Source organism: Rhodococcus sp. WY5, assembly GCF_018588185.1.
Taxonomy (GTDB): domain Bacteria; phylum Actinomycetota; class Actinomycetes; order Mycobacteriales; family Mycobacteriaceae; genus Rhodococcus_F; species Rhodococcus_F qingshengii.
The window spans coordinates 1,881,707-1,937,808 of record NZ_JAAMPR010000001.1; the positions used below are offsets into that span (position 1 = coordinate 1,881,707).

Sequence of the window (56,102 nt, forward strand, 5' to 3'; positions counted from 1 at the left end):
TTCGAAAACGACATGAAAGGCTTTGCGCCGCACAACGCAATGTCCTTGTTGGAGCGGCTGCGCTGACGGATCGCCTGGCCTGTCGGTGGGATGTGGAAGGCTTCCGCATGAACACGAGGACCGAGGAGATACCACGATGACGCCAGAACAGCGGACGCCAGAACAGAGCTGGCCGACGCATTGGCCGAAGGTCGCCCGTGACATCGCCGATGCCACGGCCGACGCACTCGCCGCGGTGCGGGCGGCAAATCGTGACGGACTACTCGTGGCTGTCGAGGAACTGCGCGGGCTCTCTTTCGAGCAGGTCAGCTCGGTTCACGCGGCGATCGTGCGCGAATTGCTCGAGGACACGCATCCGGACGGCTTGTCCAGCGAGGACGTGCAGGATGCGCTCACCGCCTGCGCCAAGTCCACGATCGTGTGGCTGCCGGATCTGGACGTGCAGGCGCTCGCTGCGGTCTACACCGGGGCGCTCGGGATCTCGGATCTGGAAGACGATTCGTTCCGTATCGGGCACGGCGCGTACCTGCGTTCGGCGGTTCTGGTCATCGGGAGTTTGTCGACCGGAGTGAAGAAAGCTCAGAGCGCGTACATCATTCGTGCAATCGGCGAAATCGCACGTGCTCAGACCATCGAGATGCCCTGAGCGTCAGTTCGTAAATCGAATTAGGCTGAGGTCATGTCCAAGATCGCCAGCGCAGATCGTGTGTCGTTTGCCGAGCTCCTCGAATTCGTCAGGCCGCGCCATCGGGCCACGTTCGTCACGGTGAAGAAATCCGGCGAGTTGCAGATCTCTCCGGTGACGTGCGGGGTCGACGACGAGGGTCGGATCGTCATCTCCACGTACCCGGAACGGGCCAAGGCCGCGAATGTCCGCCGCACCCCGGCGGTGTCTCTGTGTATCCACTCCGACGAGTGGAACGGCCCGTACGTCCAGGTGAACGGAACCGCGGAGTTGATCGACCTCCCGGACTCGGTGGAACCGTTGGTCGACTACTACCGATCCATCGCCGGTGATCATCCCGACTGGGACGAGTACCGCGAAGCCATGCGCAAGCAGGGTAAGAGCCTGATCCGCGTCACCGTCGACTCCTGGGGTCCGATCGCAACAGGCGGGTTTCCGCCCGGACGCTGACGCTATCGAGCAGGCGGCGAGAGTTCGACTACATGCGCGTCTTTGGCGGCCAGCGGCTCTTTGCAGTGCGCGCACACAACTTGGGCGTGCAGGATCTCACCGCAACGGTGTTCGACGACGGTTGGCGGTGGACCCGTCGTCGCAAAGGCGTCCCCCCATTCCATGAGCGCCATCAGAATGGGATAGAGCGCCTTCCCTGATTCGGTGGCGACGTATTCGTAGCGCGGTGGATGGTCTTCGTAGCGTCGCTTCGTGAGGACGTCGGCGTCGACAAGGGTGCGTAGACGCGCGGCGAGGATGTCGCGGCTGGCTCCCGTGCCCGCGGCGATCTCGTCGAACCGTCGTTGCCCGAGGACGATTTCTCGGAGCACCAACAGTGACCACTTCTCGCCGACGACCTCCAAGGCGTTGGCGATGGAGCAGTTGCGTCCTTTTGTCGCCGTCATCTCTGGGCCCCTGTTAGTTGGAAATGTTAGTTGGGAATTCCAACTTAGCACTTGACGGCATGTATTCGAGGGCGGAAGGTAGGTCGAGAAATCCAACGGAGCAGATGAGGGGTCGTCATGACGGAATTGAATCTCGAGGCAGCAAGCGGATTCGTCAGCGCTGCCGGATTGCAACTGGACGAGGTGTCCGGCACGAACGTTGTCGGGCACATCGATCTGTCCGAGGCACACCACACTCCGTGGGGCGTTGTCCACGGCGGCGTTTACACGACTGTCGTCGAGTCGGCCGCGAGCATCGGGGCGAGTACCGCAGTGGCGGACCGTGGCGAATTTGCCGTCGGAGTGCACAACGGAACGGATTTCCTGCGGGCGCGTACGGGTGGGCGCGTGGACGTCGTGGCTGTGCCGATACAGCAGGGACGCGTTCAGCAGTTGTGGTCGGTGGTCATCACCGATCCGGAATCGGGGAAAGAGGTGGCGCGCGGTCAGGTGCGCTTGCAGAACGTGCCGCTGCCGAAGTAGGTCAGTCCCAGATCCCCGAGTCGATGTTGAGTGAGATGCGTTTGAGCAGTGCCGTCAGTTGGGCACGTTCGTCCTCGTCGAGTCCGGTGAGTACTTGACGGTCTCGCTCGACGCGTCGGGGAAACTCTGCCTCGACCAATGCGCGACCGGCATCGGTGAGTTGAAGCAGAACCACTCGTCCGTCGTGTTCGAAGCGCTGACGCTCGACAAAGCCCAGCTTGGCCAGGCGGTCTGCGTGTTTTGTGGTGGCGGCGCCGCTGACCATTGTGACGGCGGTGACTTCGCTCGCCCGCAGGGGACGGTCACTGCGAGCGAGTGCACTCATCACGTCGAATTCGGCGCGAGAGACCCCGCTGGACGCCAGTGCGCGGTCGAGCTGGTGAAGAGACTGCGCGTTGATGCGGGCGATCCGGCCCATCACTTCGACGGGGGCGGTGTCGAACTCCGGGTAGGCGCGCTTCCATTCGCGACGGACTTTGTCGATGAAGTCGTCTTCGGATCTGTTCGCCGCGCCCATGGCCCCATCTTAGCGACAGATTTCACATTACTTCACAAGTAATTTACTAGTGAAATAAATGTATGCTGGGTGGGTGAGCCGAACCGAAACCGCAGCCAGGACGCCCAGCCGTCTCACTCATTCGAGTGAAGCCATTGCACATACCGTCTCCGGGGCGACGTGGCGAGCGGCTTTTCGCGTCGGATCTGCCGACGCGACCATCGCCCCCGCGATCAGGGTCGGGCTCGCCACCGCCGTAGTCCTCGTGGTCGGCGGACTGCTCGGGCATCGGGAATTGGCCGGCTTCGCGGCCTTGGGCGCGCTGTGCGCCGCGTTCGGCAGGTACGAGCCGTATCCACGGTTGGCCGGCAAGCTGGCAATGGTGGGTGCTGCACTGGTGGTTTCGATTGCCTTCGGCGGCGCCATGGGTGTCGCGGGCGTTCCGATGTGGTTGCAGATCGGCATCCTCTCTTTGCTTGCGGGTGCGTCGTACTGCTTCATGTCGGGCTTCCGGATCACCGGGCCAGGGCCCGTCATCCTCGTCTTCGCGGCGACCGGTGCAGCCGGATATGCCTCCAGCGTTGATGATTTGGCGCGGTTGGTCAATGCCGGTGCGCTCGGAGTTCTGGTCGGTTGGGCGGCCGCGATGCTCCCAGCGCTCGTACTGCCGATGGGACCTGCCCGCCTGGCAGTTGCCCGTGCAGTTTCTGCGGTGGGGCGTCTCGAACAGTCCGGCGCAGACGGAGTGGAACCGGCGCTCGGATCGATTGCCAACGCCCGCTTGGTTATTGCGTCGAGTGGCCGGATCGAGTCGACCGTCGATCACGGACGCGAACTGGTGGCGGTGCTCGACGAAGCAGAAGCGGCAGTTCAGGAGTGGCAGTTGCACGGCGACGCCACCCTGATTCGCAGCATTGCTCGGCACGAGAAGGAGCTTCGGAAGCTCAAGCGATCCAGCATGATCGAACACGATCTCGCACCGGCAAAGAACCTGGCCGCGCCCGAAGGCTATTTTCTCGAAGGATTGAATCGGCTGTATTCGCGCCCGGTGCGGATGAATGCTCTCCGCATCGTGGCAGCGTCGGCTCTGGCCGGTTGGCTCGCGGCGGGAGCCGGGTTGGAGCATCCGCTCTGGGCGTCGATGGGTGCCATCGCCGCGATGCAGGGGCTGAACTACAAGCAGACCGTCCAGCGTGGGATTCAGCGGTTGGTGGGAAATGTCGGTGGCGCCGTCGTCGCTGCTGCTCTCATCGCATTGACGCTCGGCTACTGGCAAGCGGTTGCCGTGGTCGTGATTCTGCAGACTGCTGCTGAGTTGCTCGTGATCAAGAACTATGCACTGACATCACTGGCCGTCACCCCGATGGCACTGCTCCTCATCGGTTTCAGTGCTCCGATCGGGACCGAAGCGGCAGTGGCTCGCGTCGCGGACACTCTCATCGGCGTGGTGATCGGTGTTGTCGTCGCCGCTGTGACGATCAGTCGATCGGATCGCCACCACGTCACCGTGTAACCGGTTCTGCCGTGTTTCCGGTTCTGCCGTGTTTCCGGTACTGCGTAGGCTCCTGCAGGTGGAGGACAGCACGCCGATCGACGGCCGGAAACTGCGTTACCAGCATCGCCGTGCCGAATTGCTCGAGCAGGTAACCGCGTACGTCACGGCGAACGGCGTCGGTGAACTGTCCATGCGGCCATTGGCCAAGGATCTGGGGATCAGTCATGCGACACTCATCCATCATTTCGGTTCGAAGGAACAACTGCTCACTGAAGTGGTTGCCACCCTGCGAGACAGCTCTTCTCTCGACATCTCTTCCGGGACCGACATCGTCGAGATGTTGACGAGTTACTGGAATGGGCGCACATCAGCGGAATCGTTGCCGAACTTTCGCTTGATGTTCGAGATCTACGGACAGGCGTTGTTGCATCCGGAGCGGTATCGCGAGTTTCTCGACCATGTGGTGGGGGACTGGTTGGGTGGTTTGGCGGAAGCTGCGCTCGCGCACGGATGTCCACCCGATCGCGCTGATCGCTACGCGACGATCGTGTTGGCGCAGATTCGCGGGTTGACGCTCGATCTGGTGACCACCGGTGACCGCGTCAGAATCGACGCGGCGTTCGCCGAATTCGCGGCTGCGATGGGCGCTCTGGCCAGCTCCTGGAAGGCGATCTGACGCTCCGAATGCCGTGACGCTTCAGGCGATCTGCTCGAACAGGGACACGATGATCCCTTCAGGCCCCCGGACGTAGGCCATGCGCACGCTGTTCTCGTACTCGCCGATCCCGCCGATGAGTCCGTAACCGTCCGCAGCCACCGCGTCGACCGCAGCCTGGAGATCGCCCACCTCGAAAGACACGTTGCGTATCCCGATCTCGTTGGCCATCGGAGCAGGCGATCCGGGTACGTGCTCGGGCGTGACGAAGGACGAGAGCTCGAGCCGTGATCCTTCGCCCGGCGGGCGCAGCATGGCGATTTCGCACTTGGCTCCAGGGATACCGCAGACGGTTTCCACGAACTCACCCTCCACGGATCCGGTGCCCTCCACCTCGAGACCCAGACCGACGAAGAATGCCGTCGCTGATTCGAGGTCCGTGACGGTGATGCCGATGTGGTCGAAACGCTGTACGTGTGCCATGGACACATCCTCCTACTGTTTTTTCGTGCGGTTCGATGCTAGGTCGGAGTTGGGGCCGGAATCTCGACATATACGTTTCACGAAGCTGCAAGATTTTGCTTGACCGATCGGTTAAACAAAATCTACGATAACGTCCAACGAGGTCGCCCACCGCACGAACCGGAGTCGTCAGACGTGAAATTCCAGTCGAAGTCGTTTGCCCGCATATCCATCGCAGCCCTCTGTGCTGCAACGATCGGCTCCGCCGTTGCTGCGCCCATCGCGTCCGCACAGGCACCGAGCGCGTCGCAAGCCACCGGCACTGTGGTGTCGAGTGAGCCGCTACCGAAAGATCTGTGGATTCCGGGTACCGCCGACGCCAAGCGATTCACGTACTGGACCATCGGTTCCAACGGCGGGCCTGCGCTGAGCAGTGGCGCGTACTACGTCCCGGCCGGTCCGGCACCGGAAGGTGGTTGGCCCGTCATTGCGTGGGCGCACGGCACCACGGGACTCGACGATTCCTGTGCCCCTTCGCTGGTCGGTCCTGGCCTGCCCGAGCGCGACTACCCCTACCTGGGGCGTTGGCTCTCCGAGGGCTACGCCGTAGTCGCCACCGACTACGTCGGTCTGGGAACACCGGGGCTGATGCCGTATCTCGACGGAAAGGTGGAGGCGCACAGCGTCGTCGACTCGGTCAAGGCTGCTCGGGTGATCGACCCCACCATCTCGAATAGGTGGGCAGTGGTCGGGCAGTCGCAGGGCGGCGGTGCGGCCATCACGACGGCGCGCTACGCCACCGAATACGGTGGGGATTCTCTCGACTATCGCGGCGGGGTGGGTACCGGAGTGCCGGCCAACATCGAGTTGACCCTCCTGCCTGCCGGTCCGGGCTTCCCTCCCATCGCCCTCGGCGGCGGATTGACGTCGTACGCGCTCTACATCCTCGCGGGCTTGCGGGAAGCGCACCCCGAGATCGACTTGAATTCCTACCTGAACGACTTGGGAAGGGAAAAGGTCGACTCGGCCGAAAAGCTCTGCGCCGCAGACCTGGACGAGGCATCCAAGGATCTGGTCCTCGGTGAGATCTTCTCCCGCCCGCTCAGTCAGATCCCGAACTTCCAGGGTCTGCTGAACGATTACATGGGTGTACCGACCAGTGGATACGATCGCCCCATCTTCATCGGCCAGGGCTTGCTCGACGTGGATGTCCCTGCACCGTCTGCACTTTCGCTGGTTGCAGCGTTGGTCGCCAACGGTGAACCGGTCACGTTCAAGACCTACAACACCGATCACAGCGGCGCTTTGGTCGAATCACAGGCTGACACGATTCCGTTCGTCGCGAACCTGTTCCGTTAGACATATCGAGAATCCAACTCATCCGAGGGTTGCTGTCGCACAACTGCGACAGCGACCCTCGGTCATTTCTGTGACTCCTTGATTGCGTTCAGCCGCGCCTCGAGGCCGTCGAGGACACGGTCGAGTGTGTAGCGATAGTGTTCTGCCCGTGTTGCTTCCGCAGCATCCGGTGGACCGGCGAACTTCCCGATCAGTGTCTCCATCGATGAACGAGGATCTGAGGGTCCGTCGTTACTCAGTCGTTCCAGCATCGCGCTGTGATCGGGTGAAGGCTGTCCGCTGGGAATGCGCCTGGCGTCGTTCATGGCGATCAGTGTGATTGTCGAGGTGAAGGCGACGGTGTAAGCCTGAGCGGCTTCTTCCCCGAACCCGGCGTCGATCAGCGATGCCAATCCGGCCTCCATGAGTTCCCGGCTGCGCTGGGTGGCAACTCCGTTCATCAGCAGCCACTGTGCCGCGCCTGGACACTCGATCAAGGCCTCTCGCATCTGCAAGAGCAGATGCGTCAGCCATTGACGCCAATCTTCTTGTGCAGATGGCACGTTCACGGCCGACACCGCACTGTCGACCACCGCAGCCGAGAGTGCGTCCCGATCTCCGACGAGTCGATAGACGACGGAGAACGACGTATCGAGTTCGCCGAGCAGCTGCCGCAGCGACCAGCCCTCGACTCCGTGCTCGCGACTGAGCCCGAACGCCACGGTCAGCACCGCGTCCGCAGTGATCCCGGTGTTGTAACTCCGGCGGCGCTGTGATTTCGCGGCGGACTTCTTGTCAGGTGATGGCGCAGTCATGGTCCGACCGAGCTTAGTGGCGTCGGATCGGTGTGCGTAGTCGACGCAAGCGATTGACGGATGTACTTAGGTGAGGTTTACTTGCCAAATCCGAGCAGTGCTCGGATTTATGCGAACCCCCCGATTTTTCGAAGCTGAAGGACACCATGAAGTTGAAAACGCGACCCGGTTACCTATCGAGGCTGGGTGCTTCGCTGCTGGTCAGTGTCGTTGCCCTGACTGCGGCCGCCTGTAGCTCGAGTGAGGCGGGACCGACGACGGAACCTGCCGAGGGAACGCGTGTTGTGTCCCACGAATTCGGTGAGACGTCGGTTCCGGGCGACCTCGGGCGAATTGTTTCCCTCGACGAATACGCCGCACTCGGTCTCCTTGCCGTCGGCATCACCCCTGACGTGGTCTTCACGTCGTGGGGATCGGAGATCGGCCAGGATATCTTGGCGTCAGCGGGTACCGAGGTGGTCACGGTGCCGCCGCTCGGTGCACCCCCGATCGAGCAGGTCCTCGCCCAGGATCCCGGACTGGTCATCTTCACGTCTATGGGCGATCGGAGCTACTACGACTCCCTTGCGTCGACCGTACCCACAGTGCCGGTCCCGGCCGTCACCACTCCGTGGCGTGAGAATCTTGCCTTCTTCGGACGCGCTTTTGATCGTCAGTCGGTTGCCGACAAGCTGACTGTCGCTTTGGAGGGCAAGATCGCTGACGTCTCTGCTCGGTCCGGTGGTGAAGTGAACACCGTGTCGGTGCTGATGAGCAGTTCTGGAATCCTTGCCACCACCACCGAGCAGGCGCCGCCGTCGTTGCTGTTGGCGGAGAGCGGCTTCGGGCGTCCGGAATCCCAGCGAGCGAATGCCGCTGGAGGACTGCCGTATGCGCCCCTGTCCGACGAGGCGATCCCGGCGCAGGATGCTCGGATCGTAGCCGTGTTCGACGAGGGCGTGTACGAGTTCGGCAAGGTTGCCGGTGTTCCCGGATTCTCGAGTCTTTCAGCGGTGCAGGAGAACCGAGTGGCCAAGGTCAACGGAGACATGTGGCTTGCCACTCATCCCTTCGCCACCTTCTGGATGATCGAGGACATGGATGCCATGGCTGCCGGCAATCTGACCGGCACCGGAACCGAAGCTGTTGCCGCGACGCGCTATCAGGAATTCACGGCGCTGACGGCATGAGTTCGAGAGTGTTGAGTCGGCGCCTGGCTCTGCGATGGGGAGCGGTGACGCTCGGCTCTGCGGCTTTGGGCTCTGCGGCTTTGGGTTCTGTGGCACTGAGTGCGTGCAGCCGTGGTTCGGCGAACGAAACCGGTTCTGAGATTTCACCGTTCGACGACGAAGTTCGTGCTGCCGAACAGGCGAGATTTCATAGCGGGCGCACAGTCGAACGGAATCTGACAGCTGCACCGGCTCGGGTGAGTCTGGGCGCCAGAGAGGTCGACACATGGTCGTACGGTGCGGAAGCAGTTGGCCCGGAGCTTCGAATCTCCAAGGGAGACCAGCTCAACGTTCTTTTGCAGAACGACCTTCCGACGGAGACCTCGGTGCACTGGCACGGCATTGCGATCCGCAACGACATGGACGGCGTCCCGCCGGTCACCCAGGAACGAATCCAACCAGGTGCCGAGTTCACCTACGACTTCGTGGCCCCGGATCACGGAACATATTGGTACCACTCCCATTCAGGCTTGCAGGCCGATCGAGGGTTATTCGGTGCACTCGTGGTCGAGGACCCGAACGACCGGACCGGAGCCGACGAGGACGTCGTCATCGTGATCGACGACTGGCTCGACGGGCTGGGAACAACCCCGGATGCAGTGCTTCGCGCATTGTCACCGGACGTGCAGGGAGGACACCACGGGCACGGCGGCACTCCACCGGAAGTCGATGGTGCAGAGATTGATTCTGCCGCAGAACTTCTCGGCAGTGGTCACGGAAATTCCGAGGCGCTCGGTGGAATGGCAACGCACATCACGTATCCACTGCACCTGATCAACGGACGGCCTGTGGAAGATCCCTTCGTCGTCAGTGCGACGGCCGGAACTCGGCTTCGATTGCGGGTGATCAATGCCGGGGCGGAGACTCCGTACCGTTTCTCGGTCGCCGGGCACGAGATGACCGTTGTCAGTGCTGACGGGCAGGACGTTGCCTACACAGCCGGAGACGAGATTCTGATCGCACCCGCGCAGCGATACGACGTATTGGTGACGGTGCAGTCCGGCTCGTGGCCCATCGCCGCGAAGGTGGAAGGGAAGTCAGGTGGCGTCGCGTGCCTGCTTCGGACGCCGGATTCGGTAGCGGTCGTCGACCTGACTTCGCCTGCAGTGCTGTCAGGTTCCGGCGGTCGGCTCGTTCTGGAATCGGAGCTTCGCCCGTCAGGAGCGCTGGAGCAGAGGGCACCGGATCGTGCGTATTCGGTGGATCTCATTCAGGCCGGCGATCGATACCTCTGGGGAATGGCGGGCGCCGATGCAGGTCGGTTGAGAATGAAGCAGGGCGAGCGAATACGAATCGTCATGAACAACGACACCGACATGTGGCACCCGATGCACACCCATGGGCACACCTTCTCGGTTCCCTCCTACGGCGGGCTTCGCCGAGACACCCTGATCGTACTTCCGCGTACACAAATGGCGATCGACTTCGACGCCGACAATCCAGGACGGTGGATGTTTCACTGTCACAACGCGTACCACTTCGAGGCCGGGATGACTGCCGACCTCCACTACGTTCGATGAGGAGAGCAGAATGTCAGTTCGCACCGGATTGACCACATTGATCGCTGTTGCAGCGGTATTCACACTGACGTCGTGCGGCAACGATTCGACGGGATCTACCGAGCAAGCGCCGGTCGAGATCTCGGTGAAAAACCTTGCGTACACACCGAACTCCGTCACCGTGCACACAGGACAGACCGTCACGTGGATTTTCGAGGACCAGGGAATGCCGCACGATGTCGTGTTCGCCGAGTTGGGGATCAAGAGCGATCTCCAAGGAAGCGGAACCTACAGTCAGACCTTCGACAAAGCCGGAACGTTCACCTACACGTGCACACCACATCCGAACATGACCGGCACGATCATCGTCGAAGAGTGAGTGCGGCAATGAAAGTGAACGAGTCCGCAGCCCCGGAAGACTCGCCTGGACTCGTCGACCGAGACGCTTTGGGCAGGATGATCGCGCCGGTGAGAAATCAACTCCTCCTAGGGGCGGGTCTGTCGGCACTGTCGGTGCCGTTGCGATTCCTGCCCTACGTTGCGGTGGTCGAGATCGCGCGGGTGCTCCTGACCGGCTCGTCGTTGAACCTGGTCTGGATGTGGGCCGCAATCGGTGCAGCGGGCACAATTCTCGGTTTTGTCGTCTACAACGCAGCACTGACCGTCTGTCACACCGCCGACGCGCATTTCAAATACTCGATCCGCTCGCGTATCGCTCGGCATCTGTCCCGAGTTCCTCTGGGGTGGTTTGCAAATGGTGGCACCGGTGAAGTGAAGCAGGCGATGACGGACGACGTGAAGCGGATGCATCTTCTCGTCGCTCACCTTCCCGCCGACGTGGTACCAGCGATCCTGTCGCCGATAGTGGCCCTGATCTATCTGGTGGCGATGGACTGGAAGTTCAGCCTGGTCCTGGTCGGCTACATCGGAGTGTGTCTCGCTCTCGCCGCGCCGTCGATGCGCAGAGCCTATCGAACGAACGTCGACTCCTGGAATCTTGCAATGTCGACATTGACTTCTGCGACAGTAGAACTGGGCGACGGTATCGAGGTTGTCAAGACGTACGGGAGTGGGAGTCGCGCATTCGCGCGCTACTCGAGCGCTGTCGATTCGATGGTTGCGGTGTGCGTGCGATGGATGTCGGGGATGGGAAGGCCGGTGGTCGCGATGTCGATCCTCCTCTCACCGGCGGTACTCATCGTGGTCATCACGGCGACGGGAACTGCAATGTTGTCCGGGGGTTGGATTACCCCGGTAGCTCTTGTTGCCTTTCTGGTCGTCGGAATCGGTGTTCCGTCGTCGGTTCTGCACATGGGAACGATGGCCAACCTCTACCGCGAAGGCCAACTGGGAGCGACTCACGTCGAGAGCATCCTCGGCGAACCAGAACTGGCCGAACCTCAGGATGCAGTGCCTGCTCGCAGCACTTTGGTCGAATTCGACAGCGTCGGCTTCGAATACACCATTGGGCAGCGCGTCCTCGAGAACATCTCCTTCGAGATGCAACCGGGCACCGTGACCGCGATCGTTGGCCCCTCCGGCTCCGGAAAGACCACTTTGGCGCGTCTACTTCCGCGGTTCTGGGACGTCACGGACGGGTCTATTCGACTGGGCGGAAGTGATTTACGAGATCAGTCCAGTCGCGAACTCTTGAGATCAATGGCCATCGTCTTCCAAGATGTTGTGCTCCTGCGGGACAGCGTGCGCGAGAATATTCGGCTCGGTCGACCGGATGCAACGGATCTGGAAGTGGAGACAGCGGCGAGGCGGGCGCAGATTCACGACGTGATCATGCGACTGCCGGACGGGTATGACACCGAGATCGGTGGTGGTTCGGGCGGTGAGCTGTCGGGTGGGGAGAAGCAACGCCTGACGATCGCCCGCGCCATCCTTCAGAACCCGCCGATCGTCATCCTGGACGAGGCGACTTCGCAGGCCGATCCCCACAGTGAATCGGCCGTTCAACGCGCACTGGGCGAGATCAGTGCAGACGGCGGCACCCTGATGGTGATCGCTCATCGACTGCACACCGTCCGATACGCAGATCAGATACTCGTTCTCGACGCCGGACGGATCGTGGAAAAAGGTACGCACGAACAGTTGTCGGCGCTCGGCGGAACCTACGCGCGGATGTGGGCGCTCCAGAACCCCCTCGTCGAAGACATCTCTCCGCGAAAGGCGCCGCAATGATTCGAGACCTGGACGAAATCCTCGGGCGCGACAATGGGATGCGAGGTCAGATAGCAGGTTTCACGCTCGCCGGGATACTCGAGGGTGTCGTCTTTGCACTGATGATTCCGATCCTGAAAGCGGTGGTTCGCGGCGATTACGACGCCGCAGTTCCGTGGGCTGTCACTGCTGCTCTCGTGGCGGTGGCCTGTGGCGCCGTACGGTGGATCGCCGAGAATCGGGCGTACCGCATCGGAATCGAGGGTTTTGCCGGTGGAATCATGCATCGCCTCGGTGAGCACTTGGTGCAGGTTCCGCTCGGGTGGTTCAGCAAGGCAAACCGTGGAGCGTTCACTCGCCTGGTTACCGAGGGCACGGCTATCTTGATGAGCATCCCGGGAATGATCATCGCGCAACTCGTCACCGTCACGGTGACTCCAGCGACAGTGGCGATCGCTGTCTTGTTTGTGGACTGGCGACTGTCTCTCGCGATGGTCGTCTTCGTTCCACTGGGGATTCGGGCTTACCGCAACGTGCAGCGGGCGGTTGTTCCTGAATACGAGGCGATCGGCAAGAGCGAATCCGAGTTGGCATCGCGCGTCGTCGAATATGCACAGGCGCAGCAAGTTCTACGTTCGGCCGGTAAGAGCGGCGAAGGCTGGACTCGGTTGGACGAAGCTCTTGTGTCCAACCGGGACGCACACCTGCAGGAAATCGGATCGGTCGACAAGTATCTGCTGCGCTTCATGATCGTCGTTCAGATTGCCTTTCTCACCGTCCTGGTTCTGGCGGCACTGCTGGTCACCACCGGGTCCATCGACACAGCAAGCGTGATCGTTGTTCTCGTGTTGGCCGTGAGGTTCGTGGAGCCGATGCAAATGCTCGCAGGATTCGGTGAAGGTATCTCACTGGCCCGGGTGTCGCTCGGATCTGTCCGCGAGATGATCGATGTACCGGTGCTGGCGGAGCCTGAGGTGCCGAAAGAGCCTACGTCGTATGATATATGGTTCGATTCGGTCTCCTTCGGCTACGGCCCGGATCGCGTGATTCGTAACGTGAGCCTCGAATTCCCGGATTGCTCGGTCACTGCTCTGGTCGGTCCTTCCGGTTCCGGAAAGACAACTCTGGTTCGGCTGATCTCCAGATTCTGGGACGTCGACGAAGGTGCGGTATCCATCGGGGGAGCCGATGTTCGCGACATCGGAACGAGAGCATTGATGTCTCGGATATCGACTGTCTCACAGCAGGTTTACCTGTTCGACGGAACCATCCTGGAGAACGTTCGGTTGGCGAGACCGGATGCCACCGAGTCGGAGGTCCGTCAAGCAGTGGTGGATTCCAGGCTAGGCGAAGTGATCGACCGTTTGCCGAGCGGTGAGGAGACCAGGGTAGGTGAAGGCGGATCACTGCTGTCCGGCGGTGAACGTCAGCGGGTCTCGATTGCGCGGGCATTCCTCAAGGACACTCCGATTGTTCTTCTCGACGAAGCGACTTCCGCCCTCGACGGAGAGAACGAAGTCGCCATCACCGAGGCAATTCACCGATTGGCCCGTGGTCGAACGGTGGTGATCATCGCTCATCGCCTGTCGACTATTCAGGGAGCAGATCGCATCGTCTACCTCGAAGACGGTGGGGTGGAGGAGGTCGGCTCCCACGAAGACCTGATCGCGCGAGGTGGGAAGTACTCGGATTTGTGGGCCGAGCGCAGTGGCGCGGAGGGATGGAGGATCGACCGAGCGCCTAAGCGGTGAAGAAACCGTGTGGTTTGATCGACGAATGGACGAAGCCGCTGCAGATCCAGTGAAACCGCCGCGCAAGCGCCGGTGGCCTCGTTGGGTCGCAGGCATTGCGGTGCTCGGAGCGGTTGTCTACGCAGGCTCGATCGTGTGGATTTCCGTGGCGTCGGCCGGCCATACGTCGGACGCCGTCGATGCTCCCGATGCTCCGGTAGTGATCGTGCTGGGCGCGCAGATCAAGGACGGTAAGCCGATGGCTTTCCTGAAAGGGCGGCTGGACGCAGCAGTCGAACTGGTGGAAGCGGGAAAGGCTAAAGCGGTCCTCGTCTCCGGCGACGCGAACGGCGGCTCGGGTGACGAGATCGCGGCGATGACGAACTACCTGTTGGAGCAGGGAATAGATGAGCGTCGCATCGTGGGGGATCCGTACGGCCTCGACACCTATGACACCTGCTTCCGGGCCATACATACGTATGGGGTGACCAAGGCGTTGATCGTCACTCAGGGGTATCACGTGCCCCGCGCTGTGGCGCTGTGCCGAGACGTCGGCATCGACGCAGACGGGGTGAACAGCGATTGCGGGTGCGCAACTCCGACGCTGATCAAGAACGCCGCCCGGGAGTGGGTTCTTGCCAAGCCCAAGGCAGCGCTGGACATGCTGTGGAGTCGGGACGCAAAGGTGACGTCGCCGTCGGAGGACTCGGTCCAGGTGGCGCTGTCGATTCCCTGACACGGGGTGAGTGTGCACGGTTTCTGTCGAGTGAACACACGCTCCGGAGAGTCGGAGCGTGTGTTCACTCGAGGTGAAGGGTGCTCGGTCGAGAGTCAGATCAGTGCTGCGGCGGCGAATGCTCCCAGTGCGATCAATGCCGCGCCGGTGACGCTCTGCACGCGACGGTCCACGACGCACATGATCGAGAGGAATCCCGGCATCGAGCCACCGCGCTTGGTGTGCACGATTGCCGCGAGGCTGGGCATGCAGCGGCCAAGGGATACGACCGTGAACAGCGCCGCCCCGAGAGCCGGTGTACCCGAAGCCATGACGCCGAGTGCCAAGAGGTAGTACGCACTCGAGCGGATGAAGATCAGAAATCCCGGACCGATGATCGCGCCGAAGATCAGCGAGACCTTCCACGGCGCCATCGTGCGGCGCAGATGGCGCGGAAGCTGTTGGCGCCGCATCGGAGTCGGCATGCTCACCGCACCCAATTCATGCAGCCCGTATGCAACCGCGACGACGGCCCAGACGCCGAGCGCCCAGCCGATCGGCACGTACCCGGACATCGCCGCACCGAGAGCGCCGATCAATGCCCCGGTGACGGCTCCCGTCGTGACCGAACCCAGAGCGTGCCAGCCGAGTCGGCGGACGGGAGTCGAGGATCCCTTCCGATCGACTTGCTTCGGCGCCGCAACAACTCCGGCGACGGACATTCCGCAGGTCGACCAGTTCGCGGCCAGCGACGTAACCAGTCCGGCGCCGATAACAGCTGTGGTCAAAGCTGTTGTCGCAGATGGCGTGGCCACGAGTGCGAGGCCGGCACCCGCAGCGGCGCCCGCCGCGACGAGGCTGACACGGGTCGCAGTGCCGACCGAGCCTTGAAGGGTCGGCCGGATGTCAGGGACGTCGGTCTGCAGTGGGCCGTGTGAGAGAACAGTAGTCATCAGATCCTCCGAAGTGTTTGTGGTTCAGGAAAAGTGTCGAGCCGAAGTCGCAGCGAAAAGTGATGAGCCAGTGTTCACAGCACTGTGATGACTCCGATCATGTACGGGTGCACGGAGCACGAATACTCGTAGACGCCGACGCTCTCGAACGTGTGCCGGAACGTTCCGTCTCCGGTGATACCGCTGTCGAACAGGCCGGGTGATTCCACGTGATGCAGGAGTCCGCCGTCGTCGAAGCGCCACTCGACGGTGCCGCCGTGTTCCACGGTGACGTCCATCGGACTGAACTGAACATTGCTGATCTCGACCACCACGTCGGGGACGGGATCTTCTGTGCCGCAAGCTGGGACACACGTCGCCGCGACGGCGAGGCCGAAGCCGGCGATCCACCTCCTCACTATTGAACGATCACGGTGCCCACCATCATCGGGTGGGGCGTGCAGTGGTAGGTGAAGGTTCCGGCGTCGTCGAACGTGTACGAGAAGGTTCCCTCGGTGAGCAACTCGCTCTTCAGTTTCCCGTCGAGATCACCGTTGCCGACCACGTCGTGGGGGAGTCCGCTGTCGTCGAACTTCCATTCGACGGTCTGTCCCTTCTCGATGGTGACCGATGCCGGTGTGTACGCCATGTTCTTCACCTCGATCACGACTGCAGGTTCGTCCGACGACGCACCGGCATCACTACTGCAGGCGGTGAGGCTCAGGGCAGCGCACGCGGTCAGGAAAGCGGGAACGAGTTTCTTCATGAGGTGTTCTCTCCATTCTTCGACTTGTCAGCGGACGTAACGCAGATTTGCCGTCATGCCGGCCTCGAAGTGGTAGGCGTTGTGGCAGTGGAACATCCACTCGCCGGGATTGTCGGCGTCGAACTCGATGGCAAGCTCGGTGCCGGGTAGGACGTTGACGGTGTCGCGGCGAAGTCCGCCGTAATCCGGTACCGCAAACGTGTGGCCGTGGGTGTGCATGGGGTGCCACATCGTGGACGCGTTCTTCATCGTGATCCGGACCCGTTCGCCCTGTTTCATGACGAGCTTGCCTGCATCGGCCCCCGCCATTCCCCAGACGTACCGATCGCCGGCCTGGATCAACTCGATGCGGTAGTCGCGATCAGGCGATTTCGTCTCGAGCCGTGCGGATTCCGTGGGCCGGAGTTCGCTTTCGGTGACCAGTCGGCCGGCCAGTTCCGAGAGGTTTCCGCCCACATCCGGGTTCGCCAGGGCCAACGCGTCGGTGCTGCGTAGGACGGTCGACGCATAACCATCTCGGCCCTCGACCTTCGCCACCACCGGCCATGTTCCCGACTTCACCGTCACCAGCACGTCGTAGCGCTGCGCCATTCCGACGATGATGGTGTCGGCGGGAGTTGGTTCCACGTCGTAGCCATCGGTAGCGACAATTGTCATCTCGTGACCGGCCACAGCAAACCGGTACGGAGTTTCGGCGGCTGCGTTGATGATTCGCAGTCGCAGGGTCGAACCGGGCGCTGCAGTCACGACAGCAGGATCGTTGGGTGGCCGCCCGTTGATCAAGTGCAGTGGATACGCGATGTGTTGAGTCATCCCGCCGAGTGGTTCGGAAGAACCGTGTCCGCCGCTCACCAACTGTTGCGCGACAGACATGTCGGCTTCCGAGTGTTCCGCCGGAGTTGTTGCCCCACCGCCGTGTCCGCCGTGCCCGCCCGAAATTGCCGGGTTCAGGGCCATCAGGACGGAATCCGGTGTGGTACCCAATCCGTCAAGCCAGTCGTCGAGCACTAGGACGGCATCGACGTCGGCCCCGGTGATGTCGTTCGGGTCCTCGACGATCAAGGCGCCGAACAGCCCCCGATCGGCTTGTAATCCGCTGTGCGAGTGGTACCAGTACGTTCCCGGATCCGGTGCGATGAAGTTGTACTCGAAACTCGAACCGGCGCCGATGGGAGCCTGCGTGGTGGGTGCCGCGCCATCCATGTCGTTGCGGATTCGAATTCCGTGCCAATGCAGTGTTGTCTCGGCGTCGAGGCCGTTCTGGACGCTGACGTTCACCCGGTCACCGGACTTCAGGCGAAGTTCCGGAGCCACCGCAGCGCCTCCGTACGTCCACGTGTCCACGAGGCGTCCGCCAAGATCTACCGTCGAGAATCCGGCGGCAAGGGCAAACGCAGCGGTGGTCCCGTTCCAGGCTCGCGCCGATTCTGCGGCGGCAACTTCCGGGTCGGTGGGCAGGATGTAGTCGAGATCGGTCGTCGGCGTCGGAGATGCTGCAGTGGAACTGCATCCGGCAATCGTCCCCATTGCGCCGAGCCCGAGTGCTCCGGCGCCGAGTGCTCCCAAACTCAGGAAGCGGCGCCGGCCCATCACCACACCGGATCCGGGACGACTCATCGGAGTACTTCTGGTGTGATCAACCCGCTGACATCCCCGACGTTGCCCGAGACATCGACGGAACTGACCTGCTCGCCGGTGCTCGCGTTGTAACCCACGATCTTCTGCGGAGCGGAGCCTTCGACCTCAGGTCCCGAACCGAGCACGTAGAACGTGGCGCCGTCGACGGAAAAGGTCATGCTCTTGATGTCTGTCAAGCCGAGGTCTGCAAGCGTCAAGCTCTTCACCGGGGCGAAGGTTGTTGCGTCGGACAAGTCGATCTTGACCAGTGAGCCTCCCCGAGCAGAGTCCGGATGAATAGCCGTGTCCGTATACGCGATTGCGAGCCGGGTTGCGTCGGCGTTGATGACGTTCTCCGAGAATCGACCGGAGTCCTGCCCGGCGTTTCCGATCGGCTTGACACCTTCCTGAGGCAGTCCGTTGGAGAAGTCGAAGACGTACACATCGCCGTTCTCACTGACCAGCAAGGCTTTTTGTGCTTCCGAGGCCCACGTGACCTTACGGGTGGAGACAAAATCCTCGGGTAGGACCTTGCTTCGGGCGGTTTCCTTCGGAACACCGTCGTCACCGATCGTGACGTGCAGCAGTTCCCGGGTGTCCTCGCAGACGCTGTACAGCTCGTGATCGACCATCCACGTGAACGGACCGCAGCCGACTATCTGGAGTGCACCGGTCGCTTCCTTCTTCTCGAGGTCGACCACTCTGATGCCGTACAAACCGTCGTCCCACGTGACGAAGAACTTGCCGTCGGACGTCACGGCGTTCGAGCCGGGACGGGAATGTACGCGTGCGACGTCCGGAAGCATGACCTCGGCTGGTTCCAGCAGGTTTCCGGAGTAGGTGCTGACCGTGAAATCTGCCGCGCCGCGGGAACCTCGGGGCCGCCACACCTCGGCAGCGAGCACCGCAGGATCCTCGGCGGAATCCCCGACGAATCCGTGAATGACCGGATCCCAGATACCAGGGCCGACGGTGATCCGGCTCTCGGCCACACCGGTTTTCGGATCGATGACGTTGACGCTGAGCTCGAGTTGGCCGAATCCACCTTCGACGCCCAGCAAGCGGTCAGCTGCGATCGGGGTGATCGAACCGACGTGCAACGGCTCGGGAATGGTATCGCCGATTTCCTGGTCGTCGTGACCGAGGGAGATCCCCTCGCCCGGAGCAGTGAACGGAACTGTCGGATAGGTGACATCGCCTGCGCTGGAGGGTTCGTCGTTGTCGGACGAACTGCAACCGGCCAGCGCGAGTACGACGGTGAGTGGGATGACGGCAACGGCGGGTCGCGCCAGTTTTCGGGTTCGCGGACTGCTCATGATCCGGCACCGACCTTGGGGCGCTCGGCCGGTCGAGTCTGGCAGTCCTCACCGATGATGGGCGCCATCGTGCAGGTGTATGCCTGGGACTCGTCGGAGACACACCAGATGATTTCCTGGTCGTAGCTTCCGGAGACCGGGTTGTACATCACGGCCTGCATGTCCGGTTCGCCGCAGAATGCGTTGGAACACGAAGGCGCACCGCAGCAGTCGTAGTAGGCGATCAGATAGGTCTTGCCGGTATCAGGGTTGGTGCAGCATCCGACCCAGAACTCTGCGCCGGGCTTGCTGCCGGGGGCGCAGGTGGTGACACCGCCGCCGTTGCATGCGGCACAGGACGTTCCGTCCATGTTGCACCAGCGCCAGTACTCGCACTCGGCCGGATCTTTACCGTCGTAGACAGGGACAAGAGGTTCGGGGCCAGGTGCCGGCGCAGGAACCTCGGGCTCTTGGGCGAAGGCACTACGTGTCACAGGAAGTGTGCTGATCAGTGCCACTCCTGACACACCCATGGTCCACTTGCCGATCCGGCTGATCATGGACCGCCGCGAAACGCGTTCGGAGAGTTTGCGTCCGGTTCGACTGGTGAGCGAACCGCCCTGGCCCGCCATCCATTCGGCCTGTGCCTGAACTGTCGCCTCGTCGACGGGATATCGATTCTCCGTCATGTTGTGCTGCGGGAATTCATTGTCGTCCAACGATTTTCTCCTGATTCGTGAAGAGGATCGAACTGTGCAGGAAGATCAGGCCGCGCTGCCGGATTTCGCCTGGGCATGAAGGTGCTGGAGTGAGGGGGTGCCGGATTCGAGCGCATTGAGCAGGCTTTCCACCTGAGCCATGTGATTGCACAGGCCCTTTCCTCGGATCTTGCCGTGCTCGTCGAGAATCACGCCGTACGGAGTGGTGCCCACCTGGTACGCGATACCGACGTCTCGAGCGTCGATGTAACTGAGCTCGGAACCGATCCCGCTACCGGCCAGGAACTCGCGATGCTCTTCGGTTGTTCCGTCGGAGATGATGATCACGTCGAGATCCGATTCGGCCCGGGCCATTGCCCTTACGCCGGGAAGAAGGCTCTTGCACGTCGAGCAACTCGGTGCTGTGAACAGCAGGAGTTGAGGTTTGTCGCGGTGACCACCGACTCCGACGGTCCGTCCTTCCTGATCGATGAGACCGGCAAACGACGGGCCGGCCTGTTCGACCTTGGGGCCGGTATCCATCATCCGGGCACCGAGAGGTCCGAGACGTACTTGTACGCGGCCGATTTCACGAGCCAGAGCAAGAACCATCAAGAACAGTACGGCTACGGCGATCACCAGGATCACTGTCGCGACAAGGAGGAAAGTGGTCATCGTGGTAGTCCTGCCTTCGAGTTTTCAGTGGTGGGGATGTAAGTTCACGAGCCGTACCGGGACGCGGTTTCGGCGGTTCGGAGGCGGATGGAGGCGCTCGACAGATAGTCGTCGACTGGGCGTCGTCCGAGGTGGACCACCGAACGAATCTGTGCGAGAGCAACTCCAGCCAGGACGAGGAGGAATCCGAAGGTCGCCGCCACGACCTGGACGCCGATCTCAGCCTGTCCGGCGGTGACCGACAGTGCCACAGCGATCACCGCGAGTGTTCCGGCGCGAACGGCGTGGAACCATCCGATACGCGGAATCTCGCCGACTCCGAATGCAAAACATCCGCAGTCCAGATCGCGTCGCCCACGCAGGAGGTTGATCGTGAGGCCCGTGAAGAACGACGCGAACATGACGGCAGCAACCAAGGCGGCGAGGCGATGGGCCACGCCGAGAACCAGAAGGATGCCTACGACGGTTTCCGCGACGGGAAGGATGCGAGCGATCGGTACTTCGAGTCGCACGGGCAACACTTTGTATCCGCGCACCGAACGAAGCACCCCATCGTGGTCGTTCAGCTTGGGAATGCCGGCGAGCAGGAGAACAAATCCGATGATCGCCGAAGTGGTGGCGCTGACCAAGTCCATGCTTCCTCCGTTCCTCTCGGGTAGTGCCGGTGGTGTGTGGGACACATCCTGTACGGGCGATGCTGCGAACCCGCGTCGACCGCGCTACGCCTGGACGAGGTGCAACTGAGAGAGCAGTTGTCGTGTGAGAATCGGAGAAATTGCAGTTCAAGGTGCTGCCGGAGGGGGGCGGATACCGTCGGCCGCCCTTGATCCGGCATGACGCTGGGGGGGAAACAGAGTCGGATTCTCACTTGAAAGTTCTGTGCGCGCCATCGTGGAAACTGCGCGGAAACATAAGCGGACTAACTTGACCGAATTCTGACAATTCGCTCGTAGGTTCGGGCCTGGACGCGACGGACGGTGACACATGGCCGTGAGTGCGGCACTGCGTGCGGCGATCACGCGAGCGCAGAATGCGGATCAACACAGTGAGCCCGTGTTCTCCCCGCTCCGTGGTCTCGGACGAGGACGTCTGACCCCGATCGACCTGTTGGGGCAATCACTTTCCACGATCGCTCCGGCAACGGGAATGGTGTTCATCGCCCTGTGGATGATCACCTACAGTCCCGGCTACGTCGGGTTGGCTGCGATTGCTGCGACAACTTCGGCGGTGTTTCTCGTTGCGTTCTGCATCACTCAGTTCACGCGGAGACTGGCCGCAGCAGGATCGCTGTACAGCTTCGTCTTCCAAGGCTCCGGTATCCGGGCGACACTGACGGCGGGCGCCGCACTGGTACTCGGGTATCTCGGAATCTCGGTTTCGGTTTTCTCGCAGGCGGTTCCGAGTCTGCTCGATACCATCGCCATTGTCGGCCCCGACGTGCGAGGGCCTGCCGCGACGGTGATCACGACGGTGGCGATTGCCCTGGCCGTCGCGTGGATTGCAGTGCGAGGCGTCCGGTTCGCCACCCGAGCGATCCTGGTCGTCGAAGCGTGCTCGTTGATTCTCATCGTCGTGGTCATGCTGGCGACGCACAGTGACACGACAACTGCTGTTGCCCTGCCGAATCCGTCGCTGAGCGCTGTGCCGTTTCTCGCCATGCTGACGGTGCTCAGCATGGCGGGCTTCGAAAGTTCGGCCTTCTTCGGCCCGGAAGCGAAGCGACCACTCATCAGCGTCACACGCACGGTTCTCATTTCGCCGATCATCTGCGGGGTCCTCTTCGTTTTTGCGGCCTGGGCGGCGATGACCGGCCACGGCGCGACGATCGTCGGAGCGTACTTCGAGGGAACGGCATCGGGGGCCAGCGCGGAGGTGGTTCTGGCAGTCAAGATCGGAATGACGTGTTCCTGGTTCGCATCCACTCTCGGTTGTGCGCAGGCGGGTTCGCGGTTGTTGTATTCGATGGGGATCGAACGGGTACTGCCTGCGCCGCTCGCTCGCGTGCACAGACGGTTCCGCACCCCGTACGTTGCGGTACTTGCGTTCGTCGCGGTAAGTGCGGCGGGAGTATTCATCTATTCGGATACGGTTCGCGACGATTCGGGATCCTTCGACGGCGTGGTGGAGACCGCGTTGGTCTGCGCTTACACGCTGGTGGCCTTTGCTTCGTGGAAGTTCTTGCGCCGAATCGGGGAACATACTTCGCTGACCCGGATATGCACCGTATCCGTGAGCGTCGCCGGTGCCGGTCTACTGGTCTACATCGTTCTCGACGGTGCGGTTCACGGGATGTGGGCACTGCCGATCGCTGCTCTTGCTGTTGCTGTGTCGGGGACAGTGTGGAGTTCATTGCTTCGAAGAGCCAGACCGGAAAGCCTTCTGATGGTCGGCGCTTTCGACAGCGTCGAGACGGCGGACCTGTTGCCCGGTGCGGGCACTCTGCTGATCGACGGTGACGGGCGAAGGCGACTCGTTCCGGATCGTGGGACCGCCGAGGGTAACTCGCCGGAGCATGGGCGGTGACCGCGGACCGTGCAACCGCTGGTCCACGATCAGGCAAACAGATCGGCGACGAGACCCACTTCAGTGGACAACAACCGCGTGCGGTCCAGAAGGCGCTGGGGATGCTCGAGGCGGTGGCTCATCTGGGACCGGGAACAACCGCGAAGGAGATCGCCACTTTTGCAGGCGTTCCATCGGCCACGGCGTACCGGATGCTGAATCTGCTGGTGGCGGAGGGCTTTCTCGTGCGGGTGCCGGACCTGTCAGGGTTCGCGTTGGGGCGTCGGACTGCCGAGCTCTCGCATGCGGCGTCGTCGAGTGGTCCGGCGCCGACGCTGCACGAGCGCGTCGAGGACATGCGGACACACACGAGGTTCGGATTGCACGTCGCCTCATTCGCTGGTGGGCGCTTGAGGTTCGTCGACAAGGATCCGGATCACGAGATCATCGGAATAGCGGCACTGGCCAAGAACCTTCACGCGAATGCGCTGGGGAAGGTTCTGTTGGCGCACGACGAGCGGCTGCTTTCGGGTTTGGAACTTCGCCGGGTCACGGAGTTCACCCTCGGTGATTTCGATGCGTTGTATGAGCAGTTGAGGTCTGTTCGCCTGCAGGGTTTTGCATTCGAGAACCAGGAATGTCGCCTGGGTCGATCCGCAGTGGCAGTACCGGTTCGAGATCACGCAGACCAGGTGGCCGGCGGGTTGTGTGTTCAGGGAGCGAGCGGGCGAGTGACGGACGAGGATCGAGAGTTGGTCGGTTTCCTACTCGATTGCGCGCGTCAGCTCACCGGATTGCTCTGACGTCACACGCGCAGGCTCAGGGGGAGCCCGGCGGTCATCAGGACCACGGACTCCGATTCACTGGCGATGCGGCTGTTCACCAGACCGAGTAGATCGCGGAACAGTCTCCCGGACTTCGTGTCCGGGACGACGCCGCTTCCCACTTCGTTCGTGACGGCGACAATCGGAACCGGACAGGCGGTCCAGGCGTCGGCCAACCGGTCGATATCTGCGTGGACGTCGCTGAGATCTTCTGTCGCCCACGCCTGATGTCGGTCCAGACGTGCGGTCAGCCACGTGCCGAGGCAGTCGATCAGGATCGGTGTTGTTGCGGCCACGAGAATTTCGGCGACCTCGGAGGTCTCCACCGTCGTCCACGTCGGCGGCCTCCGCGCGCGATGCGACGCAATTCGTTCGATCCAGTCGGGATCGTCGTCCAGCGGATCCCCGGTGGCGATGTACGTGACGTGCCGGTAGCCGGCAAGCAGGCCCTCCGCGTAAGTGGACTTGCCCGAGCGAGCGCCACCGGTGACCAGAGTTCGATGGCTCTGTCCTACCCCGATCTCGAGCACAGCTCCATCCGGAACCGCTCGCGCCCCTGACACACGAAGTGCTTCCGAGAGTTCGTTTTCGACGGGGTTGTGGTGCCCGAGGTGTACGGCGACCACATCGGTTCGATCGGTGATCGCGTCGCAGTTGCGGAGCCGCAACACCGTCTCCGCGAAACTCGACAGATCGTGGTGCCCGGTGCCGTGGTCGGTCTTGTAGCCGAAGGTCTCTTCGAGAAAGACGGCGTCGAAACGCGCGTCGGCAAGGGCGTCGACAATTGATTCGGGCAAAGGCCCGGTGTCGGTGGCCCAGAAGATTCGGGTTCCGGATGCGTCGGTGATGTCGTAGAGAAGGGTGGGTACTTCGTGCGCGGCCTCGAGTGCGCGAACACGATAGGTGCCCAACATGATCGACTGGTCGGTCTCGAGCGGTGTGAAGGTCACCGGATCGTCCGGGCCTACCCAGTCTCGGCAGAGATCGAGCGCGTCGGGTGGTCCGAGAACCTGTAGTGGTTCGGTGCGCGAGGCCCAGGACCGGAACAGCAATGCCATCGGGCCGAGGTGATCGGGATGCGAATGCGTCAGCAGGATGTGTTCGACGTGTGCCAGCGTGCGACCGAATCGCGACGCGGCACGCGGTACTTCCGGACCACAATCCAACAGGATTCTGTTGTCCACCAGGGCAGCAGTGTGCCCGCGAATGGTTCCACTCGACAATGCTTCCAGGCAGGAAGGGCAGGTACAGAACGGGTTCGGCCAACCGTCAGCAGCACCGGTGCCGAGCAACATCATTTCCATCAGCGGGTGCCCTCCTGCCGAATCGGAACAACTATGGGACCGCTGGGCCGGTCCAGGATTTCGACCCGAGCTCCGTACACGCGGCCGAGGAGGTCTGCCTCCAGCACCGATGAGGGAGTGCCGTCGGCAACGACGCTGCCCTTGTCCAGCAACACGATTCGTCGACCGTACTGTCCCGCGAGAGTGAGGTCGTGCATCGCGGCGATGACCGTGATGTTGTCGGCTTCACGCAGTTCCTCCACCAAGTCGAGAACCTGCTGCTGGTGACCGATGTCGAGCGCGCTGGTGGGTTCGTCCAGGAGCAGTACCTGCGGTTCTTGAGCCAGCGCCCGAGCCAGGACCACGCGCTGCAATTCGCCGCCGGAAAGTTCGGTGGCTCGTCGATCTGCGAACTCGGTGAGGTCGAGCCTCTCGATCACCGAAGAGATCACCGAACGGTCAGTGGCGGTTTCGGTTCCGAAGCGTCGTAGATAGGGAGTGCGGCCGAGCGCAACCAGTTCCTTGACCGTTGAGCCCTCGGGTACTACCGGACGCTGAGGCATCAACGCGACGACGGCGGACATCGCCTTGCGGCTGGAATTGCGAGGACTCAGTCCCCCGACCGAGAGCTCACCGGTAGACGGAATCAATCCAGCGAGGGCATGCATCAAGGTTGTCTTGCCGGCGCCGTTCGGCCCGACCACGGCAACCCAATCGCCTGGTGTCACATCGAGATCGATGCCGTCGACGACGTCCTTGCCGCCGAGGTTGACTCGGAGGTCGCGGCACCGCACTGCGCTGTCGGTCATGCCGAGACCCGGCTGCGGCGCAGAACCAGAAGAAAGAACGGAGCGCCGATCATCGCGGTCACAACTCCGATGGGGAGTTCGGCCGGTGCCATGACCGTGCGGGCGGCAACGTCGGTGAGGACGAGAAACGCCGCTCCGAGCATGAGTGACAGGGGGAGAAGCAGCCGATGAGACGGGCCGACGACCAGTCGAACCGCATGGGGAACAACGATTCCGACAAAGCCGATGAGTCCACTTGCACTCACGACCGCGGCCGTTCCCAGAGTTGCGGCGAGCACCAGCACCAGGCGTGATCTGGCCGGGTCGACGCCGAGGCTGGCGGCTTCGACGTCACCGACGGCCATCACGTCGAGTACACGCCGGTGTACCAGGATGACGGCTGAGGCCAGCGCAACGTACGGCAGGACAACCAGAACTTCCGACCAACCGTCGGTGGACAGTCCGCCGAGTAGCCAGGAATAGACCTCGCGCAGTGAATCGTCGAACCGCTGCTGAACAAAAGTCTGCGCTGCATTCGTGAACGCTGCGACTGCGACACCGGCGAGGATGATGACTACCGCGTTCTGCGGCCCGCCAATGCTTCGACCGAGCGAATAAGTTGCGAACACTGCCAGCACACCACCGACGAAGGCGGCCATGGGAATTCCGAACATGCCCAGCGCTCCACCCGAAACGATGGCGAGGGTTGCGCCCAGTCCGGCTCCGCTGGAAACTCCGAGGAGATACGGATCCGCCAAGGGATTTCGGAACACGCCCTGGTAGGCGGCGCCGGCTACCGCCAACATTGCTCCGACCAACGCGCCCAGGACTACTCGCGGAAGCCGGATCTGCCAGAGAATCGCCTGCTGTGTTGCGGTGAGGCCGGAATCGAGGTGGATGCCGGGTATTCCGTCCAGAAGTTCGAGAATGGTCCGATCAGGCGTCAATCCGGCCGGCCCCACCAGAACACCGATCAGCAAGGCAGCGCACAGAATGAGCGCGGCGCCGAGCAGAACGGCGGTCCGATGTTGGGAGATACCGGCTTTGATCATCGAGTGCTCAGGCCGCGGGAACTTGGGCAACGATGGCCGCGACGGCCTTCACCTGGTCGGCGACACGAGGTCCCCAGCGGCTGGAGAGGTCTTCGTCGAGCACATGGATCTGGTTGCCGGTAACCGCTTTCATGCCGCTCCACCCGGGTCGAGCGGCGACGGATTCTGCTGTCACTCCACAGCATTGGGAGTCTGCGAGAAAGATGAGATCGGGATTGGCCTGTACCACGAATTCGGCGGACAACTGCGGATAGTCACCCTGCCCCGCGGCGTCGGCGATGCTCTTCATTCCGAACAGCGAGTAGATCTGCCCGACGAAGCTCGAACTCGTGACGGTGTAGAGCGAGGAGTCGAGTTCGTGGAAGTACGTCAGCGGCTGTTGGCGCGCAGGAACACTGGCGACAGCGGCGTCGATGTCCGAGCGCATGGTGTCGACAACTTCGGTGCCCTTGTCTTCGTGGCCGGTGGCCTTCGCGACGCGCTCGATTTGGGCGTAGACGTCGTCGATGCTCGTCGCTGCCGGTAGTAGGAGTGTCGGCACCTTCGCCTTTTGCAGTCCGGAGACAAGATCGTTCATGTCATCCGATGCGATCACCAGATCCGGTGCGTAGCCGAGGATGGCTTCGACGTTCGGTTGAAAGCCCGAGAGATCGGTGACCGGGATACCGGCCGGGTAGTCGGACTGATTGTCGACGGCCTTCACCTGATCGCCCGCGCCGACGGCCCACAGGGTCTCGGTGGCGCTGGGACTGAGTGACACGATCGACTGCGGACGTGACTCGATGGTGATGTCCGTGCCGGAATCCGTGGGACCGGAAACAACAGTCACCGGGAACGAGCCGTCCGAGGCCGCTGTGGTTGCGGGTGCATCGGACGTCGAGCTACTGCACGCACCGGCAAGCAGTGCGGTGCTCACCGTCAGTGCTGCAAGTACAGATCTGAATTTACGTGTCGGCCGAGTACTCACAGCCACCCCTCCGCTAGTGGTGAAGGGTCGCGAGCAGCGCGGCCGCGAGGCGAAGCGCCACGAGCGGTCCTTCGTCCGAGAACCATCGTGTCGCCACGAGGCCGGTGACCTGACTCGTTCGCCTCGAGTAGTGACGGGCGAATTCACAGTTGCGTCGACAGTGCCGGGGTTTCACCGAACTTCACACGAGCAGCGTGGCACCCCGGTGAACCGGGGCATCTGCACTTTACAGGGGTCGTCTGGCTTGACCCGGGAGGTCAAGGCAGGGTAAATGTCTATTCCACTAATGAACTAGTGAAAGGGTTCGGATGATCGACTTCCGTATCGACCGCCGATCCGGCATTCCCACTTACGTGCAATTGGTCCTTCAGGTGAAGCAGGCGCTCAGGCTCGGTGATCTCCAAGTCGGGGATCGGCTGCCCACAGCCAAGGACGTCGTGGGAGCGCTCGCGATCAACCCGAACACAGTCCTGAAGGCCTACAAGGAACTCGAGCGCGACGGACTTGTTGCTCCGCGGCCCGGATTGGGCACGTTCGTCGTCAAGTCCCTGGCCAAGCCCGGTATGGCGGAAAGCTCTGCGCTACGGCGCGAGTTGGCGCGTTGGGTGGCAGATGCCGTGGCCGCTGGACTCGAGCGCACGGACATCGAAGCACTGGTGAGTTTGGAACTCGAGAAGACGTTCATCGAAACGGATCCGTCCGGAAAGCAGGGGGAGACATCATGACTGCGCAAGAATCGGCACTGACAATGCAGGACGTGGACAAGCGCTTCGGCAAGAAGAAGGTGCTCGACGCCTGCACATTCGAGATCGCAACAGGAAGCATCACTGCCCTGGTCGGGGTGAACGGCGCCGGTAAGTCCACGCTGATGTCCTTGGCGGTCGGGTTGACGATGCCTGACCATGGTTCGATCTCCGTCCTGGGCAGCACGCCGGATCAGGACGGCATCTGCCCAGGCCTGTCGTACCTCGCTCAGCACAAGCCGCTGTATCCCAAATTCACTGTTGCAGAACTTCTTCGATTCGGCGCATATACCAACGACGAGTGGGATGCGAAGTACGCTCTGGATCTGGTGGAGCGCGCTGGGATTGCTCTCGATGCAAAGGCGAAGACTCTGTCACCAGGTCAACGAACCAGGGTTGCACTGGCTTTGGCGCTGGGGCGCAGACCGCAGTTGCTTCTACTCGACGAGCCCTTGGCGGATCTTGATCCCGTGGCGCGGCGGTCCGTCGCGACCACTCTGCTCGAAGACGTTGCCGAGTACGGCACCACGGTTCTGTTGTCTTCACACATCGTCTCCGAATTGGCAGACGTCTCGGATCGACTTCTTCTGCTGGGCGGCGGAAACGCGAGATTGTCCGGTCCGTTGGATGAATTGATCTCTGCCCATTACGTATTGATCGGGGACGGCGACCCCTCGGACGTGGTCGGCGCCGGTGCGGTCATTCATACCGACAAGGGGATGCGGTCGAATTCTCACGTGGTGGAGGGAATCCGTCCGAGCCCTCGGGCCGGCTGGGTGATCGACGACGCAACTCTCGACGACGTGGTGCTCGGGCACCTGAGCGCAGAAACGATGGTGGCGGCATGATCTGGGTTACGTGGCGGCACCACCGGACATCGCTCGTTGTGTCGCTTGGATTCATCGCAGCTTTGGCTATGGCAGCGATAGTCGGCGGGATCGGAACTCGAAGTAGCTTGGGTACAGAGGGCCGAGGAACGTACTTCGGGTGTGTCGGGGTCGGATGGGACTGCTGGGCGGATACCGCCGTTACCGGCGTGAACACGATCGCCGCCGCCTTACCGGTACTACTCGGGGCGCTGGTGGGCGCGACGGTATTCTCCCGCGACATCGATCAGCAAACACATGTTCTCGGTCTGACGCAGTCGGTGAGTCGAGCACGATGGTTCTGGATGCGAGTCGTTGTTGTCTTTCTTCCGCTCACTGCCGCAGCCGCGATTCTCGGTTTCATTCTCGAAGCCGCTCGGGTTGGATTCGAGAGTTGGAGTTATGTGGTCAACGTCGGACCCGTTCAGTCGTACGGAATGAGTTCGATGCTCTTCCCTCTGTTCAATTCCAGCGGAATCGTCTTGGGTGCATACACTTTCATGGCGTTGGTCGCCGGAGCTGCGGTATCACTGCTGGTGCGATCACCCATCGCCGCGGTGGCCGTCACCTTGGTGGCCGTCGCAGGTTTGATGGTGGGATTTCAGAATCTGGCACGGCCGCACTATGCCGAGCCGACTGTGCTGACGCAAGGTATCGACCACGACACCTTCTACGCAACTTACGTCATGGACTCCTCGATGGCGTGGGTGATACGGAGTGGATACACCGATGCCAACGGGAAGCCGGTCGAGATCGACTATCAGGCGTGCACTAACGATACAGCCGGCAATGAATACGATCAGCGATCCGACGAGAGTGACGTGGATTTCTATGTTCGCCAGAAAGCCTTCTTGGCCCAACTCGACGCCGAATATCGTGCGTGTGTGCTCGCGCAGGGAGTGGACCACTACGAAACCTGGTACCACTCGGTCGACCAGGTCAGACGATTCCAATTCACGGAAGCTGCACTCGTCCTGATCCTTTCGGGATTGTTCCTCCTGCCTGCGCTCTGGGGTCTACGACGTCTCAAGCCGTGACTCAGCGGGCGACCGGCGCGACCGTCAGCTGGTTGATGTTCGCGCCGGTCATCGAGCAACCCTTGGTGGGGTAGGCGAGGAAGACCGAGTCGTAGCTGTTGGGTGGGTAAACCCTCAGTCCCGCAACGTCGGTCACGCCGCACTGATCTGCCGGGTAGTTCTCGACGTTCGTAGCTCGCACCAAAGACGTTGCGGCAGAGCCAGGGGCAAGGGAGACGAGTGAACCGGATCCGGAGCGGCCGGCTGCAGCACCCACTTCGCTTCCGGACGCTCCCGTGACATACGAGACGCCGGGGAAACCGTCGAGCGTGCACGTGCGGCCGCCCGTGTTGGTGAAGACCACCGGAAGCTCCACAGAACCGGCGGCGCCACTCGACTCGCCGAGGGTGACGTTCAGTTCCCCGATCGCGCAGCCTTCGGGATTGGGTGCCGTCGAGGTTGTCGTTTGGGTGTGGTCGGTATGGGTCGTCGAAGGTGAAGCGGTGCCGGTCTGGGTCGTCGGCGCAGAGGCGGTCGTCGTTGAGGCGGGTGCCGGTGAACTCTCGGCCGTTCCCGTTTCATCCGAGCCGCAACCGCTGAGAAGGGCGAGAGCAGCAAGTGGAGCCGCCAACAAGCCGACGTTGCGCATGCGGTTCGAATTCATCGCTCTGTACTCCTCAGGCTGGTCGACAACTGTTTCCGAACATCCGTGTCCGGTATATCCGAGTTTTAAGCCGGATGTGCAGAAACGAATCAGGCTCGCCGGTGATCAGGACCTACTTCCCGGATGGATTGCCGTTGCGGATCTAGCATGAGAAATGACCTGTCCGGATCGCGACCACCGGGAGTAGCGCATGTTCACCTTCACCAGCGACGACGGAGTGGTCATTCATGTCCACGAATGGCCCACCGAGCAGGAACCTCGAGGGGTTGTTCAACTCGCGCACGGTATGGGTGAGCACGCAAAACGCTACGCACACGTTGCCGAAGCCCTGAATGCTCGCGGTTTCCACGTCTACGCGGCGGACCACCGCGGCCACGGTGAGAGCATGCACGCCGGCCCAGGCAACATCGGCGACGACGGCTGGAACCGCTTGGTGGCAGACATGGTGACCCTCACGGGCATCATCCGCGACAACCACCCCGGCCTGCCCGTCGTACTGCTCAGCCACAGCCTCGGTTCGTTCGCTTCGCAGCAGTACATCCTCGACCATTCACACCTGATCGACGCCGTCGCACTGTCGGGGACCACCGCGGTCGATCAACTCATCGAGAGCCTCGTCAACGACGGCCCGGACGTCCTCGCCCAGTTCAACGCCGAATTCGAACCGGCCCGTACTCCGCACGACTGGCTCAGCCGTGACGAAGCGCAGGTGGATCTGTACATCAACGATCCACTGTGTGGTTTCAGCCTGGACGACGCCGGCATGGGCGGGCTTATCGCAGCTGGGCCGAGGTTCGTCGACGTCGAGGGCGTGCGACAAGACCTTCCGATCCTGGTCTTCGTCGGCACCTCGGATCCTCTCAACGCCGCACTGAGCCGTACCGACGTCGCAGTCGAACGGTACAACTCGGCGGGGATCGAAGACGTCACCTACTACACCTATCCGGGTGCCAGACACGAGATCTTCAACGAGACCAACCGCGACGACGTCATCAACGATCTGACGACGTGGATGGACCGAGTACTCGAAGCGTGACCGCCTCACCGGAAAGGGGAACACGATGTCCACAGTTCCGGCCGCACGACCCGATCCAGACCCGCGAGATGTCAAGCGCTGGAGACGATACCTCGCCGACGAACAAGCCGAGGCCGCCGTCTACCGAGACCTCGCGAGTAGGCGCAGCGGCGAGGAGCGCGAAATCCTTCTCGCACTGGCCGACGCGGAGGGGCGACACGAGGCGCACTGGCGAGCGCTACTCGGCGATCACGTCGGCAAACCACTTCGCGGCGATATCCGCACTCGGATACTGGGCTTTCTGGCCAGGCGCTTCGGCTCCGTCTTCGTGCTCGCTCTTGCGCAGCGCGCGGAGACGCGATCCCCGTATCCCAACGACGCCGACGCGACTGCATCGATGGGCGCGGACGAGAAGATCCACGAAGAAGTGGTGCGGGCCTTGGCCACTCGGGGTCGGAACAGACTTTCGGGGACGTTTCGTGCCGCCGTCTTCGGAGCCAACGACGGCCTCGTCAGCAATCTCGCTCTTGTACTCGGCATCAGCGGTAGCGGCGTCTCCAACCAGATCGTTCTGATCACCGGCATGGCCGGGCTTCTGGCCGGCGCCCTGTCGATGGGTGCCGGCGAGTACGTTTCAGTCCGCTCTCAGCGAGAGTTGTTGGAAGCGTCCAATCCTGGTCCCGCGGCCAGCGAAGCTGTCGGCCTGCTCGACGTCGACGCGAACGAATTGGCCCTGGTCTACCGGGCCCGCGGTATGTCCGCCGAGGAAGCGGACCAGCGCGCCGCCGAGGTCCTCGCGAACAGCACCTTCGGCGCCGCGGACGTTGTCGACGACCATGAAGCCGTCGGAACCGGGTTGGGCGCAGCGGCGGCAAGTTTCTGCTTCTTCGCCTCGGGCGCAATCATTCCGGTGCTGCCGTATCTGTTCGGCCTGGAAGGCATGACGGCTCTGATCGTCGCATCTGTTCTCGTGGGGATCGCGTTGCTGACGACGGGCGTTGTGGTCGGGTTGCTCTCGGGCGGGCCGCCATTCAAGCGGGCGCTACGCCAACTTGCGATCGGCTACGGCGCTGCCGGCGCGACGTATCTGCTCGGCATGTTGTTCGGGACTTCGCTCTGAGCGTCGGCTTACGCGCGTAGGGCGGGATCGCGGTGAGCCGGATCGATCCGAACCGGAATCTGGCACACCACGGCCTCGGTGTGTTTGCGCAGTGCATGAGCGATCTCATCGGTCCGTTGGCTCGGGAGGAACCGGTGCCATCTGGTCGCCGGGTCGATGGTGGCGACGACAACAAAGGTCTCTCGGTGGGGGAAGTGTGTGCGGATGTATCGGGCGAGGGTGTTCCCCACGGAATTCTCGGTGTCCTCGATGACGATCAAACGCGAATTCGGGTGTCGGGCTTGCCATCGGCGTGTGAAGTCCGTCGTCGATTCGTGGGCCAGGCAGACTCGAATTGCGATGGGCTGTGACGACATCGCCGTTGCCGCGGCCATCGCGCGGGTGGAGAGCGACGTAATTTCGGACACCGGTACTAGGACCGCTGGTTTGTATCCGATAGACAGAGAATCGTTCTCACCCTGAACGGTTAACCGCGTACCGATATGTGTGTACGCACCGCGGATGCGTTCCATACCGAGGACAAGCGCAGGGAGGGCGAGAGCGATCAGCCAGGCTCCCTCGGTGAACTTCATGGCGGTGGTCACCACTGCTGCGATCGAGGTCAACACTGCGCCGAAACCGTTGAGCGCTAGGCGCCACTTCCAGCCCGGCGTCTGTTCGGCGAGCCAGTGGCGCACCATGCCGAACTGCGCGAGCGTGAATCCGATGAACACACCGATGGCGAACAGCGGCACCAAGGTGTTCATGTTTCCGCCGGATCCGATGAGCAGGAGAGCACCGACGCCACCGAGCGACAAGACGCCGTAAGTGAAGACGTCGCGCGTCGACTTCCGGCTGAAGCGGTGCGGGAGCACGTTGTCGTCGGCGAGGATTCGCATCAGGTTCGGAAGTCCGCCGTACGAGGTATTCGCGGCCAACGCCAACAGAATCACAGTGGAGAATTGGACGACGTAGTAGCCCACACCATTTCCGAGGGCAGCGGAAGTGAGTTGCGACAGGACCGTTGTTCCAGGGACTGGGGCCAGTGAGAACTTCTCGATCAACACGGCAAGGCCGATCAACATGGTGCCCAACAGGATTCCCAGAGCTACTTCGGCACGCTGAGCGCTACGCACGCGAGGCTTCTTGAAACTGGGTACCGCGTTGGCGATGGCTTCGACACCGGTCAATGCGGCGCAACCACTCGAAAATGCCTTGAGCAGAAGGAGAATGCCGATCGTGTGTGCGTTGTCGACGACGAAGGGAGCCGTTGCGGCAGCAGGGTTTTCCCGAAGCAGTCCGGCACCGATCACCGTGAAGATGCTGACGACAAAAACCACGGTGGGCAACATGAATACCCGCGCGGAATCTGCGATGCCCCGCAGATTCAGTGCCGTGATGCCGCCGAGTATCGCCAGTGCGATCCAGACCGTGTAGGGAAGAAGCGCAGGGAAGGCGGAGGTCAGAGCCGCGACACCGGCTGCGATCGATACCGCGACGTTGAGGGTGTAGTCGACGATCAACGATGCGGCGGCAGTCAGGCTTGCGCGAGGACTCAGATGCTTCTTCGCGACGGCATATGCGCCACCGCCTTCGGGAAATGCGGCGATCACCTGGCGATACGACGCCACCAGGACCACAAGCAGCACGGCGATGGCGATCGTCACCGGCACGGTGAACCCGATCCCCGCGCCGCCGGCGAGGGCCAACACCAACACGATGGCTTCTGGCCCGTACGACACCGAGGCCATCGCGTCGAGCGAAAGCCCTGCCAGTCCGGTTGCGACGGAGAGCTTCTGATTCTCTGGCCCACGGGCCGGGCGGGTCGTCGACGATATGACTCCACGGTGTCCGAGTATCACTGCATGTCTCACCGAGTCAGTATCGTCATTTCCCGTAGCTCTGAGACTGATCTTGACGATGCTTTGACGCGATGGCCCGCAAATCTGTACGGGTTCACAACGGGGGTTCGAGTCGCGGGAAGCCTTGTGACAGCTGATCAATCCAGCGAGCGCGCTTGGCGAGAATATCGCGGTTCCGAGACTCCGATTGGGCGGCGACGTGCGAAAGTAGGTCGCGAAGTCGGCCCAGAACGAGTGGCGAGTTCGATGCCGAGGCTATGACGTCGTCCAGTCCGGTTCTGACGAAGCTCGTGAAGTCGGGCAGTGGAATCACCACACGCAGATCACCACGCTCGTCGACGGCCCGGATCGAATCTGCGCGTACGGAGGCCACCAGAGAGAGGAGGTCCTCGATCTCGTCCAGAGCCTGCACGGCCGTCGCAGGATCGTTGATAGCGGGTGAGAGCGCTCTGAGCGCGATGTCAGCCAACAACCGAATCGCGAGTAGGGGGTCCTGGGTGAAGGTCCGCTCACTCCCACTGACCAAGGCGTCAAGGATCGCGTTGGCGGGCATGGGTCCGCCGTAGACGTCGGCGAGCGGCAATCCGTCTCGCAGCGTGCTACCCGGCGACACTCGGAGGACCACCATGGATCGGCAGTTCCGAGCGTTCTGCAGCAGATCTTCGACGAGGATCTGCTGCAGAACGGCCGGCGGTCGATGCCACTCGATTGTCGTGATCACCGGAAGTGTTGGTAGAGGCGGCAACTCCAGATCGGTGGTGGGGTACACGGCGGCGAAGACTGCTCGGCCACGACTCGAGATCGTGGTCAGTACAGGAGCCAACTGGATGGCCGAGAATGCGCGCAGCTGGAGCAGTCTGATCAGCGTCAGCGTGGCCAAGAGTGCCAGCACTGCGAGACTTGGCACAACCACGGACACATCCGTTTCGTTGCTGATGGCGAGCGCCGCCGTGATGTCGAAAACCGACTGGCCCATCGCGAAGGCAAACGTCCGCCACACGATGGGGTCGTCGCGGAACAACAACAAGCGAGGAGTGAAGGTGGTCGCGGCCCATTGGACGACGAGGAACAGCAGCGAGAAGATCACTGCCACTACACCTAATAGCCCCAGTCCGAGGGCAACGAGCATCTCGCTGACCTGACGGGCAGGAATCGTCGGGCCGCTCCGGACGTACGGCATCCCCAGTCCGGCAGCCAGTCCCACGACGACGCACAGGATCTGGGTCAGGCCGGCACGTACACGGCGCCGGGGGACGAGGAAGGCATGCCCGATCGGGGTGGGAGCGAAACGTCCGGGCTGATCCACACTTCAAGCCTCCACGCTGCGGCAATGGTGCGCCTTCACCCGAAACGGATGATGTCGACGTCGTCGTGATCCTGAAACGCTTGAAAGAGCCATGTGAGAGACAGAAGGCGAGACGTCATGACGGATCCGACAGACCAGAGCCGCGCCGTACTACCGATTCCGGATCGACAACATCTTGGTCTGGTGACGTACGACGCGAAGGATCCGGACACCGAGTTTCCACCGATCACTCCGCTACTACCGCCGGCCGGCGCACCCAATGTTCTGGTGGTCCTGTTGGACGACGTGGGATATGGCGCGAGCAGTGCCTTCGGAGGACCAGCGGACACACCGACTGCTGAGCGATTGCAAAGTAATGGGCTCACGTACACGCGGTTTCACACGACGGCACTGTGTGCTCCGACCCGCGCCGCTCTTCTGAGCGGGCGCAACCATCATTCGGTCGGCATGGGATCGATCACCGAAACCGCTACCTCGGCTCCTGGTCTTTCCGGCCTGCGGCCGAATACCAAAGCCGCACTGCCGATGACGTTGAAACTCAACGGATACTCGACGGCGCAGTTCGGCAAGTGTCACGAGGTTCCGCCGTGGCAAACATCCCCGGTGGGACCGTTCACGTCGTGGCCGACGGGAGAAGGCGGATTCGAGCATTTCTACGGATTCATCGGCGGGGAGAACAACCAGTATTACCCGGCGCTGTACGAGGGCGTCGCGCCTGTCGAGCCGGACAAGACACCGGAGGAGGGTTACCACCTCACTGAGGACCTTGCCGATCACGCGATCGACTGGGTTCGGATGCAGAAGTCATTGGCTCCGGACAAGCCGTTCTTCGTCTACTTTGCACCCGGCGCCACACATGCACCGCACCATGTTCCGAAGCAGTGGGCCGACAAGTACGAGGGCCGGTTCGCAGGAGGTTGGGACGCTCAACGCGAATCGATTCTCGAGCAGCAGAAGCAGCGGGGGGTCGTTCCCGCGGATGCGGTCCTCACCCCGCGTCCCGAGGCCATCCCGGCGTGGGAGGACATGAGTGAGGAGATGAAGCCCGTCCTCGAACGCCAAATGGAAGTCTATGCAGGATTTCTCGAACACACCGATTTCCATGTCGGCCGGCTTGTCGATGCGATCGAAGAACTCGGAGCTCTCGACAACACTCTCGTGTACTACATCATCGGAGACAACGGAGCATCCGCAGAGGGGACGATCAACGGCGCTTTCAACGAGATGGCCAACTTCAACGGACTCGCCGCCATCGAAACACCCGAGTTCATGGCGGAAGTGAAAGACAAATTCGGTACCAAGGACGCATACAACCACTATTCCGTGGGGTGGGCGTGGGCAATGTGTACGCCGTATCAGTGGACGAAACAGGTTGCGTCACACTGGGGTGGCACCCGTAACGGGACGATCGTGCACTGGCCTGCAGGGATTCGGACCAAGGGGGAGACGCGGTCGCAGTTCACCCACGTCATCGACGTTGCACCGACGATCCTCGAAGTCGCGAAACTACCGGAACCGACCTTTGTCAACGGCGTCCAGCAATCACCCATCGAGGGGACCAGCATGGTCTACACCTTCGACGACGCCGAAGTCGCCGAACGTCACGATCTGCAGTACTTCGAGATGGCCGGCAACCGTGGAATCTATTACAAGGGTTGGAGTGCGGTCACCAGGCACAGCACTCCGTGGCTTTTCGCGGAGGCACTCCCCGCTCTCGACGACGACGTGTGGGAGCTCTACGACGGGTCTCAGGATTGGACGCAGTCCAAAGATTTGGCGGCCGAGTTGCCGGAGAAACTCGCTGCACTGCAACGCTTGTGGTTGATCGAAGCAGTCAAGTACAACGTGCTTCCGATCGACGACCGAAGATTCGAGAGGTTCAACCCTCACATCGCGGGGCGTCCGCAGTTGGTGTCCGGGAATCGACAGGTTCTGTTTCCCGGAATGAAACGGCTGAGCGAGCACAGCGTGCTGAGTATCAAGAACCGATCATTCAGTGTCACAGCAGCAGTCGACGTCGCGGATGGCATTACTGCCAACGGTGTGATGATCGCGCAGGGAGGCAGATTTGGTGGCTGGGCACTTTACGCGCGGGAAGGCCGCGCCAAATTCGTCTACAACCTATTGGGCATGACCGAGTTCGTCATCGGTTCCGACGTTGACATTCCGGCAGGATCACACCAGATCAGAGCTGAGTTCACCTACGACGGAGGTGGTCTCGCGAGAGGCGGTGGGGTCACGATCTATCACGACGGTCGCGAAGTGGGCTCAGGTCGCGTCGAGCAGACGCAACCGATGGTCTTCTCCGCGGACGAGACCACCGACATCGGGGATGACTACGGCATGCCTGTCAGTGTTGATTACAGTGGCGCAACCACATTCAACGCACGTATCGACGTCGTGCAGATCGATGTCGGTGACGACGACCATACCCACCTCATCGATCCGGAGGAGGTGGCGCGAGTGGCGGTGTCCAGACAGTGATTCCACAGGCAAGAGCAGCAGTCACAATCTCCTGAGGGAGGGTCGCAATGCCGACCGTCATCCGAACTGTTCACGATCTGGTCCGCCACGCGCGGGGGCCGACGCACCATCACCACCATCAATCCGTGCACGAGGCGCGGCGAATGCGTGCCCACCACATTCTGGTCACGCATTCGCTCGTCTGATTTCGGAGCTACAGGTCGCGCGCCAATGCTCGTCCGGCTGCGCGGCCCGAGAAGATGCAGCCGCCGAGGAAGGTCCCCTCGAGTGCGCTGTAACCGTGGACTCCGCCGCCGCCGAAGCCCGCGACTTCACCGGCTGCGTACAGACCGTCGAAGACACTGCCGTCGGCCTTGATGACCTGCGAATCCAGGTTGGTTTCCAAGCCGCCGAGGGTCTTGCGTGTGAGTAGGTGCAACCGGACCGCGATCAGTGGGCCGTTCTTGGGGTCCAGGATCTTGTGCGGTGCAACGACGCGCACGATCTTGTCTGCCAACAGATTACGGGCACCGTGGATGGCGGTGACCTGGAAGTCCTTGCTGTACTTGTTGTCGACTTCGCGGTCGCGGGCGATCATCTCGCGTTCGATGTCCTCGTAGTCGAGGAGCGGTTCGTCGGTGAGGGCGTTCATGCCGTCGACCAGATCGCGAAGGTTGTTGCGCACCACGAAGTCCGCGCCCTTCTGCTTGAACGCCTCGACCGGTCCCGGCGCGCCCTTCTTGATTCGTTCGAGGAGGAGCTTGAAGTCGCGGTTGGTGAAGTCAGGGTTCTGTTCCGATCCCGAGAGTGCGAACTCCTTCTCGATGATCTTCTGGTCGAGGATGAACCACGTGTACTCGTGGCCGCTGTCGAGGATGTACTTGAAAGTTCCCATCGTGTCGAAGCCGGGGAAGTTGGGGACCGGCAGACGCTTGCCGGTGGCGTCGAACCACATCGAGGACGGTCCGGGGATGATTCGGATTCCGTGGTTGGGCCAGATGGGATTCCAGTTCTGGATGCCTTCGGTGTAGTGCCACATGCGGTCGCGGTTGACGATGTTTCCGCCCGCGGATTCGGTGATTTCGAGCATGCGTCCGTCGACGTGCGCCGGTACTCCCGTCAGCATGTGCTTCGGAGCCGTGCCGAGTCGCTCCGGCCAGTTCTTCTTCACCAGTTCGTAGTTGCCGCCGATTCCACCGGAGGTGACCACGACGGCCTGTGCGGCGAACTCGAATTCGCCGATGGGGGTGCGTGAGCTCTTCACACCGCGCAGATCACTGGAAGGTTCGAGGACGGTTCCTCGTACACCGGTGACCGCGCCATCGGTGACCACCAACTGATCCACCTGGTGGCGGTGCTTGAACGTGACAAGGCCACGTTTCTGGGCAGCTATGACCTTGGTCAGAAAGACATCGACGACGCCAGGTCCGGTGCCCCAGGTGAGGTGGAAGCGCGGCACCGAATTTCCGTGTCCGAGAGCCATTCCGCGGCCGCGTTCGGCCCAGCCGACATTCGGCATCAGGCGAAGCCCCAGATCGTGCAGGTACTGACGCTTGTCGCCCGCTGCGAACTCGACGTACGCCTTGGCCCACTGACGCGGCCAGTGATCTTCGCGCTCACGGTCGAATCCGGCTGTGCCCATCCAGTCCTGCATCGCCAACTCGAGGGAGTCCTTGATGCCGAGTCGGCGTTGTTCGGGGCTGTTCACGAGGAAGAGTCCGCCGAGAGACCAAAATGCCTGCGCGCCGAGGTTGGCAGCGTTCTCCTGTTCCACGACAAGGACTTTGCGGCCCGCGCGCGTCAGTTCGTAGGTGGCGACCAGTCCCGCCAGCCCTGCCCCGACAACGATGACGTCAGCTTGTTCGCTCACGACAACTCCTCTTCCGATTGGTTGTTCTGGATTATTTCGCTGTAGGACAGCAGAATTCGAGTGAAGATATCGCGGCGCAGTGCAAAGGCGGCGTTGGTGTCGGTATCGACGAGGCACTGCACGCTGGTGCCGTCGTGCACTGCAACCAATGCCCGTCCCAACGCCGTCGGGTCGCCGACGATTGTTCGCCCGACATCGCTGAGTGCGGACTCCACAATGGGCAACAGGGTGCGAAGGATCGCGTCTTCACGGTCGGCAAGGGCTTTGCGAAGTGCCGGGTTACGGAGCGCGTGGGCTGTGAATTCCGCGTTGATCCGGTACCACTGCGGGTCGACCGGAACCACCGCCACGATCCGGGCGACAGCGGCATGGATGTCGACGATGTTACCGGCGGTGATCGACTCCGTCGCCAGCCGTAGATCGGCGAGCATTGATGCAGATCGCTGCTCCCACATCGCGAAGAACAATTCGTCGAGTGAATCGAAGTTGGAGTAGAACGCGCCTCGGGAGTATCCGGCGCGTTCGCAGATCTGCTCGACCGTGGCGTGCCCGAACCCGGATTCGGAGAAGACATCTGCAGCCGCGTCGAGCAGACGCTGCCGGGTCTGACCACGGCGTTTGGTGACACGCTTGGCCGGCGAGTTGTCCGTTCCAGTCGTCATCGGCGCCTCCGTCAGGGTGGGACCCCAAACGATACACCGATGTATCCGATGCGCAGGCGTATCTCGATCTATTCTTCTTCGCAGGTATTTCTATGCATATCTAGTAAATGTGCAAGATAGGTGAATATTCAGATGTGATCGCTACAGATGCAGATCACGCTTCCTGATCGCCGCAGTGGCGACGACGCTGATCGCCGAGGTGGCCACCAGATATCCACAGGCCAGCCACGGTGAACCGCCGGTGGCGCCGATCAGTGCAGTAAGGATCAGAGGTGTGACGCCGGAGGCGTAGATGCCCGAGAACTGGTAGACGACCGACAACCCGGTGTACCGGATTTCTGTGGGGTAGAGGCTCGCATACAGCGTTCCCTGGGCGCCGTAGAACAAGGCATGAATCACTCCGAAGACCACGACCATCGCGACTCCGAAGAGCAGGAGATTCTCGGTACCGAACAGTGCGAAGGCGGGGAAGATCGCGAGGCCGTACGCGGCGATACCCACGATGTAGACCCGTTGCGGGCCGAACCGATCAGTGAGTGAACCGGAAAACGGCAGCAAGATCGCCATCACTACTGCGGCCACGGTGACCACGAGAAGTACCGGAACCTTTTCGAAATGCAGAGTCTTGGTTGCATACGTGATTGCAAAGACGCCCCAGGTGTTGAACGCGGCGCCCTCGCCCCAGCGAGACAGCATGCCCAGTACGGTGTTTCGCGCGACTCTTCCTTGAAAGACTTCCCTGAGCGGGGCGGACGAGCGTTGTTCGAGGTCGCGAACGGCCTGAAATGCCGGCGTCTCGTCGACCTTCAAACGGACCACCAACCCTACGATCACGAGCACCAAGCTGAGAACAAAGGCTATGCGCCAGCCGAAACGGAGAAACTGTTCGTCGTCGAAGACCGTTTGAAGTAGTGCGAACATTCCTGTGCCCAAAGCCAAGCCGAGAGCCAGTCCGATCTGCGGGATGCTGCCGAACAGCCCGCGCTTCTTCTCCGGACTGTGTTCGACCGCCAGAAGAACGGCTCCGGCCCACTCACCACCGAGAGCAAATCCCTGCAGGATACGAAGCAGCAGAAGCAGAATCGGTGCAACGACCCCGATTTGAGCTGCGGTCGGAAGGACACCCATGAGCGCCGTCGCGATACCCATGATGAACATCGTGAGGGCAAGCGTTTGCTTGCGCCCGATGCGATCGCCGATGTGACCGAACACCACTCCGCCGATGGGGCGAACGAGAAAGCCGACCGCGAAGGTCGCAAAAGAAAGCATGGTCCCGACAAAGGAACTCTGGTTGGGGAAGAACAGTTGGTTGAAGACGAGGCTCGCGGCCGTCGCATAGAGGAAGAAGTCGTACCACTCGACCGTCGTGCCGAGCAGGCTCGCGGCGACGACGGTTCTCAGTCTGGATCGCCGCTCGTCGTCGGTCTCGTTCGAGAACGGTGAATTGTGCTCGACTTCGGCAAACGTGGTCATCGGAGCCCCCGGGTCGCGGTGCAAATTCACGAAGGTATCGCCGGAGCCGAAAGTGGGCACCCGTAGCGATCAGGGTGATTTCAACCCTGTTCTTCGAGGTGGACTGTGGTTGTAATGACAGAAGAGTTCTGCCTGTTTGTCGACGAAAGGAATCACCGTGTCACTGCGCTTCCACTGGTTCTTGCCTACTTACGGTGATTCCCGGAATCTGATGGCGGGTGGGCACGGCAGCTCGATGTCCGGTGATCGTCCGGCGACGCTGAAATACCTCAATCAGATCGGCGCGGCCGCCGAGACGAACGGCTTCGAAGCTGTCCTCACGCCGACCGGCGCGTGGTGCGAAGACGCATGGCTGACGACGGCGATGATGCTCGAGACCACCGAGACACTCAAGTTTCTGGTTGCTCTGCGCCCGGGATTACTCAGCCCCACGCTTGCCGCTCAGATGGCCGCAACCTTCCAATGGCAGTCGGGCGGTCGTCTGCTGCTCAACGTCGTGACCGGCGGGGAGGACCACGAGCAGCGCACGTTCGGTGACTTCCTCGACAAGAACCAACGGTACGCACGATGCGGCGAGTTCCTAGACGTGATCCGCCAGTTGTGGTCCGGTAACGGTCCGGTTGATTTCTCCGGCGAGTACGTCAACGTGGAAAAGGCTATGCTGCAGCGTATTCCGGACCCGGTACCGCCCATCTTCTTCGGTGGATCGTCGCCGGCGGCCGGAACCGTCGCATCGCGTTACGCGGATACGTATCTCACCTGGGGTGAGACGCCGTCCGCTGTTGCCGCCAAGATCGCCTGGATTCGCGACCTCGCGGAAGTTCAAGGTCGTCACCTCGACTACGGAATCCGTCTGCATGTCATCAGCCGGGACACCTCGGAACAGGCATGGGCAGAAGCGGATCGGCTGCTCAGTGCGCTCGATCCGGCGACCGTCGAGCAGGCTCAGGCGAGTCTTGCGCGATCCGGCTCCGAAGGTCAGCGTCGGATGCTTGAATTGCACGGCGGCGGTTCGGCTTACAAGGAAGACGTCGGAGCGAGGTCGCTGGAGATTGCGCCGAACCTGTGGACCGGCGTCGGATTGGTGCGAGGGGGTGCAGGCACCGCATTGGTCGGTTCGCACCAAGAAGTGGCTGATCGGATTGCCGAGTACGCGGCGATCGGTCTGGATCACTTCGTATTGTCGGGCTATCCCCATCTCGAAGAGGCGTATCAGTTCGGTGAGGGCGTGCGTCCGATCCTCGAAAAGCGTGGATTGGTAGCACCGCACGGTTCGGTCGGCGGACCGGTGCGAACGCCCTTCGTCTCCAGTGGGAACTGAGTCGAACAGCGAGCTCTTCGAGAAGGGGACGTTTGTCCCGATCTTTCGGGCACGGCCTCCCTCCGGGACTATTCACGCAATTCGGTCAGTAGATCCGTTCTAGGCTGCGCACTGTTGCCGAACTCAAGGCGCAGTACGAAAGGATCCTCGATGAAGCTGGGCACGAGTGGAGTACGTCGCGTCGTGGGAACCGTGGCAGTCGCCGCTGCAACCGCGGCAGGCGTCGCGATGGTCAATCCTGCAACTGCGTCGGCCGAGGTGGTCCCGCCGGTCGTCTCGTACAAGGTGACCGGAAACGATCTGGCACTGACGATCACGAACAACAACACGGGCATTGCCCCGTTGTGCCAGGCGTTTGTCGTCAACGCCGCGGATTCTGCTGCCGTGCTTGATGATCCGCTCAAGCTGCTCGATCCGAACCTTGTGGTGTACCCCAAGATCACCGACCCGTCCTCACTGTTCGCCGTCGGTAAGGGGCAGACGGTCACCAACACCGTGACCGATGTTCCGGACGGAACCTACGCCGTGCTCGGTGCGTGCTCCGATCTTCTCGATCTGGAGACGTTGGGTAAGCCTGTTCCTGGCGTGCCGAGCCTCGTTGTCATCGGTGGACCGTTCAGCGGCATCAATACCGGAAGCCTGAGCGACCTGTTCGGCAGCGGCAGCCTCGAAGGACTTTTTGGGTAGCTCACCGTCTGTCTCCCCAATTTTCCGACTGAGCGGTCTATTCTTCAGGCATCTGGTGATCTGACCGACTTGCCTGGAGGTTCGGAAATGCGAAGTCGTGGATTCAAACGCGTTCTCGGAAGCATTGTCGCGGCGTCGGCCGCCGTCGTGGGACTTGTTGTCATGACTCCGGCGACGGCGTCGGCAGCACCGGCGATTCTTCCGCCTCCGGTATCGGTGAGCGCAGCGGACAATGCGATCACCTTCACCATCACCAACCCGAACCCGCGGTTCAGCTTCATCAACTGCACGGTGGCGATCCTCAATGCCAGGGATGTCCCCGACGTGGTTCGCGATCCGGCAAAGCTGCTCCAGCCTGGCGTGTTGGTGTACCCGACCGTCAGTAACATCCTCGATCTGTTTGCCGTTTCGCCTGGGCAGACGATCACGCGGACCGTCGGTAATCTGCCGGCCGGGGTTTACGCCGTTGCGGGAGCGTGCGTTCGACTGCTCGATCCGACCAACCCCACTATCGCGATTCCGCAGGCAGTTGTGGTCGGCGGCTGGTTCGAGGGCGCGGGAACCGGAAGTCTCTCAGGATCTTTGGAGGATCTGGGATACAACACGGTCCAGGACTTGATCGACGCGTGGAATCGGATCAGCTCGGGAAGCAGCGGCGGTAGCTTTCAGTTCGAGTACCAAGGTGGCTCGGATTTCGAGGTAGTGGGTCCCACGTCGTAGTAGGTGCAACTCACTTGCGTGCACGATGACGCCGCACCGCGTCGCGGTTCGCGCACGTGGGGGAGCAGTACCGCTGATTGCCGTTGCGGGAGGTGTCCGCGTAGATGTTGGTGCACTCGTCCAGGGTGCACCGCCCTAATCGGTGCATGCCGCGGCCGACGAGGTGTAGCGCCGTGCCTACCGAGAAGAGTGCCTTGAGGACCTCGGCGAGCGACTGTTGGGGATCGCGGTAGTGCAGATGCCAGCCGTCGTTCGCGTGGTTGGTCATGCGCGGATACGCCGACGCTTGCTCGAGCATGACGTTCACCAGTTCGGCGCGGGCTGCCTCCTCCGTGACGTCGACGATTTTCGACCACTCGATCAGAAGGTCGAGGGTCTCGTCGAGGTCCTTCTCGGCGATGGGGAAATCGAGAATGATGCCTGCATCGACGCAGCGTTCGACGAGTTCGGCCAAGGTCTCGGGATTTCGATTGGCCAGGTCGGCGGCCAGCGTCACCGCATATTCGCCGTAAGGGTTGAGATGCACAATGCCATTACATCATGCTCGTCGTATGAAGAAAACAGATTTCGCGCCGATAAGTTGCATCCACCGCTGGGAGATCGAATCTCGGCATCGGACCAGCGAGGGGACGGTCACCTACCTGCGCTGCCATTGCGGGTCGTGGCAGACCTTGCTCGCCGAATGGGTGTCGGGCGGTGCGGGCTCGGCCGTCGCTGCGCCGATCAAGGTCAGGTCCAGGTAATGGTCAGCTAATCGCTCCGTTTTGCCTCGGGTGACATGGAACGTGTTCTAGATTCAGGGTTGTATGCCTCGGTATCGCGGCGCAGACTCTGAAAGGGAAGACGATGCAGTTCAACCTCGCTGATGTATTCGAAACCGTCGCCAGCTCGGTGCCTGATCGCGTCGCCTTGACTTACGAGGGAGAGAACTTCTCCTACGCTGAGCTGGACGCGGAAGCCAACCGAACGGCCAACCTGCTCGCGCAAGCCGGCATCTCGCGAGGCGATCATGTAGCCCTGTTCCTGAAGAACAGCGTCGAACATGTCACGTCGATCCTCGGGTTGATCAAGATCCGTGCGGTCCCGATCAACGTGAACTATCGGTACACACCCGCCGAGCTCGAGTACATCTTCACCAACTCCGACTCGGTCGCAGTGGTCGTGGAACTCCCCGAGCATCAGCGTGTCCTTGCTTCCCTTTTCGGTGCATGCCCGAAGGTGAAGACGGTGATCGTGATCGGCGAGGTCGAGGCCGAACTGGTCGCTGCCGCGAAAGCGCATGAAGTGTCGGTGGTTTCCTTCGACGACGCTCGCGAGATGTCACCGGTAGGGGAGTTCGATTCTCGTTCGGGCGACGACGTGTACCTGCTCTACACCGGCGGGACGACCGGATACCCGAAGGGTGTCATGTGGCGTCACGACGACTTCTTCCGTAAGCCGCTCTCCGGCGGAAATCCGTACGGCGAGGAAGCTCGACAGGACCTCGCCGAGATAGCCAGCGCTGCAAAGGAATTTCCGGAACTCTCGTTCCTCATTGCCGCCCCCCTCATGCACGGCGCAGCGTTGTATTCGCTGTTCACGTTCCTCACCCTCGGCGCGCGCGTGGTTCTACGACGAGAATTCGTTGCGGAGAAGGTCGTCGAAGCGATCGAGAAGGATTCGGTACAGGTGATCTTGATCGTCGGTGACGGCATGGGATTGCCGTTGGTCGACGAGATGGAACGACGCAAAGACGAGGTCGATTTCAGCAGTCTCTTCTCGATCACGTCGGGTGGTGCGATCTGGTCCACCAGCGTTCGAGACCGCATGCTGGCGGTGAAGCCGGACCTGCTGCTGCGGGACAACTTCGGAGCCTCCGAGTCCGGTAACGACGGCGCCTTCTCCATCGACGAGGCGGGGAATCTGCGAATGCCGCCCTCGCCGAACATGATCCTGGTCGACGAGCGGCTCGAAGAGATCCCCGCCGGCTCCGACGACGTGGGCTACATCGCGCGTATCGGAAACGTCCCGCTCGGGTACTACAAGGACGAAGAGAAGACCGCCCGCACGTTTCCGACCCGCGCCGACGGCACCCGCCTTTCGGTGCTCGGCGACATGGGCAAGGTCGAAGCGGACGGCACTATTGTCTTCCTGGGTCGTGGCTCGCAGTGCATCAACACCGGTGGCGAGAAGGTCTTCGCCGAAGAGGTCGAGGCCGCCCTTCACGCGCATCCGGCAATATCGGACGCACTCGTTGTCCCCGCGCCCGACCCGCGTATGGGGCAGCAGGTCGCAGCGGTGATCGCGACCTACCCCGGATCCGACGAGTTGACTCTCGAAGCGGTACAGGAACATTGCCGCAAGACGTTGGCCGGCTACAAGGTGCCGCGCACGATCGTGCTGGTCGATGAAGTCAAGCGAACCCCGGCTGGTAAGGCGGACTACCGCTGGGCGACGACACTGGCATCGACCTAGCAACGTGGATTGGGCGACGACGACCTTTCACACGGATTTCACCACGACATAAGAGACATACCGGAAAGATGGTGCAGAGTAAGTCGTTCGCGCCTTGCGTCGTCACTCCACGAAAGGGCCTTGTCTCATGCTCATCATCGGAATACTCCTGTTCGGGATCGTCATCGGAGCGGGAGCCCAGCTGATTCTGGGGAAAACGACCGCACGAGTGGACTGGACCTTCGCATTCATCGCGGGAATCGGTGGTTCGCTGGTCGGCGGATTGCTCGTGAGTTTGATTGCAGGCGACGGATTATCATTGCGCCCGAGCGGCATCCTCGGGTCCCTTGCCGGCGCTGTCATCATCACCGCGGGGTGGCAGTGGTACCGCGGGAGGAACGCAACTACAACTACGCGTCCGTCTGATCGCTGATTTCCACAGTTCCGTCAGGGGACGGAGAGCGTCGACATATGACCGAACTACTCGATGAAGTCCTCACCGCACATGGCGGAGTCGAACGTTGGCAGTCTGTTTCAGCGATCACGGCACGGGGACGTTTGGGCGGTCTGCTGCCTCAGCGCTTCCCCGGCAACAAGCTGGCGAAGTTCACGGTCGAGGTTGAAGTCGCCGAGCAACGCACTGTCCTCCAAGACTTTCCGCGTGTCGGCGAGTGCGCTGTGTTCGACAAGGGCGTCGTGCGGATCGAAGCTCGTGACGGCGAAGAACTCGGGAGTCGAACCGACCCACGTCCAGAGTTTTTCGGGTTGAGTGGAGTCCGGCGCAACCTCCACTGGGACGCGCTCGACACCGCTTACTTTGCCGGCTACGCCTTTTGGAACTATCTGAACGCACCGCTGCTGCTCGCCCGCGACGACATCACTGTCACCGAAGCCGAACCTTGGCAGGAATCCGGGCAGCAATGGCGACGACTACAAGCAACATTTGCGCCAGAAATCGACACCCATTGCCGGCAGCAGACCTTCTATGTCGACAACGGTGGCCTCATCCGCCGTCACGACTTCGTCGCCGAACCGGTAGGCAGCTGGGCGAAAGCTGCTCTCTACTGCGACCAGCATCGCGAGTTCGACGGTCTCACCTTTCCCACTCGACGACGTGTGCTCCCGAGAGGCCCAGGCGGCCGCGTTCCCTCGCGGCCGACGCTCCTGGCGCTCGACTTCGACGACATCGAGATCAAGCGATGAACATCAGTTACTGGTTACCGGTTGTCGAGTGTGAACAAACGGAACACGGTCCGCATGCACAGAACGACGCCGACGAAGCCCAGTACCGCACTCGCGAGTGCATAGCCCGACAACTGAGGTGTGAGTTGTGGTCCGCCAGGTACGAACAGAAGGATCGCCGCGACAATCAGCGCGGTCACTCCCGCCGCCATACCCAGGGCGTTGTTCGCCGACCGTCGTAACCATCGCCTGTCGTCGGGGTGTGCGACCGAGCGAGTGCGAAGTGTGAAGCTTCCCGACGCGATCGAGGTCGCGATCTGATCGAGCTGACCAGGCAGGCGCCGGACCACCGCGGTTGTGACCGCCGTCGTCGACAGGATTGCCTGCGCGGCTGCAGTCGGGCTGGCGACATGGGTCAACAGTCGGGGTACTTCGGCCCGAACAGCAGCGACGAGGTCGATCTGCGGATCCAGGAGCCGCAGGGCGCGCTCCAAGGACGCGAGCGAACGGAAAGCGGCGGCGACGTCTCCCGGCACTCCGATTCGGTGTTCGCGAAGCACAGTGAACATTCGCGCGAACGATGCCATGGAAACATTGGGTTGGACACTGAGCAGGGTGATCTCTCGGCCCACCTGGTGACGTAGTGCTCCGCGATCAACTTCGGGCGGCACGTCGAATGCCATCAGCATCGCGTCGACTGTCGCCACCGGATCACCTGCGAGGGCAGCGTTGAGGAGCACGGCGAACAAGATCCGTGTCTCGCCGTCCAGAACCCCTACTGCGCCGAAGTCGAGGAGCCCGACCCGGCCGTCATCGAGGATCATGATGTTGCCGGGGTGCAGGTCCGCGTGAAACACGCCGTGGACAAAGATCCCGTCGAGCAACGACGCAAGAAGTTCGTTGGCGATGCTGCTGCGGGTGTCGCGGTCGAGGCCGGTGAGCGCCGACTCACCGTCGGAGAGCGGTGTGCCGTGAAGACGTTCCATCACGAGCACCCGTCCGCTACTGAGGTTGGGGTAGATGTGCGGAACGACGATATCCGGGCGGTTCGACATGGTGGAAGCAATCGCGCCGGTATTCGCTGCTTCGGTGCGGTAGTCGAGTTCCTCGAGCAGTGACGTGACGAGGCCCCCGGCGAGTCGGTGAACGCCGATATCGCGTGCCCAGGGAAAACGGGTCTCCGCGCGGGATGACACGCGAAGGAAGATATCGCAATCCACGCTCACTTGTGCGCTCGCCTCGGGCCGTTGAACCTTCACCACAACGTCGACGCCTTCAACGGTGCGCGCGGAATGTACCTGTGCGACAGAGGCGGCGGCGAACGGCTCCACATCGAACCATGCGAACACCGACTCTGGTGCGTCGCCGAGTTCCGATGCCAGTAGCTCCGCAATGCGGACTGGATCAGCCGGTCGTGCCGAACTTTGCAGAGACGAGAGAGTGCGAGCCAACTCGGGTGGTATGAGGTCGTCTCGCGTGCCGAGGATCTGTCCCAACTTGACGAAAGTGACACCGCACCGGTTGATTACTTCCACTAGCGCGTCCCCGAACTGAGGCGCTGATGGCCCAGCACGGAGAGCGGGCCCGCCTCCCGCTCGCACGACGATGCCCATGATCTGGACGTATCGCTTGGTTCGGCGCCACGATTTTCGGCTGCGCTGCAATGCTTCTGGCGGTCCGGGGATGGATCCTGTTGGAAGGACAACTTCGAGGAAAACCAATGCGGCCAGGCATGCTGCGAACACCCAGAGCGCGACAACTCCGAAGAATATGAGCGCTGTTCCTACGCTCACCAGAAGTTGATCGTCCTGGCTGGCAATTCCTGCAAGTGTTGCGACGTATCCCGACAGTGGAACCCCCACCGAGAGTGCTATCACCGCGACCGCAAGGGTTCGCGGCCATCCGACTCTCGTCCCCAGCGTTCGTCGCATCACGCCCGCCAGTGCTGCTGCAAGAAATGGCGTCGTGACGATCCAGACCATCAAGTCCATTGCGATAGCGTACGGGTTTGCAATCTGCGATTCATCCAGGAAAACCCTGAGCCCACCCCGACTGACGGGTAACAAAGTCCGACAGTGCCCAAGCGTCGAACGTGCTCGGGCACTTTGGAGTTCATTCGCTCCGATGTCGACCCGTCCTGATCGAACGTCCAAAAAGAAGATAGTGCACCGCAGCAAAGAAACAATCACAGCGCACGGTGCGCTCAACCCTCGATCGCAGTGGATTATCGTCGAGGAGTTGCGCGATCGGCAGCCCTGAAATCGAACCAGTCGGGCGACCGTTGCGGTACACGATGCGGTTTCGCTGGTACCGTCGATGTCATGACTCTGCAGAAAGGCGCATGAGCGCCCACCTCCGGCGTAGGTTCCTGCGCCCTCGATATGTCTTCTTCGCCGCTGCTCACCTGTGGGTGGTCGACGAGCGTCAACCCGTTGCGGCACTGATTGATCCGCACACAGAATCGTTGGCGGGGTTGGTGGCGTGGACCGATCTTCCTCCGACCCCTCCGGGATTCGGCCCAGCACAGATCTCTGCCGACGAGTCCGGTTTGTGGATACAGAATCACCGCGACGGCCCTTTGGTTCACGTCGGTACCGACGGCATCGACCGGTCCGAATACACCGAAGGGCACCATCTGATCGGCGCGGGACGCGCCGGCGCCTGGTGTATGACGACTACACGCAGGCACAACGACATCTCACCCTCGCCGGATATTCCGCCACGGACGCTGAGGCGCAAACCGGCGCTGCTGGTGAGCAAGCCGGGTGGTGGGATGCGTCTGGTCGAAGTGGATGCCGCGGCGATCGTGTCGGCCGAGTTCGACGAATCCTCGCTCTATCTCGGTGTCGAGCACGATCCGTGGGAACGGGTGCCGCGCGTGGACGGCACGGGAGGAAAGCGGGCCGGGTTCGAGTTGCGTTACAGCTCATCGGTATTGCAGATACCTCTGCATGATCCGGCCCCGCTGCGCATCGACCGCAACACCTACCTGTGCGCGGAAAATCGGCAGGTCGGGTACGCCAGCGAGTATGCGGATGTGTCGTACAACGAAAACCATCGCCGCAAGCGCGCATTCGATGGCAACGTGCGCTGGTACTGGGGCAAAGACCCCATTGCGCGTGGCGCCACAACTGTACGGGCCTACCGTGGTGAGGTTCCGTCGCCGGTGACGACTTTGATGCTGCCCGGGATGGATGTCGCCCACGGGGTCGCAGGGGCCAGGAGGCTGTGGTTGGTCGCGAGGACCGCTACCCGTCCTGCCGGCGGTCGGTCGGTACTTTCCACCGGGGTCGATGGCGGCATCCATTCGCTGATCACCGGCGGCATCGACATCACCGATCGGTGCTGGCCTGTCGGGCCTGAGCCACTCGATCATCACGGGTACGTGCAGTACTGCCTGCGCGGTCTCGACCGAATGCGGTTCTCGGACAAAGTCGATCAGGTGAGCGCCACGTACGTCGGCCACTGGCCGAGCGGCCGGATCCATGTCCGATTCCGGCATCGTGACTACCCGGGACTGATGTTGACAGCTCGGCTGAATCTGTACGACGAGCTTGGTGTTCGTCTCGACAATCTCCTGTCCTACGCCTCGGCAGAGTTGAGGGAACAAGCCGACACCCGCGCCTACCCCGCGGCTTCCGAAGCGATCGCGGGAGTCCTGCATGTCTGAGCTGAGCGGCGCAGGCGATCGGGCCGGAAAGCTCACCGAAACCAGTGGGAGGCGCGTTGACCTAGGCCGCAGACGACCGATACCCGAATGCATAACGGAGGCAGTGATGACCGAATGGGTGCAGATGTTGGTGACCTTGGCCGACGGACCGCGGCAACCGGTCCACGGGGTCGTGGTCCCGTACCGCAATTCCGACGAACCGTTTCACTATTACTTCGGCAGCTACGGTGAAGAACCTGTGTTTCTTCCCGTTCGCCTCCCCGGCGTGCATCTGTATCGGTGGGGGCGCCGATCGAGGATCGAGTCACTCGACGGGCAGGTGATGTTCGTCAGCGACGGCACCACCGCTTGGGACTTCACCGCCGACCCAGACCAACCGCGCTGCACCGAACTCCATCACGTGCACTCGCCCGGCGCGGGCCGATACCTTGCGATCACCCCGCGCGTTGAGCATTGGGTCGGCAACGATCATTCACGCCCGACAGGGCCGGTGACAGACGTCGAGTTCCTCGGCCGTCGATGCTGGTCGGTGGATCTCGCCCCACGCGAGAGCCGGAATCTGCCGAAGCCGTCGCTGCGGCTTGTCGTCGACGCCGAAACCGGTGCGGTACTTGCCCAACACTCCGGCGACGGTATCGACGGCGCCGCATACACCGACCTCAGAGTGGGGGAGCACCTCGAACTCTCCCTGTTCACCTGGGACGGTCCGGTCACCACCGATGCAGAATCGAGGAGCCTCACCGGTCGCGGCGGGCCACCAGTAACGCCGGCGCAGGAGTCGATGAGCTGGTTTCATGAGGAGATCGCCGCCGAACCCATCAGGGTGCCCATGCTGACGGACCTGACCCCACGCTTCGTTCACTCGATCGAACCCGAAACCGGCGCATTCGCCGCAGAACTCGGTGATAAAGCGGGATGGATCGCCCGGAGGCCACGATCGAACCAGCCGTGGAAAACCAAGACTTACGGATATCAGATCGCCTGGTCTACAGAAGATTTCGACTGGGTCTGCCAGATTCACCACGGAACACTCGACACCGCCGGGATCGAGTCCCTACAGCAGCAACTACACCCCGGCCTATCGGTAGTGGGCACGCCTGAACTTGTATTCGGCGGTTCGAACGGCGACTGAGACTGAGGGCGATAGGCACTCTTCAAGGAGAACGGGCATCTGGCAGCGTCATCGAACATGGCCGGAAACTTGCTGCACTGCCCACCGCGGCGACGAACGCACCTCCGCCGGTCCCGGTGTTCGACAACGATTCGGTGTGGATCGGCCCTGATTCAGTGTGAATTGTGATGGTGCCGAACGGTATACCCTTGATCGCTGCCCGAACGATTGCCGATTCACCATTGGTGGTCAACTTGCAGCCAATCTGCGCGCACTGTTTGTCAGCGGTTGCCGCCAGTGACAGTTCGATTGCGGGTGCCGCATCTGAGCTTTGCGAAGTCTCGACTGCCGCCAAAAATGCCGGGGACAGCGACCCCAGCTTGGTCGAGCCGATCGCCGGGTGGGCGTAAACCCAGCCACTTTTCGACCACTGCGTGTGGCTCTGCCGCCGGTTTCCCTCTCGTTCCCCGATGTTGCCTGACTGGCGAGACAATGAGAGCCTATACGTACTTGGGGGAGTCGGATCCAGGAGTATCGTATGCAGATCCACGCTTTGCTTCCGGCCATGATCCCGCCGGACGATGGCCGTTTCGTCGAACTATCCGATGTCCACGTGCGCGCTTCTGCTGCAATGAGAGTCCTGCGTGATTCGATTCCATGGGATGGATACGCATTGACGGCATGGGATGCGGGTTCAGGAAGTCATAGGCACGTCACGTTGGCGAGCGAAGGCTATACGCGGGAGCTCGACGAACATATGAACGATGCGTTCGTCGATGGGAATCCGGGCTTTCATTTGTTGCATACCCAGGTTCCGCACGCCCTTCGTTGGCTGGACTTGCAGAGGGATTGGCACATTCCGTTCGCGCAGACTCAGTCAGCCGAGGGATTCTTGATTCCCGCTGGGTTCAAGGAGGGGGCGACCATGTGTCTGAGGTTGCCTGGTGGGCGATATACCGGTGCTCTGCACGTGAGTTGGGCGCGCCCCAAAGACGCCAGTAACGAGGCACTTCGCGTGATCGAGAGGTTCCGTCCTGTACTCGCTGACGTCTGTGATCTCTTCCGGAGCGCTCATGGTGCCGTGCAACGGGCTGGGGTGGCAGCGCACGCCGCCATCGTCACCGATACAGGCGCAATTTCGGAGCTGCCCGGTCATACGGCGGGTCCGGTTCTTGGAGAGTCTGCGCGCAGGTGGTTGGCGTCAGCGATCCGGGATTGGGCTGGCCGACCTGCGCAGTACTTGTGGGCCGAGTCGGATGGTTCGTGCCATCGGATCGAGTTGTCGGCGGGTCCCGGAACGTCCCTCGTGGTTGTTGAACGTCGGATTCCGTGGCCGTTCGGGTTGAGCTGCCGGGAAGTGCAGATTCTTCACTGGGTCACCCGAGGCTATTCCAATCCCCAGATCGCGAAGAAGCTGTTCATCAGTCCTAGAACCGTTTCGACCCACGTCGAGCATCTTCTCGTCAAACTTGGGAGCCAATCTCGGGTGCAGCTCGCCGCGCTTGCTGTGGAAGCAGGACTGTTGCTCGCGAGCGAGATGTGAGGACCCGGAGTGCAACCGTCGGGCAGGGTGACCGCAACGACCAGCGAGTCGGGGTAGCCGGAACGGGCGTAAACCAAAGCCCTACGGTAGCGCCAAAGGCGTTGTGAGGGAAGATGTATCTCCGTTGATGATGCAGCAGCCGCATCTTTAGTGGCGGATTCTCGCCCGTTCAGTTCCGGTTATGAAATTCTCGATGCCCCAGTACATTTCGCCCGTTCGGTTTGTTGTGTCCGCATGCGATGTCCGACCGGAGGTATGCGGAAAATACGTCAACTGACCGATGGTCGAGGAATGTGATTGTTCATACGCTTT

At 61.8% G+C, this 56,102-nt stretch carries 56 protein-coding genes (1 of these 56 cut by a window edge); 32 read left to right on the forward strand and 24 right to left on the reverse strand.

What is annotated here, in order from left to right; genetic code table 11:
• From G4D79_RS08650 to G4D79_RS08660, 3 genes are all read left to right on the forward strand, one after another.
• Positions 1 to 66, forward strand: partial view of a DUF72 domain-containing protein gene (locus G4D79_RS08650; RefSeq protein WP_099697089.1) — the end only. It extends 750 nt beyond the left edge of the window; only the last 66 of its 816 coding nucleotides appear in the window; its start codon lies beyond the left edge, outside the window; the stop codon is at positions 64 to 66.
• A 70-nt stretch (positions 67 to 136) separates the two neighbouring features.
• Positions 137 to 646, forward strand: a complete 510-nt coding sequence (locus tag G4D79_RS08655; RefSeq protein ID WP_030536492.1) for a hypothetical protein — start codon at positions 137 to 139, stop codon at positions 644 to 646.
• Positions 647 to 679: 33 nt separating this feature from the next.
• Entirely contained in the window at positions 680 to 1,135 is a 456-nt protein-coding gene (locus G4D79_RS08660) for a PPOX class F420-dependent oxidoreductase (protein WP_030536493.1), read from the forward strand.
• A gap of 2 nt (positions 1,136 to 1,137) precedes the next feature.
• Here G4D79_RS08660 and G4D79_RS08665 read toward each other — a convergent pair whose 3' ends face one another.
• Positions 1,138 to 1,581 carry a helix-turn-helix domain-containing protein gene (locus tag G4D79_RS08665; protein WP_064687803.1) on the reverse strand — a complete coding sequence of 148 codons (444 nt, stop codon included), beginning with the start codon at positions 1,579 to 1,581 and terminating at the stop codon, positions 1,138 to 1,140.
• Between the two features lie 117 nt (positions 1,582 to 1,698).
• Here G4D79_RS08665 and G4D79_RS08670 point away from each other — a divergent pair, with 117 nt between their 5' ends.
• Positions 1,699 to 2,103 (forward strand): PaaI family thioesterase, encoded by a 405-nt coding sequence (locus tag G4D79_RS08670; RefSeq protein WP_099697088.1) that lies wholly within the window; start codon positions 1,699 to 1,701, stop codon positions 2,101 to 2,103.
• Between the two features lies 1 nt (position 2,104).
• On the opposite strand, the gene G4D79_RS08675 is transcribed toward G4D79_RS08670, so the two are convergent.
• On the reverse strand, positions 2,105 to 2,620 hold the full coding sequence (locus G4D79_RS08675; protein ID WP_003940222.1) for a MarR family winged helix-turn-helix transcriptional regulator: 516 nt from the start codon (positions 2,618 to 2,620) through the stop codon (positions 2,105 to 2,107).
• Positions 2,621 to 2,678: 58 nt separating this feature from the next.
• On the opposite strand from G4D79_RS08675, the gene G4D79_RS08680 reads away from it, so the two are divergent.
• Together G4D79_RS08680 and G4D79_RS08685 are read left to right on the forward strand one after the other, a co-directional pair.
• Complete coding sequence (locus G4D79_RS08680) at positions 2,679 to 4,112, forward strand: FUSC family protein (RefSeq protein WP_099697087.1); 1,434 nt, start codon at positions 2,679 to 2,681, stop codon at positions 4,110 to 4,112.
• Between the two features lie 58 nt (positions 4,113 to 4,170).
• A complete protein-coding gene (locus tag G4D79_RS08685) occupies positions 4,171 to 4,770 on the forward strand; it encodes a TetR/AcrR family transcriptional regulator (protein WP_003940389.1) in 600 nt (199 codons plus the stop codon).
• A 21-nt stretch (positions 4,771 to 4,791) separates the two neighbouring features.
• Here the strand turns inward: G4D79_RS08685 and G4D79_RS08690 are convergent, their stop codons facing one another.
• On the reverse strand, positions 4,792 to 5,232 hold the full coding sequence (locus G4D79_RS08690) for a VOC family protein (RefSeq protein WP_064687801.1): 441 nt from the start codon (positions 5,230 to 5,232) through the stop codon (positions 4,792 to 4,794).
• A gap of 174 nt (positions 5,233 to 5,406) precedes the next feature.
• Here G4D79_RS08690 and G4D79_RS08695 point away from each other — a divergent pair, with 174 nt between their 5' ends.
• Positions 5,407 to 6,570 carry a S9 family peptidase gene (locus tag G4D79_RS08695; protein ID WP_214514233.1) on the forward strand — a complete coding sequence of 388 codons (1,164 nt, stop codon included), beginning with the start codon at positions 5,407 to 5,409 and terminating at the stop codon, positions 6,568 to 6,570.
• A 62-nt stretch (positions 6,571 to 6,632) separates the two neighbouring features.
• On the opposite strand, the gene G4D79_RS08700 is transcribed toward G4D79_RS08695, so the two are convergent.
• The gene (locus tag G4D79_RS08700; RefSeq protein WP_030536498.1) at positions 6,633 to 7,364 is read right to left on the reverse strand and encodes a TetR/AcrR family transcriptional regulator; all 732 of its coding nucleotides are present in this window, start codon (positions 7,362 to 7,364) and stop codon (positions 6,633 to 6,635) included.
• A 146-nt stretch (positions 7,365 to 7,510) separates the two neighbouring features.
• Between G4D79_RS08700 and G4D79_RS08705 the strand changes: the two genes are divergently transcribed.
• From G4D79_RS08705 to G4D79_RS08730, 6 genes are read left to right on the forward strand one after another with little or no spacing between them, the layout of a single operon-like run.
• On the forward strand, positions 7,511 to 8,533 hold the full coding sequence (locus tag G4D79_RS08705) for an ABC transporter substrate-binding protein (protein WP_042925933.1): 1,023 nt from the start codon (positions 7,511 to 7,513) through the stop codon (positions 8,531 to 8,533).
• A complete protein-coding gene (locus tag G4D79_RS08710) occupies positions 8,530 to 10,092 on the forward strand; it encodes a multicopper oxidase family protein (RefSeq protein WP_099698393.1) in 1,563 nt (520 codons plus the stop codon). The genes G4D79_RS08705 and G4D79_RS08710 overlap by 4 nt, the downstream gene beginning before the upstream one ends.
• 10 nt (positions 10,093 to 10,102) lie before the next feature.
• Positions 10,103 to 10,450, forward strand: a complete 348-nt coding sequence (locus G4D79_RS08715; RefSeq protein WP_003940254.1) for a plastocyanin/azurin family copper-binding protein — start codon at positions 10,103 to 10,105, stop codon at positions 10,448 to 10,450.
• Entirely contained in the window at positions 10,447 to 12,261 is a 1,815-nt protein-coding gene (locus G4D79_RS08720) for an ABC transporter ATP-binding protein (protein ID WP_230691761.1), read from the forward strand. The genes G4D79_RS08715 and G4D79_RS08720 overlap by 4 nt, the downstream gene beginning before the upstream one ends.
• Positions 12,258 to 13,991 (forward strand): ABC transporter ATP-binding protein, encoded by a 1,734-nt coding sequence (locus tag G4D79_RS08725; protein WP_099698392.1) that lies wholly within the window; start codon positions 12,258 to 12,260, stop codon positions 13,989 to 13,991. Before G4D79_RS08720 ends, G4D79_RS08725 begins: the two co-directional genes overlap by 4 nt.
• Before the next feature lie 25 nt (positions 13,992 to 14,016).
• Positions 14,017 to 14,706 (forward strand): vancomycin high temperature exclusion protein, encoded by a 690-nt coding sequence (locus G4D79_RS08730; RefSeq protein WP_050656037.1) that lies wholly within the window; start codon positions 14,017 to 14,019, stop codon positions 14,704 to 14,706.
• 95 nt (positions 14,707 to 14,801) lie between these two features.
• Here G4D79_RS08730 and G4D79_RS08735 read toward each other — a convergent pair whose 3' ends face one another.
• From G4D79_RS08735 to G4D79_RS08770, 8 genes are all read right to left on the reverse strand, one after another.
• On the reverse strand, positions 14,802 to 15,638 hold the full coding sequence (locus tag G4D79_RS08735) for a hypothetical protein (protein ID WP_042925930.1): 837 nt from the start codon (positions 15,636 to 15,638) through the stop codon (positions 14,802 to 14,804).
• A gap of 74 nt (positions 15,639 to 15,712) precedes the next feature.
• A complete protein-coding gene (locus tag G4D79_RS08740) occupies positions 15,713 to 16,036 on the reverse strand; it encodes a cupredoxin domain-containing protein (protein ID WP_080712742.1) in 324 nt (107 codons plus the stop codon).
• Entirely contained in the window at positions 16,036 to 16,383 is a 348-nt protein-coding gene (locus G4D79_RS08745) for a plastocyanin/azurin family copper-binding protein (RefSeq protein WP_099698391.1), read from the reverse strand. The genes G4D79_RS08740 and G4D79_RS08745 overlap by 1 nt, the downstream gene beginning before the upstream one ends.
• Positions 16,384 to 16,410: 27 nt before the next feature.
• Positions 16,411 to 18,000, reverse strand: a complete 1,590-nt coding sequence (locus tag G4D79_RS08750; protein ID WP_063315620.1) for a multicopper oxidase family protein — start codon at positions 17,998 to 18,000, stop codon at positions 16,411 to 16,413.
• Entirely contained in the window at positions 17,997 to 19,316 is a 1,320-nt protein-coding gene (locus tag G4D79_RS08755) for a hypothetical protein (protein ID WP_003940153.1), read from the reverse strand. Before G4D79_RS08755 ends, G4D79_RS08750 begins: the two co-directional genes overlap by 4 nt.
• Positions 19,313 to 19,984, reverse strand: a complete 672-nt coding sequence (locus G4D79_RS08760) for a methylamine dehydrogenase light chain (RefSeq protein WP_029256402.1) — start codon at positions 19,982 to 19,984, stop codon at positions 19,313 to 19,315. Before G4D79_RS08760 ends, G4D79_RS08755 begins: the two co-directional genes overlap by 4 nt.
• Positions 19,985 to 20,059: 75 nt before the next feature.
• Positions 20,060 to 20,668: a redoxin domain-containing protein gene (locus G4D79_RS08765; RefSeq protein WP_007729693.1), complete on the reverse strand. Its 609-nt coding sequence runs from the start codon at positions 20,666 to 20,668 to the stop codon at positions 20,060 to 20,062.
• A 44-nt stretch (positions 20,669 to 20,712) separates the two neighbouring features.
• Positions 20,713 to 21,303 (reverse strand): MauE/DoxX family redox-associated membrane protein, encoded by a 591-nt coding sequence (locus tag G4D79_RS08770; RefSeq protein WP_007729691.1) that lies wholly within the window; start codon positions 21,301 to 21,303, stop codon positions 20,713 to 20,715.
• 349 nt (positions 21,304 to 21,652) lie between these two features.
• Here G4D79_RS08770 and G4D79_RS08775 point away from each other — a divergent pair, with 349 nt between their 5' ends.
• On the forward strand, positions 21,653 to 23,191 hold the full coding sequence (locus tag G4D79_RS08775) for an APC family permease (protein WP_099698390.1): 1,539 nt from the start codon (positions 21,653 to 21,655) through the stop codon (positions 23,189 to 23,191).
• Complete coding sequence (locus tag G4D79_RS08780; protein WP_020909339.1) at positions 23,188 to 23,973, forward strand: IclR family transcriptional regulator; 786 nt, start codon at positions 23,188 to 23,190, stop codon at positions 23,971 to 23,973. Before G4D79_RS08775 ends, G4D79_RS08780 begins: the two co-directional genes overlap by 4 nt.
• Before the next feature lie 2 nt (positions 23,974 to 23,975).
• On the opposite strand, the gene cobU is transcribed toward G4D79_RS08780, so the two are convergent.
• Genes cobU through G4D79_RS08800 form a run of 4 tightly spaced genes read right to left on the reverse strand, consistent with a single transcriptional unit; the run spans position 23,976 to position 28,084 of the window.
• Positions 23,976 to 25,298, reverse strand: a complete 1,323-nt coding sequence (gene cobU / locus G4D79_RS08785; protein WP_099698389.1) for a bifunctional adenosylcobinamide kinase/adenosylcobinamide-phosphate guanylyltransferase — start codon at positions 25,296 to 25,298, stop codon at positions 23,976 to 23,978.
• Positions 25,298 to 26,086: an ABC transporter ATP-binding protein gene (locus tag G4D79_RS08790; protein ID WP_050657036.1), complete on the reverse strand. Its 789-nt coding sequence runs from the start codon at positions 26,084 to 26,086 to the stop codon at positions 25,298 to 25,300. Before G4D79_RS08790 ends, cobU begins: the two co-directional genes overlap by 1 nt.
• Complete coding sequence (locus G4D79_RS08795) at positions 26,083 to 27,117, reverse strand: iron ABC transporter permease (protein WP_019745569.1); 1,035 nt, start codon at positions 27,115 to 27,117, stop codon at positions 26,083 to 26,085. Before G4D79_RS08795 ends, G4D79_RS08790 begins: the two co-directional genes overlap by 4 nt.
• A gap of 7 nt (positions 27,118 to 27,124) precedes the next feature.
• Complete coding sequence (locus G4D79_RS08800) at positions 27,125 to 28,084, reverse strand: ABC transporter substrate-binding protein (RefSeq protein ID WP_003940083.1); 960 nt, start codon at positions 28,082 to 28,084, stop codon at positions 27,125 to 27,127.
• 308 nt (positions 28,085 to 28,392) lie between these two features.
• On the opposite strand from G4D79_RS08800, the gene G4D79_RS08805 reads away from it, so the two are divergent.
• The 3 genes from G4D79_RS08805 to G4D79_RS08815 are packed head-to-tail and all read left to right on the forward strand — an operon-like array spanning position 28,393 to position 30,730.
• The gene (locus tag G4D79_RS08805) at positions 28,393 to 28,809 is read left to right on the forward strand and encodes a GntR family transcriptional regulator (protein WP_003939899.1); all 417 of its coding nucleotides are present in this window, start codon (positions 28,393 to 28,395) and stop codon (positions 28,807 to 28,809) included.
• A complete protein-coding gene (locus G4D79_RS08810; RefSeq protein ID WP_099698388.1) occupies positions 28,806 to 29,675 on the forward strand; it encodes an ABC transporter ATP-binding protein in 870 nt (289 codons plus the stop codon). Before G4D79_RS08805 ends, G4D79_RS08810 begins: the two co-directional genes overlap by 4 nt.
• Complete coding sequence (locus G4D79_RS08815) at positions 29,672 to 30,730, forward strand: ABC transporter permease (protein WP_235867926.1); 1,059 nt, start codon at positions 29,672 to 29,674, stop codon at positions 30,728 to 30,730. The genes G4D79_RS08810 and G4D79_RS08815 overlap by 4 nt, the downstream gene beginning before the upstream one ends.
• A gap of 1 nt (position 30,731) precedes the next feature.
• Here G4D79_RS08815 and G4D79_RS08820 read toward each other — a convergent pair whose 3' ends face one another.
• Positions 30,732 to 31,373, reverse strand: coding sequence for a DUF4232 domain-containing protein (locus tag G4D79_RS08820; RefSeq protein WP_042447085.1), 642 nt, complete (start codon positions 31,371 to 31,373; stop codon positions 30,732 to 30,734).
• Positions 31,374 to 31,563: 190 nt separating this feature from the next.
• Here G4D79_RS08820 and G4D79_RS08825 point away from each other — a divergent pair, with 190 nt between their 5' ends.
• Both G4D79_RS08825 and G4D79_RS08830 read left to right on the forward strand, forming a co-directional pair.
• A complete protein-coding gene (locus G4D79_RS08825; protein ID WP_099698387.1) occupies positions 31,564 to 32,409 on the forward strand; it encodes an alpha/beta hydrolase in 846 nt (281 codons plus the stop codon).
• Positions 32,410 to 32,434: 25 nt separating this feature from the next.
• Entirely contained in the window at positions 32,435 to 33,508 is a 1,074-nt protein-coding gene (locus G4D79_RS08830) for a VIT1/CCC1 family protein (RefSeq protein ID WP_007729922.1), read from the forward strand.
• Between the two features lie 8 nt (positions 33,509 to 33,516).
• Here G4D79_RS08830 and G4D79_RS08835 read toward each other — a convergent pair whose 3' ends face one another.
• Complete coding sequence (locus G4D79_RS08835) at positions 33,517 to 35,349, reverse strand: APC family permease (protein WP_030536516.1); 1,833 nt, start codon at positions 35,347 to 35,349, stop codon at positions 33,517 to 33,519.
• 94 nt (positions 35,350 to 35,443) lie between these two features.
• A complete protein-coding gene (locus tag G4D79_RS08840; protein ID WP_099698386.1) occupies positions 35,444 to 36,655 on the reverse strand; it encodes a DUF2254 family protein in 1,212 nt (403 codons plus the stop codon).
• A gap of 117 nt (positions 36,656 to 36,772) precedes the next feature.
• Between G4D79_RS08840 and G4D79_RS08845 the strand changes: the two genes are divergently transcribed.
• Positions 36,773 to 39,139: an arylsulfatase gene (locus G4D79_RS08845; RefSeq protein ID WP_064073879.1), complete on the forward strand. Its 2,367-nt coding sequence runs from the start codon at positions 36,773 to 36,775 to the stop codon at positions 39,137 to 39,139.
• Positions 39,140 to 39,186: 47 nt separating this feature from the next.
• On the forward strand, positions 39,187 to 39,324 hold the full coding sequence (locus G4D79_RS08850) for a hypothetical protein (protein ID WP_156525015.1): 138 nt from the start codon (positions 39,187 to 39,189) through the stop codon (positions 39,322 to 39,324).
• 8 nt (positions 39,325 to 39,332) lie between these two features.
• Here G4D79_RS08850 and G4D79_RS08855 read toward each other — a convergent pair whose 3' ends face one another.
• From G4D79_RS08855 to G4D79_RS08865, 3 genes are all read right to left on the reverse strand, one after another.
• The gene (locus G4D79_RS08855) at positions 39,333 to 40,988 is read right to left on the reverse strand and encodes an FAD-binding dehydrogenase (RefSeq protein ID WP_099698385.1); all 1,656 of its coding nucleotides are present in this window, start codon (positions 40,986 to 40,988) and stop codon (positions 39,333 to 39,335) included.
• A complete protein-coding gene (locus tag G4D79_RS08860; RefSeq protein ID WP_042924910.1) occupies positions 40,985 to 41,650 on the reverse strand; it encodes a TetR/AcrR family transcriptional regulator in 666 nt (221 codons plus the stop codon). The genes G4D79_RS08855 and G4D79_RS08860 overlap by 4 nt, the downstream gene beginning before the upstream one ends.
• 141 nt (positions 41,651 to 41,791) lie before the next feature.
• Positions 41,792 to 43,123, reverse strand: a complete 1,332-nt coding sequence (locus tag G4D79_RS08865) for an MFS transporter (protein ID WP_099698394.1) — start codon at positions 43,121 to 43,123, stop codon at positions 41,792 to 41,794.
• A gap of 157 nt (positions 43,124 to 43,280) precedes the next feature.
• On the opposite strand from G4D79_RS08865, the gene G4D79_RS08870 reads away from it, so the two are divergent.
• The 3 genes from G4D79_RS08870 to G4D79_RS08880 all read left to right on the forward strand — a co-directional run bounded on the left by G4D79_RS08870 (position 43,281) and on the right by G4D79_RS08880 (position 45,851).
• Positions 43,281 to 44,444 (forward strand): LLM class flavin-dependent oxidoreductase, encoded by a 1,164-nt coding sequence (locus G4D79_RS08870; RefSeq protein WP_099698384.1) that lies wholly within the window; start codon positions 43,281 to 43,283, stop codon positions 44,442 to 44,444.
• A gap of 150 nt (positions 44,445 to 44,594) precedes the next feature.
• The gene (locus tag G4D79_RS08875) at positions 44,595 to 45,131 is read left to right on the forward strand and encodes a hypothetical protein (RefSeq protein ID WP_007729952.1); all 537 of its coding nucleotides are present in this window, start codon (positions 44,595 to 44,597) and stop codon (positions 45,129 to 45,131) included.
• Positions 45,132 to 45,218: 87 nt separating this feature from the next.
• Entirely contained in the window at positions 45,219 to 45,851 is a 633-nt protein-coding gene (locus G4D79_RS08880; protein ID WP_099698383.1) for a hypothetical protein, read from the forward strand.
• Positions 45,852 to 45,861: 10 nt separating this feature from the next.
• Here the strand turns inward: G4D79_RS08880 and G4D79_RS08885 are convergent, their stop codons facing one another.
• Positions 45,862 to 46,377, reverse strand: coding sequence for a CGNR zinc finger domain-containing protein (locus tag G4D79_RS08885; RefSeq protein WP_003940315.1), 516 nt, complete (start codon positions 46,375 to 46,377; stop codon positions 45,862 to 45,864).
• A 25-nt stretch (positions 46,378 to 46,402) separates the two neighbouring features.
• On the opposite strand from G4D79_RS08885, the gene G4D79_RS08890 reads away from it, so the two are divergent.
• The 4 genes from G4D79_RS08890 (at position 46,403) to G4D79_RS08900 (ending at position 49,487) form a co-directional block, all read left to right on the forward strand.
• The gene (locus tag G4D79_RS08890) at positions 46,403 to 46,594 is read left to right on the forward strand and encodes a hypothetical protein (protein ID WP_039973125.1); all 192 of its coding nucleotides are present in this window, start codon (positions 46,403 to 46,405) and stop codon (positions 46,592 to 46,594) included.
• A gap of 103 nt (positions 46,595 to 46,697) precedes the next feature.
• Positions 46,698 to 48,305 (forward strand): AMP-binding protein, encoded by a 1,608-nt coding sequence (locus G4D79_RS08895; protein ID WP_054825371.1) that lies wholly within the window; start codon positions 46,698 to 46,700, stop codon positions 48,303 to 48,305.
• Positions 48,306 to 48,432: 127 nt separating this feature from the next.
• Entirely contained in the window at positions 48,433 to 48,717 is a 285-nt protein-coding gene (locus tag G4D79_RS34470) for a hypothetical protein (protein WP_003939785.1), read from the forward strand.
• 38 nt (positions 48,718 to 48,755) lie between these two features.
• Positions 48,756 to 49,487, forward strand: a complete 732-nt coding sequence (locus G4D79_RS08900) for a hypothetical protein (protein ID WP_099698382.1) — start codon at positions 48,756 to 48,758, stop codon at positions 49,485 to 49,487.
• A gap of 14 nt (positions 49,488 to 49,501) precedes the next feature.
• On the opposite strand, the gene G4D79_RS08905 is transcribed toward G4D79_RS08900, so the two are convergent.
• On the reverse strand, positions 49,502 to 51,457 hold the full coding sequence (locus G4D79_RS08905; protein ID WP_223304585.1) for an AarF/ABC1/UbiB kinase family protein: 1,956 nt from the start codon (positions 51,455 to 51,457) through the stop codon (positions 49,502 to 49,504).
• A 350-nt stretch (positions 51,458 to 51,807) separates the two neighbouring features.
• On the opposite strand from G4D79_RS08905, the gene G4D79_RS08910 reads away from it, so the two are divergent.
• From G4D79_RS08910 to G4D79_RS08920, 3 genes are all read left to right on the forward strand, one after another.
• Entirely contained in the window at positions 51,808 to 53,136 is a 1,329-nt protein-coding gene (locus G4D79_RS08910) for a hypothetical protein (protein ID WP_134929656.1), read from the forward strand.
• Between the two features lie 106 nt (positions 53,137 to 53,242).
• A complete protein-coding gene (locus tag G4D79_RS08915) occupies positions 53,243 to 54,268 on the forward strand; it encodes a hypothetical protein (protein ID WP_054827031.1) in 1,026 nt (341 codons plus the stop codon).
• Positions 54,269 to 54,785: 517 nt separating this feature from the next.
• Complete coding sequence (locus G4D79_RS08920) at positions 54,786 to 55,790, forward strand: LuxR C-terminal-related transcriptional regulator (RefSeq protein ID WP_047271994.1); 1,005 nt, start codon at positions 54,786 to 54,788, stop codon at positions 55,788 to 55,790.
• Positions 55,791 to 56,102: the final 312 nt, after the last annotated feature.

Bases quoted from the DNA above. Each gene is read 5' to 3' on its own strand.
- G4D79_RS08655 (WP_030536492.1), top strand. From the start codon at position 137: ATGACGCCAGAACAGCGGACGCCAGAACAGAGCTGGCCGACGCATTGG.
- G4D79_RS08660 (WP_030536493.1), top strand. From the start codon at position 680: ATGTCCAAGATCGCCAGCGCAGATCGTGTGTCGTTTGCCGAGCTCCTC.
- G4D79_RS08665 (WP_064687803.1), bottom strand. From the start codon at position 1,581: ATGACGGCGACAAAAGGACGCAACTGCTCCATCGCCAACGCCTTGGAG.
- G4D79_RS08670 (WP_099697088.1), top strand. From the start codon at position 1,699: ATGACGGAATTGAATCTCGAGGCAGCAAGCGGATTCGTCAGCGCTGCC.
- G4D79_RS08675 (WP_003940222.1), bottom strand. From the start codon at position 2,620: ATGGGCGCGGCGAACAGATCCGAAGACGACTTCATCGACAAAGTCCGT.
- G4D79_RS08680 (WP_099697087.1), top strand. From the start codon at position 2,679: ATGTATGCTGGGTGGGTGAGCCGAACCGAAACCGCAGCCAGGACGCCC.
- G4D79_RS08690 (WP_064687801.1), bottom strand. From the start codon at position 5,232: ATGGCACACGTACAGCGTTTCGACCACATCGGCATCACCGTCACGGAC.
- G4D79_RS08700 (WP_030536498.1), bottom strand. From the start codon at position 7,364: ATGACTGCGCCATCACCTGACAAGAAGTCCGCCGCGAAATCACAGCGC.
- G4D79_RS08705 (WP_042925933.1), top strand. From the start codon at position 7,511: ATGAAGTTGAAAACGCGACCCGGTTACCTATCGAGGCTGGGTGCTTCG.
- G4D79_RS08710 (WP_099698393.1), top strand. From the start codon at position 8,530: ATGAGTTCGAGAGTGTTGAGTCGGCGCCTGGCTCTGCGATGGGGAGCG.
- G4D79_RS08715 (WP_003940254.1), top strand. From the start codon at position 10,103: ATGTCAGTTCGCACCGGATTGACCACATTGATCGCTGTTGCAGCGGTA.
- G4D79_RS08725 (WP_099698392.1), top strand. From the start codon at position 12,258: ATGATTCGAGACCTGGACGAAATCCTCGGGCGCGACAATGGGATGCGA.
- G4D79_RS08730 (WP_050656037.1), top strand. From the start codon at position 14,017: ATGGACGAAGCCGCTGCAGATCCAGTGAAACCGCCGCGCAAGCGCCGG.
- G4D79_RS08735 (WP_042925930.1), bottom strand. From the start codon at position 15,638: ATGACTACTGTTCTCTCACACGGCCCACTGCAGACCGACGTCCCTGAC.
- G4D79_RS08745 (WP_099698391.1), bottom strand. From the start codon at position 16,383: ATGAAGAAACTCGTTCCCGCTTTCCTGACCGCGTGCGCTGCCCTGAGC.
- G4D79_RS08750 (WP_063315620.1), bottom strand. From the start codon at position 18,000: ATGAGTCGTCCCGGATCCGGTGTGGTGATGGGCCGGCGCCGCTTCCTG.
- G4D79_RS08755 (WP_003940153.1), bottom strand. From the start codon at position 19,316: ATGAGCAGTCCGCGAACCCGAAAACTGGCGCGACCCGCCGTTGCCGTC.
- G4D79_RS08760 (WP_029256402.1), bottom strand. From the start codon at position 19,984: ATGACGGAGAATCGATATCCCGTCGACGAGGCGACAGTTCAGGCACAG.
- G4D79_RS08765 (WP_007729693.1), bottom strand. From the start codon at position 20,668: ATGACCACTTTCCTCCTTGTCGCGACAGTGATCCTGGTGATCGCCGTA.
- G4D79_RS08770 (WP_007729691.1), bottom strand. From the start codon at position 21,303: ATGGACTTGGTCAGCGCCACCACTTCGGCGATCATCGGATTTGTTCTC.
- G4D79_RS08775 (WP_099698390.1), top strand. From the start codon at position 21,653: ATGGCCGTGAGTGCGGCACTGCGTGCGGCGATCACGCGAGCGCAGAAT.
- cobU (WP_099698389.1), bottom strand. From the start codon at position 25,298: ATGGAAATGATGTTGCTCGGCACCGGTGCTGCTGACGGTTGGCCGAAC.
- G4D79_RS08790 (WP_050657036.1), bottom strand. From the start codon at position 26,086: ATGACCGACAGCGCAGTGCGGTGCCGCGACCTCCGAGTCAACCTCGGC.
- G4D79_RS08795 (WP_019745569.1), bottom strand. From the start codon at position 27,117: ATGATCAAAGCCGGTATCTCCCAACATCGGACCGCCGTTCTGCTCGGC.
- G4D79_RS08805 (WP_003939899.1), top strand. From the start codon at position 28,393: ATGATCGACTTCCGTATCGACCGCCGATCCGGCATTCCCACTTACGTG.
- G4D79_RS08810 (WP_099698388.1), top strand. From the start codon at position 28,806: ATGACTGCGCAAGAATCGGCACTGACAATGCAGGACGTGGACAAGCGC.
- G4D79_RS08815 (WP_235867926.1), top strand. From the start codon at position 29,672: ATGATCTGGGTTACGTGGCGGCACCACCGGACATCGCTCGTTGTGTCG.
- G4D79_RS08820 (WP_042447085.1), bottom strand. From the start codon at position 31,373: ATGAATTCGAACCGCATGCGCAACGTCGGCTTGTTGGCGGCTCCACTT.
- G4D79_RS08825 (WP_099698387.1), top strand. From the start codon at position 31,564: ATGTTCACCTTCACCAGCGACGACGGAGTGGTCATTCATGTCCACGAA.
- G4D79_RS08830 (WP_007729922.1), top strand. From the start codon at position 32,435: ATGTCCACAGTTCCGGCCGCACGACCCGATCCAGACCCGCGAGATGTC.
- G4D79_RS08845 (WP_064073879.1), top strand. From the start codon at position 36,773: ATGACGGATCCGACAGACCAGAGCCGCGCCGTACTACCGATTCCGGAT.
- G4D79_RS08850 (WP_156525015.1), top strand. From the start codon at position 39,187: ATGCCGACCGTCATCCGAACTGTTCACGATCTGGTCCGCCACGCGCGG.
- G4D79_RS08860 (WP_042924910.1), bottom strand. From the start codon at position 41,650: ATGACGACTGGAACGGACAACTCGCCGGCCAAGCGTGTCACCAAACGC.
- G4D79_RS08865 (WP_099698394.1), bottom strand. From the start codon at position 43,123: ATGACCACGTTTGCCGAAGTCGAGCACAATTCACCGTTCTCGAACGAG.
- G4D79_RS08875 (WP_007729952.1), top strand. From the start codon at position 44,595: ATGAAGCTGGGCACGAGTGGAGTACGTCGCGTCGTGGGAACCGTGGCA.
- G4D79_RS08880 (WP_099698383.1), top strand. From the start codon at position 45,219: ATGCGAAGTCGTGGATTCAAACGCGTTCTCGGAAGCATTGTCGCGGCG.
- G4D79_RS08890 (WP_039973125.1), top strand. From the start codon at position 46,403: ATGAAGAAAACAGATTTCGCGCCGATAAGTTGCATCCACCGCTGGGAG.
- G4D79_RS08895 (WP_054825371.1), top strand. From the start codon at position 46,698: ATGCAGTTCAACCTCGCTGATGTATTCGAAACCGTCGCCAGCTCGGTG.
- G4D79_RS34470 (WP_003939785.1), top strand. From the start codon at position 48,433: ATGCTCATCATCGGAATACTCCTGTTCGGGATCGTCATCGGAGCGGGA.
- G4D79_RS08900 (WP_099698382.1), top strand. From the start codon at position 48,756: ATGACCGAACTACTCGATGAAGTCCTCACCGCACATGGCGGAGTCGAA.
- G4D79_RS08905 (WP_223304585.1), bottom strand. From the start codon at position 51,457: ATGGACTTGATGGTCTGGATCGTCACGACGCCATTTCTTGCAGCAGCA.
- G4D79_RS08910 (WP_134929656.1), top strand. From the start codon at position 51,808: ATGAGCGCCCACCTCCGGCGTAGGTTCCTGCGCCCTCGATATGTCTTC.
- G4D79_RS08915 (WP_054827031.1), top strand. From the start codon at position 53,243: ATGACCGAATGGGTGCAGATGTTGGTGACCTTGGCCGACGGACCGCGG.
- G4D79_RS08920 (WP_047271994.1), top strand. From the start codon at position 54,786: ATGCAGATCCACGCTTTGCTTCCGGCCATGATCCCGCCGGACGATGGC.